At 61.9% G+C, this 41187-nt stretch carries 35 protein-coding genes; 26 read left to right on the top strand and 9 right to left on the bottom strand.

The features are described from left to right. Positions 1 to 1448 precede the first annotated feature (1448 nt). The 6 genes from AB1555_18590 to AB1555_18565 all read left to right on the top strand — a co-directional run bounded on the left by AB1555_18590 (position 1449) and on the right by AB1555_18565 (position 9307). Positions 1449 to 3098 carry an ATP-binding protein gene (locus AB1555_18590; GenBank protein ID MEW6248698.1) on the top strand — a complete coding sequence of 550 codons (1650 nt, stop codon included), beginning with the start codon at positions 1449 to 1451 and terminating at the stop codon, positions 3096 to 3098. 32 nt (positions 3099 to 3130) lie between these two features. After that, positions 3131 to 4549, top strand: coding sequence for a sigma-54 dependent transcriptional regulator (locus AB1555_18585; protein MEW6248697.1), 1419 nt, complete (start codon positions 3131 to 3133; stop codon positions 4547 to 4549). 245 nt (positions 4550 to 4794) lie between these two features. Continuing rightward, positions 4795 to 5334 carry an energy transducer TonB gene (locus AB1555_18580; GenBank protein ID MEW6248696.1) on the top strand — a complete coding sequence of 180 codons (540 nt, stop codon included), beginning with the start codon at positions 4795 to 4797 and terminating at the stop codon, positions 5332 to 5334. Between the two features lie 111 nt (positions 5335 to 5445). Continuing rightward, positions 5446 to 7716, top strand: coding sequence for a TonB-dependent receptor (locus tag AB1555_18575; GenBank protein ID MEW6248695.1), 2271 nt, complete (start codon positions 5446 to 5448; stop codon positions 7714 to 7716). A 17-nt stretch (positions 7717 to 7733) separates the two neighbouring features. Next, positions 7734 to 8747: a PepSY domain-containing protein gene (locus tag AB1555_18570; GenBank protein ID MEW6248694.1), complete on the top strand. Its 1014-nt coding sequence runs from the start codon at positions 7734 to 7736 to the stop codon at positions 8745 to 8747. A gap of 65 nt (positions 8748 to 8812) precedes the next feature. Then, a complete protein-coding gene (locus AB1555_18565; protein ID MEW6248693.1) occupies positions 8813 to 9307 on the top strand; it encodes a hypothetical protein in 495 nt (164 codons plus the stop codon). Positions 9308 to 9369: 62 nt separating this feature from the next. Here AB1555_18565 and AB1555_18560 read toward each other — a convergent pair whose 3' ends face one another. From AB1555_18560 to AB1555_18540, 5 genes are all read right to left on the bottom strand, one after another. Continuing rightward, positions 9370 to 9708, bottom strand: coding sequence for a hypothetical protein (locus tag AB1555_18560; protein MEW6248692.1), 339 nt, complete (start codon positions 9706 to 9708; stop codon positions 9370 to 9372). Continuing rightward, positions 9692 to 9832 carry a ferritin-like domain-containing protein gene (locus AB1555_18555; protein MEW6248691.1) on the bottom strand — a complete coding sequence of 47 codons (141 nt, stop codon included), beginning with the start codon at positions 9830 to 9832 and terminating at the stop codon, positions 9692 to 9694. Before AB1555_18555 ends, AB1555_18560 begins: the two co-directional genes overlap by 17 nt. Before the next feature lie 23 nt (positions 9833 to 9855). After that, complete coding sequence (locus AB1555_18550; protein ID MEW6248690.1) at positions 9856 to 10101, bottom strand: ferritin-like domain-containing protein; 246 nt, start codon at positions 10099 to 10101, stop codon at positions 9856 to 9858. Between the two features lie 490 nt (positions 10102 to 10591). Continuing rightward, positions 10592 to 11398, bottom strand: coding sequence for a hypothetical protein (locus AB1555_18545; GenBank protein MEW6248689.1), 807 nt, complete (start codon positions 11396 to 11398; stop codon positions 10592 to 10594). Positions 11399 to 11403: 5 nt separating this feature from the next. Beyond that, the gene (locus AB1555_18540; protein ID MEW6248688.1) at positions 11404 to 11811 is read right to left on the bottom strand and encodes a hypothetical protein; all 408 of its coding nucleotides are present in this window, start codon (positions 11809 to 11811) and stop codon (positions 11404 to 11406) included. 219 nt (positions 11812 to 12030) lie between these two features. Between AB1555_18540 and AB1555_18535 the strand changes: the two genes are divergently transcribed. Further along, positions 12031 to 12945, top strand: coding sequence for an AEC family transporter (locus tag AB1555_18535; GenBank protein MEW6248687.1), 915 nt, complete (start codon positions 12031 to 12033; stop codon positions 12943 to 12945). Positions 12946 to 13197: 252 nt separating this feature from the next. Here AB1555_18535 and AB1555_18530 read toward each other — a convergent pair whose 3' ends face one another. Then, entirely contained in the window at positions 13198 to 14790 is a 1593-nt protein-coding gene (locus AB1555_18530; GenBank protein MEW6248686.1) for an ATP-dependent DNA ligase, read from the bottom strand. A 156-nt stretch (positions 14791 to 14946) separates the two neighbouring features. Between AB1555_18530 and AB1555_18525 the strand changes: the two genes are divergently transcribed. The 7 genes from AB1555_18525 to AB1555_18495 all read left to right on the top strand — a co-directional run bounded on the left by AB1555_18525 (position 14947) and on the right by AB1555_18495 (position 18773). Continuing rightward, entirely contained in the window at positions 14947 to 15528 is a 582-nt protein-coding gene (locus AB1555_18525; GenBank protein MEW6248685.1) for a TetR/AcrR family transcriptional regulator, read from the top strand. A gap of 53 nt (positions 15529 to 15581) precedes the next feature. After that, positions 15582 to 16025 (top strand): hypothetical protein, encoded by a 444-nt coding sequence (locus AB1555_18520; protein ID MEW6248684.1) that lies wholly within the window; start codon positions 15582 to 15584, stop codon positions 16023 to 16025. Positions 16026 to 16135: 110 nt separating this feature from the next. Next, positions 16136 to 16561, top strand: a complete 426-nt coding sequence (locus AB1555_18515) for a DUF1761 domain-containing protein (GenBank protein MEW6248683.1) — start codon at positions 16136 to 16138, stop codon at positions 16559 to 16561. Then, positions 16548 to 16940: a TfoX/Sxy family protein gene (locus AB1555_18510; GenBank protein ID MEW6248682.1), complete on the top strand. Its 393-nt coding sequence runs from the start codon at positions 16548 to 16550 to the stop codon at positions 16938 to 16940. Before AB1555_18515 ends, AB1555_18510 begins: the two co-directional genes overlap by 14 nt. A gap of 131 nt (positions 16941 to 17071) precedes the next feature. Then, complete coding sequence (locus AB1555_18505; protein MEW6248681.1) at positions 17072 to 17506, top strand: hypothetical protein; 435 nt, start codon at positions 17072 to 17074, stop codon at positions 17504 to 17506. Between the two features lie 64 nt (positions 17507 to 17570). Then, positions 17571 to 18428 carry a methyltransferase domain-containing protein gene (locus tag AB1555_18500; GenBank protein MEW6248680.1) on the top strand — a complete coding sequence of 286 codons (858 nt, stop codon included), beginning with the start codon at positions 17571 to 17573 and terminating at the stop codon, positions 18426 to 18428. Positions 18429 to 18437: 9 nt separating this feature from the next. Continuing rightward, positions 18438 to 18773 carry a TfoX/Sxy family protein gene (locus AB1555_18495; GenBank protein MEW6248679.1) on the top strand — a complete coding sequence of 112 codons (336 nt, stop codon included), beginning with the start codon at positions 18438 to 18440 and terminating at the stop codon, positions 18771 to 18773. Positions 18774 to 18778: 5 nt separating this feature from the next. Here AB1555_18495 and AB1555_18490 read toward each other — a convergent pair whose 3' ends face one another. After that, complete coding sequence (locus AB1555_18490; protein ID MEW6248678.1) at positions 18779 to 19243, bottom strand: DUF6036 family nucleotidyltransferase; 465 nt, start codon at positions 19241 to 19243, stop codon at positions 18779 to 18781. A 299-nt stretch (positions 19244 to 19542) separates the two neighbouring features. Here AB1555_18490 and AB1555_18485 point away from each other — a divergent pair, with 299 nt between their 5' ends. Then, on the top strand, positions 19543 to 19665 hold the full coding sequence (locus AB1555_18485; protein MEW6248677.1) for a hypothetical protein: 123 nt from the start codon (positions 19543 to 19545) through the stop codon (positions 19663 to 19665). Positions 19666 to 19678: 13 nt separating this feature from the next. Here AB1555_18485 and AB1555_18480 read toward each other — a convergent pair whose 3' ends face one another. Both AB1555_18480 and AB1555_18475 read right to left on the bottom strand, forming a co-directional pair. Next, positions 19679 to 26689 (bottom strand): hypothetical protein, encoded by a 7011-nt coding sequence (locus AB1555_18480; protein ID MEW6248676.1) that lies wholly within the window; start codon positions 26687 to 26689, stop codon positions 19679 to 19681. Positions 26690 to 26727: 38 nt separating this feature from the next. Next, entirely contained in the window at positions 26728 to 28188 is a 1461-nt protein-coding gene (locus AB1555_18475) for a S8 family serine peptidase (protein ID MEW6248675.1), read from the bottom strand. 276 nt (positions 28189 to 28464) lie between these two features. Here AB1555_18475 and AB1555_18470 point away from each other — a divergent pair, with 276 nt between their 5' ends. The 11 genes from AB1555_18470 to AB1555_18420 all read left to right on the top strand — a co-directional run bounded on the left by AB1555_18470 (position 28465) and on the right by AB1555_18420 (position 40822). After that, positions 28465 to 29706, top strand: coding sequence for a hypothetical protein (locus AB1555_18470; GenBank protein ID MEW6248674.1), 1242 nt, complete (start codon positions 28465 to 28467; stop codon positions 29704 to 29706). A 357-nt stretch (positions 29707 to 30063) separates the two neighbouring features. Continuing rightward, the gene (locus AB1555_18465; protein MEW6248673.1) at positions 30064 to 31428 is read left to right on the top strand and encodes a hypothetical protein; all 1365 of its coding nucleotides are present in this window, start codon (positions 30064 to 30066) and stop codon (positions 31426 to 31428) included. A gap of 3 nt (positions 31429 to 31431) precedes the next feature. After that, entirely contained in the window at positions 31432 to 32913 is a 1482-nt protein-coding gene (locus AB1555_18460) for a S8 family peptidase (protein MEW6248672.1), read from the top strand. A 60-nt stretch (positions 32914 to 32973) separates the two neighbouring features. Continuing rightward, the gene (locus AB1555_18455; GenBank protein ID MEW6248671.1) at positions 32974 to 34020 is read left to right on the top strand and encodes a hypothetical protein; all 1047 of its coding nucleotides are present in this window, start codon (positions 32974 to 32976) and stop codon (positions 34018 to 34020) included. Positions 34021 to 34507: 487 nt separating this feature from the next. Further along, positions 34508 to 36445 (top strand): sigma 54-interacting transcriptional regulator, encoded by a 1938-nt coding sequence (locus AB1555_18450; protein MEW6248670.1) that lies wholly within the window; start codon positions 34508 to 34510, stop codon positions 36443 to 36445. A 239-nt stretch (positions 36446 to 36684) separates the two neighbouring features. Further along, on the top strand, positions 36685 to 37104 hold the full coding sequence (locus AB1555_18445; protein ID MEW6248669.1) for a hypothetical protein: 420 nt from the start codon (positions 36685 to 36687) through the stop codon (positions 37102 to 37104). Positions 37105 to 37192: 88 nt separating this feature from the next. Further along, positions 37193 to 37741 carry an OsmC family protein gene (locus AB1555_18440; protein MEW6248668.1) on the top strand — a complete coding sequence of 183 codons (549 nt, stop codon included), beginning with the start codon at positions 37193 to 37195 and terminating at the stop codon, positions 37739 to 37741. Positions 37742 to 37949: 208 nt separating this feature from the next. Continuing rightward, a complete protein-coding gene (locus AB1555_18435; protein MEW6248667.1) occupies positions 37950 to 38471 on the top strand; it encodes a DUF488 domain-containing protein in 522 nt (173 codons plus the stop codon). Between the two features lie 211 nt (positions 38472 to 38682). Next, positions 38683 to 39693 carry a patatin-like phospholipase family protein gene (locus tag AB1555_18430; protein ID MEW6248666.1) on the top strand — a complete coding sequence of 337 codons (1011 nt, stop codon included), beginning with the start codon at positions 38683 to 38685 and terminating at the stop codon, positions 39691 to 39693. Between the two features lie 53 nt (positions 39694 to 39746). Next, a complete protein-coding gene (locus AB1555_18425; protein ID MEW6248665.1) occupies positions 39747 to 40127 on the top strand; it encodes a DUF2784 domain-containing protein in 381 nt (126 codons plus the stop codon). Positions 40128 to 40327: 200 nt separating this feature from the next. Next, complete coding sequence (locus AB1555_18420) at positions 40328 to 40822, top strand: hypothetical protein (protein ID MEW6248664.1); 495 nt, start codon at positions 40328 to 40330, stop codon at positions 40820 to 40822. The last annotated feature ends 365 nt before the right edge of the window (positions 40823 to 41187 follow it).

The raw sequence follows: 41187 nt of genomic DNA, 5'->3' as shown, positions 1-41187 counted from the left end.
GGTTGGACTCGGCGGGGAACTTACTGGACTGAGGGCTCGTTCCTCCATCGTGATTCCCTCCCTGTGCCCAGAGAGGGAGGAATTTCAGATGAAAACTCAGGGGGGAGTTTCGCATGAAAGCTGACAACATTGACCTTCCTGCGCTCGGACCGGTTTGCCAGCCGCTGGATGGCCCTCTGTTTCCTTCCCTACGTAGGCATTGCGCAGCCGGAGACCTGGGACCGGCAGAGCGACTGTCTGGATCGACTTGATACCGCGCTGCTGATCGTGAGCTCGGGGTCCCGTCCGCTGCACCGCGTGTGGCTTGAGCGAAGGATCACGCCACGGACTCCTCTCCTGTACGATCCGCTGCTTCGCCTTCACCGAGCCTTCGGTGTGGCTCCGTCCCGCGTCCCGTTGAGGTGCCAGACGTTCCTGATCGACCGTGGAGGGATCCTTCGCTTCCACCTCGTTCACGATTTCACCGACCGGAACATGGCCGCCCTGCGAGAGGTGATTCAGCTGAGCCAGGCGCAAGATTCGAACGGCCCAGCGGAACCGGGCCCTGAGCGCGATGCCCAATCCAGAGCTACTGAGCCGCATTCTGTTTGTATGCACCGGTGAGATACGACGTGACACAAGGAGAGCACATGAATCAGCCCCATGGTCACCACAAGCCGACGTTGACAGTCTGTGCTTGCGGCCAGATCCGTTTCACCTATGGACCGATCACCGTTCGATTCGACCCCGACCAATTTCTCGCATTTGCTTCAAGCGTCGCGATGCGCGGCTCACAATTCCGGCAATCGGTGGGGAACTGCCACCCGGCCGACGCATCCAGCGCGCACGGTGATCTATGCCATTGAGAACCCGCATACGCGATATGAAGACGCGCGCATGTCCGCGCTGTGACGTCCCGCGTTTGGCGTTTCTCAGAGCCTTCTGGGCGTGCGAAAGCTGCGGGCATGCCATCACCGGGTCGGCCTTGGCCGCTGAACAGCATTCAACGAGGGCGCCGAGAGGCGATGGGTAACTGCATGCCGGCGTCAGCCGGTGCATACGCACCGGCCCCGAAGTGGGAGTCTGTGCCCTCCCACTTCGCTCGGCGGGGGCCCTCCGTTCCTCCTGAGGCCCCCCGCCTTCCTTTATGCCAACTCCCATGAGGTTACTGAGAATCCACTGCCTACGCCGCACTGTAGTTCCCGGTCCAGACCATCTCTACGATGGAGATGGTCCGGAGGGCATTTAATTACTCTTCTGATGCCAACTGCACCACGTTCGAGTGTCTGATTTTCGGACAGGGCAATGCTCTGATTCAGGACAACTCGTTGATGCCCGTTTTTGATACTGCTTCTCAAGATCATATCTATCAATCACATGGAGCAAGTGCTTGCATACTTTCAAGTGGCACACAACCTGCTGATGACCGGCCGAGTTTAGATGATGCAGCGCAAAAGGACCGTTTCGACATGATGCAGAAATCCATCGGCGGTGTGGCAGCCGCCGCCCTTGAAGAGCCTGGAGTGTCGGTCATCGGCGGAGGAGACGAGGCCGGCTCGTTCCCATCCAAATGGTCTTTGAAGCGCCGGATCCAGGCGCTCGGCGTGCTGGTCGGCGCCACGTTGGTCTGCGGCGCCCTGCTCGGCCTGCAACTGTTTCATATGACGGAGTCGGCTCGCATGTCTGACGCAACGACGCAATTGAATCTGGCCTTGGACCGCCTGGCTCGCCAGTACGACAAGGCAGACATTCCGGCCTCGGCGGCTACGCTGAGTGCGCTGCCGCTCATCGAGAACGGTCCGGCGCTCCGCCTGATGACGCTGGAGAGCCTGAGGGACGTTCCCGGAGTGGAAGGGGGGTTCTACTCACGGTCACAAGACAAGCTGCTCGGATATGCCTTCCCCACCTATTTGGGCTCCGGCCCGAAGATGGACATCCCCGAAGCGGAACGGCCCACCATTTCCCGGTTGGCGCGCGAGGCCATCGCCGCCCGGGCGTCTGTCCGCGAGCAGGTAGAGCGCGGGTTCGATGTGATCCTCTTCGTGGCGGCTCCGCTGTTGCGGGAAAACCAGGCCATCGGCGCGGTGTGGCTGATGCATCGGCTTCCCGGCATCCGCAACCCGCAATGGCGGTACTACAGCGCCGCCCTGCTCTCGATGCTGATCATGGCCGGAGCCGTCGCGTGGGGGGCGTGGTTGATGGCGCGCCGCCTGGATATAGCCATCGGACAAATGGTGGAGGGCATTAAAACTCTTCAAGACACTGCGTCGCGTCCGGTCCCTACCACCGGCTACGCCGAGGTCGACCGTGTGGTTTCGGCAATCAATCACTTAGTCGAGACTGTTCGTCTCCAACAAACGCGCCGCGAGCACCTCGAACGCCAACTCCAGCAGGCGGACCGCCTCGCCACTCTCGGACGCCTCGTCGCCGGCGTTGCGCATGAAGTGCGCAACCCCCTTTCGTCTATACGGCTGAAGATTCAACTCGCCCGGCGGGGGACGATCGATCTCGACAGACTGGTGGCGGCCTTCGGCGTCGTGGAACAGGAAATTTCGCGCCTCGACCGGCTCGTGGTCCGCCTTCTTTCGGTCGCAAAGCCCGCTGCAGCCGGATCGCAGCCGACGAACCTGAATGAATTCCTGAGCGGGCGCCTGCAACACTGGCAGGCGCGGGCTTCAGAAGCCGGCATCCGAGTGACGTATACGGGCGTCCTGCATTCGGACGCCGCCGCCGCTATTGACCGGGATCGTCTCGGTCAGATCCTTGACAACCTCATTTACAATGCGCTCGAGGCATTGGCCGGCACGGGCGGGACGATCATGGTGTCGTTAATCCGGCACAAACACGACTCGTTCAGCCTCACCGTGACCGATTCGGGACCGGGAATCTCTCCGGAAGCCCGGCATCATCTTTTCGAGCCGTTTTTTACGACGAAACCGCAGGGAACCGGCCTTGGCCTCTTCCTCTCGGCTGAAATGGCTCGGGCATTGGGCGGGAACCTGGCCTATGTGGAATCGCCGCACGGGGGCGCCTGCTTCACGCTGACCCTTCCTTTCTGCCCCGCTGGGGAGGTTCCCCGCGAGGACGACGGGCCGGCGGCGCCTCAGGGAGCAGGCTGATGCACTTTCTGCCCCGGCGTGGGAGAGATTGAATGTCAAGCCGACAAGCGACCGTCATGGTCGTGGACGATGAGCGACATTTGCGCGAAAGCCTGGTGGAGTTGTTTAGATCCGGCGGATACCGCGTCGTCGAAGCGGCCGACGGCATAGATGCGCTCGAAGGGCTCCGCAGAGGGACGGAATACCCCGATGTGATTTTGATGGATCTGAAGATGCCCCGGGCCGGTGGGATCGAAACACTGCAGGCGCTGGCAGCCCAGGAGGCGACCAAACGGATCCCGGTGGTGATTATTACGGCCTTCGGCGGAAGCGAGCAGACCATCCAGGCGATGAAAGCGGGCGCCTACGATTACATCACGAAACCCTTCGACGCCGATGAAATTCTCGACATGGTCAGCCGGGCGGTGGAAGTCCACCGCTTGAGCCTCGAAGTGGAGCAGCTGCGGTCGGGCAATGAGTCGGAGCGAAGCCAAACGGCCGGCCTCGTCGGCAACCACCCCAAAATGCGGGAGCTGTTCAAGCTGATCGGCAAAGTCGCGCCGTCCGACGCCACCGTGCTGCTGACGGGCGAATCGGGGACCGGGAAGGAACTGGTCGCGCAAGCGATTCATCGCCATAGCCTCCGAGCAGCCGGTCCATTGGTGTCGGTCAATTGCGCCGCAATCCCCGAAGGTCTACTGGAAAGCGAGCTGTTCGGTCACGAACGTGGCGCATTTACGGGCGCAGTCCAAGCCAAGCCCGGCCGCCTGGAATCGGCGGCAGGCGGCACCTTGTTTCTGGATGAGATCGGGGAGCTGCCGCTGAGCCTGCAAGGCAAATTACTGCGGGTACTGCAAGAGCGGGTGGTGGATCGTCTCGGCGGGCAGGGGTCTCGCCGCGTCGACTTCCGCCTGATCGCGGCGACCAATCAGCCGCTGCGCCAGCGCGTCGCCGAGGGCCGCTTCAGGGAAGATTTGTACTATCGCCTACACGTGGTCACGATCGAGGTTCCCCCGCTGCGTGAGCGGCGCAGCGATATCCCCGATCTGGCCGAACATTTCCTCGAGCAGCAGCGACAAGCCGGAGCGGTCAAGCCGATGGGATTCAGCCAGCAGGCCATGCATGCGTTGCTCCTGCACGACTATCCCGGGAACGTGCGGGAGCTGGCACATCTCGTTCAACGAGCTGCAGTCGTCGCGCAGGGTCCGCTGATCACACTGGACGACCTGCCGGCCTTGACCGGCCAAGATGAGCACGCGAGCGCGGGACCTCGTCTGCGGGAACTCCTCGAACTTCCGCTCGACGAAGCGGTGCAAGCGCTCGAACGGATGCTCATCAAGCGTGCACTGGCCCAGACCGAAGGCAATAAAGCGGAAGCCGCACGCCTGCTCGGCATTCACCGCACGGCACTCTATACCAAACTGAAACAGCTCGGCATTGAGGAAGCGCACCTCTCATCGAGCCCTCAGTGACATTCGCGCCGACACGAAAGGAGTGGATCATCCGTGCAACACCAGAATACCGAACATCGCTGTGGGTGCGGAAACATGATGGGACGGCGGACCATGCGGGGACTGGAGATCAAATGCCGGCGGTGCAAGCGCATTCACGTGATTCCCTGGTCCGTCGTCGAGCGGGCCTGCCCATCTGGAGAGACCGCCCTCTCCGTCGGCCCCACCGTTTCGTGCGCTCCAGCTGAGCCTGACGGAGCGGCCCGATGAAAGACAGCACATGGTGCAGGTGGGCGGCATTTAACGTCGGCATACTGCTCCTGGTGGCGCCGGCCACCGCTAGCGACGGACTCGATCCCCGGCCAGACACCCGGGACTGCGCTTCGGTGCCAGCCGAAAGCGTTCAGACGCCTCGGCCCTCCTGTGTCTTGCCCGATGAGGACATGGATGTCATCCGCATCCCGCCGGTGGTCATCCTTGCAGACCGTCCGTTTCGGCAATTTGAGAATCGGCACAACCCAGAGTTCCGAAAATACCTCAAGCAGGTGCGGAAGCGGATCGATCAGGAGAAAGCCTACCCGTTTACGGCGCAGCAGATGCGTTGGGAAGGGTCGGCCATGATCACGTTTACCGTCTCACCGCTGGGCGAACTGCTCCACACCCGCATCGACCGCACATCCGGTTTTCTGATCTTGGATGAGGCGGCGGAAACGGCGGTGAAAAAGGCCTTTCCGGTCGTCCCGCCCAAGGATCTGTTCGACCACCCCATGGAATTCAAAGTCCCGGTGACGTTCGAGCTGCATTGACGACTGAAGAACGTGAGCGCACACATATGGAGCGGATGATCCGGTCGATGCCGGCATTCTCAATGGCCAGAGGCGGCAAGTCCCGAGCCCAAGCAACAAGGGAGGGGGCGCGTGAGCACGCACGATGGATGTGGGCAGCCGATATGGGCCATGGTCATGGTTTTGTCGGGGGTACTGGCAGGCGGATCGCCGGCCTGGCCGCAAGAGCCCGCCGCCGATCCTGAACCGGCAGCACAGGAAGAGCCTAGCGAGGCACGAGCAACCGTACAAGAACGTGAGCCGTCAGGCGATTCGCTGCAGTTGGAGCCCGTGACCATTGCGCAAGAAGTCAAGTCACCGGAGGCCGTCCGCTTGACCGATCCGGTTCCGCAAACAGGCGTGCGGCGGGAAGAATTCATCATCCGGAACAACCGCCGTATGGGCGACGTCATTCAACGACTCCCGGGCGTGGTGGTCGGAGGACCGGTCGGCGAGAATCGCGACATCGAGCTGCGCGGCCTTGACAAATCGTTCACCCGGGTCCAGGTGGACGGCATCCAGCTGCCTGGTCCCGGGGACAAGCGGGAGTTCTCCGTCCATCAACTTTCTTCGTTCCTCATCGAGAGCGCCAGAGTGATCAGAAACCCGACGGCCGAATTCGAAAGCGACGGAGTCGCGGGGCGAGTGGACATCAGGACGCGCCAGATTCCGCAAACACTGACCTTCACCGGTCGCGCCGGCTACGGGGGCCAAACCGGCATCGACGGATCGCTCTTAAACGGGAGCATCGCGTTCGGCCATCGGCCGACGAGTTGGTTCGGCATCATGGCCTCTGCCGACTACCTGGAACAGCCCATCAAACGCGACCGCTCCAGACTGTTCGAGCCGCTCACGGCCGGGCGAGGCGAGGTCAATCAGGAAACGACGAGTCAGCGCCTGCTGAGCATGAATATCGACCTCGGATTTTTCTACCGATCTGGAGAATTCCATCTCAAGCCGATGGTCCTAAATGTCGAGGAAGACAAGCCGGGAGTCAGAACATTCACAAACTTCGCCCAGCCCTCCACACAGGACGAAGAGCGCGTTGAACAGAGCGGAACATCGAGGTCCCAGACCAAGGGCCTCGGCTTTTCCCACAAACACGCGTTCGAGAACGGAGTCGTGTGGGACTCGCTGGGCGGCTACTACGCCGGTGCACTGACAAATGAGACGGATGCATTGACCTTCCGAGAAGCCGCCGGAGCATTCGGGTTTTTCAGGCGCGAGTTTCAGAACGAGTTGCGCACGGACTCTACGTACAACGTGCTCAGCAACCTGACCATCCCGGTCGACCTGGGCATGCGGCACATGGTGAAAGTCGGAGCGGCCATGCGGCTGCGCGACCGCGACGTGAGCGTCTTCAAGAGCCAAATATCCAACACCGGAGCCTTTACGGTTACAAGCGTGCCGGGAGACCGCTATCAATTCAACGAGAACTATATCGCCGGGTACATTCAAGATGAAGTATGGCTCACCGATCGGTTGAGTATCGTGCCGGGGGTCCGATTTGAACAGGTCTTTCAGGATGCCGCCGGAGGAGACGGCACGAAGGTGCGCCGCTCGATTTCCGATTTCAATCCCAGCCTCCCCGTGCTATACCGGCTGCGCGATGATCTGACTTTTCGAGCCGCCGTCTCACGGACTCTGAACCGGCCCGACTTCAATCAGATGACCCCCATCGAATTGATCCGAGGACGGCGAATTATCAGAGGCAATCCTCAGATTAATCCGGCGCGCTCATGGAACATCGATCTCGGCGGCGAGTATGTGACCCCGATCGTGTTTTTCGGGGTCAATCTATTTTACAAGCGCATTACGCAAATCGTGGAAGAAGTCGATACCGGGGTCGACATCGGCGGCCGCGATGTGCTGGAAGCCAAGAACGTCGGAAACGGCTGGGTGCGCGGAGTTGAGTTGGAGCAGCGGATCAGTCTGGCTCCCACCGGCCTTCCGATTCTGCAGACGACGAGCGTCTGGGCCAACCAGACCTTTCTGGAGTCCAGCTTGCAGTCGGCCAGCGGCGAAAAACGCCGCTTCAATAAGCAACCGGAGTACATCCTCAACGCCGGGCTCGACTACCGCTACGCTCCACTAGGAACCATTTTTACCATCGCCTGGCGCTATTTTCCTTTCGTCAAGGAAGTCCAGAGCAACAGCGCCTTTAAGATCACCAATCCCGTGTCCATCGTCGACGTGGCGGTGCGCCAGGCGCTCTATAAAAATTTTTCCTTCTTTCTGGAGGCGGGCAATCTGACAAACGAAACAAAGGTGGAACGGGAGATCAACACGGCGGGCAATTTCTCCAATCGCAATCTTCAGCAATCGGGCCGCACCTTCCTGCTAGGCGCGGAGTGGTATTTCTGAAGCTACAAAGGAGCTGTATGGAGCCGTTCAAATCTGTGGATAAACGATCGGTCGTCCTCGCACGAAAAGCCCACCGCTACGCTGGAATGGCGGTGGCGCTGTGTGTCGTCATCTTGGCCGTGACCGGCCTCGCGCTCACTCACCAAAAAGGTTGGACCTGGCTCCAACGTGTGGATATGCCGGTGTCGCTGATCCCGACGTGGGGCACAGCAGTGATGACGCAAAAGGTCGGCCAGATCAAAGCTCTGGCGATCCATCACGGAGCCGATACCGGAGGAACGGATCTCGTGGCGGCTACCAAAGCGGGTCTCTTCGGTCGCAAATCCGGCCGGTGGAGCCAGTTCATGCCCGCCGGCGACCAGCCGGAAGTCACGGCGCTGCTGATCATGGACTCGCAATGGCTCATCGGCACTCAACAGGGGCTGTTCCTGAGCGACGATGCGGGTGAGACATGGACGGCATCCGAGGAGGCCGAAGGTCGGCCGATGGGAAAAATCACGACGATTCAACGGAGCCCCTCGCGACCCGATATGCTCTTCGTCGGGTCGAAGACGGGCGCGTATATCTCCAGGGACGCGGGACGGCATTGGACCGCGCTCGCCGGACCGTCAGGCTCAGCGGCGGATCTGACCACGGAAATCACCGTCATCACATTCGATGCATCTCAGCGGGAGTATGCGTTTGTCGGAACCAAGCGAGGCCTTTATCGATACCACCAGGAAACCGGCACGGTCGAATCGGTCGATCTTGAGCCGCTGGAGCGGCTGGTCGCGGCGGTGCCGATGAAGATGACGCTGGATGCGTATCTCAATGATCTTCATACCGGAAAGCTGTTCGGAGACCGGCTGTGGCCGCTGTACGATTTGACGGCGGCCGCGCTCGTTTTCTTCGTGGCAACCGGTATGTATATGTGGATGTATCCCAAGCTGCGTCGGAGGCGGCTTGGATTCGGAAGGGAGTCCCTTCCCCTACCCTCCTCGTCATCACGCACCCAACAGAGCCGAGAACCGGCAAGGGCCGTGAAGAGATAGGAGGCCTACTCCGGAACACATATCGTGTGTTCTATTTCAATTTCTCAATTTCAACGGAGGTTTACATGATTCGACGTACTGCACTCATGCTCAGTGTCGCGCTGGCGTTGGGAGCTGCACCGGCCTTCGCCAATGAAGAGGTCCGGAATGTAGAGAGGTTTTCAGACTTGCCCCTCGACGTCCAGGTGCCCATCGCCCGCTTCCTGGTCAACGCGAAGATCTTCGAAATCGAAGAGGCGAAGGCGCATAAGGTCACGGAGATCAAGGTCGTATACGAGCGCAAGCACAAACTGCACGAACTGATCTGGGATGCGACCAACAAGAAGTTCCTGGGCGGCACCGAGCCGGAAGTCCTGAAGGAAGTGCTCGCCAAGCTGCCCGCCTCGGCGCAGCAGGCGATTCAGGACCGGAAGGGCCACCAAAAGATCGACCATCTGAAGATCAAACACTCAGACACGGACGACCACGAATATGTGCACGTACACTTCATCAACGAGAACGGCAGAAAGACCGATATCAAATTGGAGATGGACGGTTCGCCGGTCGCCAACAAGGCTTGATCTCCTCCAGTAGGATGGGCGAGCGGCGGACAAGGCGTTCGACCGCTCGCCTCAGGCGGCGATCACTTCTTGGTCTGGTCGGCGAGATAGTTATCCAAAACAGCCCGCTTGATCGTCCAGACCTGCGTCTCGAACCAGTCCACGTGCTCCCCAGACTCTGCGACCATGCCTCGAGCTTGTGTCGAGTGGTGAAGTGGCGACTTTGGCGCAGTGCGCGATGGCTTTGCGAAGCAGGTCCACGCCATCGAGTTCGAACTTGAGATCTGCTTCGAAAAAGCTTGAACGCCGGTTCCATGGGTGACGCGGTCCACCTTGTCCATGTTCGGCTTGCCTTCAAGGTACAAAATATGATCGACGAGTTCCGCGCTGTGCTCTACCATTGGCCTACTGGTGGAACTCATGCTCCAACCGCTCATATCCCCAGTTGCCGCATATCCCCGAATGGAGCAAGTACTGATGGATCGCCGTCAGTCCGGCGGTCAGGATCTGGTTCAAGTAGTCGAGGACACCTTCTTTGGCCTTCATGGGAGTCTCCGCTCGCGGGCTTCTCAGCCGTCCTTTTTAATTTGCTCCGAGAAATAGTTCTCCAGACCGACTTGCTTGATCGTCTCGAGCTGCGCTTCGATCCAATCGATGTGCTGGTCCACATCCTTCGCCATGTCTTCGAGCATGTGCCGGGTGGTGTAGTCCTCAACCCTCGTGCAATGCGCCACCCGGTCGCTCAAGAGCGGATCACCTTTATAGCACGGGCACGCCAGGAATTTTCCGTTCCGGCCCCACTTGATCTCCATCATGCGGCCGCACTTCTCGCACGGGATGTCGGTCGGCGCGTCGGATGGCGTTCAGAATGAACCACCGATCTCTTCTTCGTCTCTCCGTCATGATGTTCTTCCAGACAGATGTTCCTCAGAAGGACGGTACAAATCAGCCCTTCTGTATACTCTAGCTCTCCACCCATGGCTTCGCCATGTCCAATGACGGTTCATCCGTCTGCTGCTCCCCATGGTCCCCAGGCCCGCGACTAGAACCCCCGATCCCCGCTGAAGCATTCCGGCGGTTGAACATTCCCACCCTATCAAGCCATTTAAAAATCTTACCCAGTTGGGGATCGTTGAGTTATTTCTGAATCTTACCGGGCGACTCACTTCCTGAGCTCCGGTCTTGAGATGCCGAGGTTCTTGGGGGCCTTTGCTGATCCACCGGCCTCCGTATTTGGCTTATACGCCCCGATCGCCACCCGGTCTGACCTGGAGTATCCCCCCGCAGCGCGCAGGGAGTGAGTGATCACTGGCTTCTGGGAGTGGACGCTGCGGCTGAAGATCCACCCGCGCCAGGGCGTGCTCGCCCGCGGCTGGGGCGGCCGCGGAGCCGCTTCGCGCGGGGTGCGCGTGGCTCGGGTGGCCAGCCCCCAGAGTCGCTCCAGGTGGCGGTCAATCCGCTGCGAAAGCACAAACGGATCGGTCGTCTTCCGCACCTGCGCCAGCGCGGCCACCTTCTGCGGATCCGTTTCCGGGCAGGCCCGCACCCGCTCGAACGGCGTCTGTGGCGCGTCATAGCGGCGGAGCAGCCGCGAGCCCACCCGCACCTTCGGATCAGTTTCATCGAGGGCTGGAAGAGATTCTGAAAGAGCCGCAGATCCGCATACAGGGAGATGAGCACGGTGAACGCCGCCTCGGTGTCGTACCGCTCCCAGCCCACCAGCTTGCGGACATGGGTCCAGTTTTTCTGCTCCACGTGCGCGTTGTCACCCTTCTTGTCCGGGCGCGAGCGCGTGAACTGTACCTGCTGCCCGCTCGGCCGGTCCTGGCAGAAGGCCCAGAGGTGATGGTTGATGAACTCGCTCCCGTTGTCGGAATCGACGCCTCGCAGCAGGAACGGGAGCTGCTGCTCGATCGTGGTCATGGCCTGCACCACCGCGTGACGACTCTTGCCCCGCACCGCCTGCCGCTCGACCCAGGTGGTCTGAATGTCCACGCAGTCCAGCGTCTGCAGGAACTCGCCGGCGGCCGAGGCGCCCGCGTGCGACACCAGATCGATCTCCTGGTACCCGGGCTTGGTCACGTCCCACTGGTCGGTTTTGATTGGAATCATGTGCTTCAACAGCGACCCCGGCCGCGTCGTGCCATACAGCCGCCGCTTGATCTGGCGCCTGCGCTCCTCAGCCGACGGTCGATCTGCAGGGGACTGATCCGCCGAAGCTGGTCTTCCACCGTCGGTGGGACCGCGGCGCGCCGCTTCAGCCAGGGCAACCAGTGCGGGAGGGCGGCCTTGAGCCGTGGCCCACCCAGATAGCCCGAGGCTTCCCAGATCCGGGCCAGGAGCCGAATGCCCTCCGCCGAGTAGGTGGGCCTCCGCCGGACCACCCGGCGCACCGGCGGCCGGGGCGGCGCCGCCCGGCTCAGCAGCCCCATGGCATATTTGCGATGATAGCGACAGCCCCGCGTCACCTCGTCCAGCAGCGCCGAGCGCTCTCTCCGTCCCGCCCGTTGATACCGCTGCCACATCACCCGCAGATACTCGTGCTTCGACCGTCACGCCATGCCGCTTGCCTCCATCCTCCCCCTCCTTCGGCGCCGCACACTGCGGACCTGGAGGGTAAGAAATACAAATGACGCGACGATCTGTCTCCCGGTAAGATTTTAGATGACTCAATACGCGGTCTGGCTCCTCCCGCTTCATCTCTGCTACTCTCCCGCGACAACTCTTGACCGAGAGACGCCGTCATGCCTCCCGCGCTTCAAGCCTTTGTCGCGATCGTTGTGGTCGCCGCCCTCCTCCGGTCCTCGGCGCTGCTCACCAAGTCCCACGCCGAGCGGCTCGCCACATTCGTCTTCTCGGTCAGCCTGCCGGCCACGATCCTGGTCTCACTCGACCGGATCGCCTTCAGCCCGGCGGTGTGGAAACTTCCCGCCTTGGCGTGCCTCGTCACGTTGCCGCTGCTCCTCTGTTCTTGGTTCCTGTGCCGCCTTCTTGAACTCCCTCGCCCCACTCAAGGCGGATTTCTGGTCGCGACCGGCCTGATCAACTCCGTGTATTTCTCCTACCCGGTCGTCCTCGCGACGTTCGGAGAAGAAGGATTGGGCCGCGCGGTTCTGTTCGATCTGGGCCAAACCACGCTCACGTTCACGGTGGTGTACGGCCTGGCGGTGCGGCACGGGACCGGCTCCTCCCAAACTCTGCCGGCTTTCGTCCGCTTTTTCTCCGCTCCGCCGCTGTGGGCGCTCGGCGTCATCCTCATCCTGAAGGCCGCCGGGTTGAACCTGCCGTCGTGGCTTCGCGACCTGCTGACGCCGGTCCATCTCACGACGACGCCGCTGGCGAGTGTGGTCCTCGGGCTCTCGATCAACGTCGCGGCGCTCCGCCGAACCGCGCCTTTGGCCGTGCTCGGCGTTGCAGTGCGCATGGGCGGAGGGCTCCTGCTCGGCCTTTCGGCGGTGTCCCTGCTCGATCTGACCGGGCTGGAGCAGGCGATCGTGATTCTGGTCGCCGCCATGCCCTCCGCGGTCAACGCCGTGATCTTCGCCGCCGAAACCCAACTCGACGAGGATCTGGTCGCCTCGATCGTCGCCCTGTCGATCTGCCTGGGCATCACTCTTCTTCCTTGGCTTCCACGCCTCTCTCTGTTTCTCATCGGGTAGCCTCGGCGGCCGCCGGCCCAGACTGTGAAGCCGCCGGCGGTCAAGAGGACAATTCCAAGGAGAACAGTGGCGTGCGTCGTGGCGTCCTTCGCGGTTGGACATCCCTGTTTGGAGACGTTTTCCTGTCGTACAGGAGAACCCATGAACGCTCTGCGCAGCAGAAGGCCTCATGATTTGATCTTCAGTCCGTATCAGGTTGACCGATTCCGCGCTCATCGCCGGCTTCATTCCCCGCCACCCGCCGCATACGCCTCAGCCGCTTGTGCGGGGATCCTGCTGGTCCACTGAGTCGGAAACCGCGCCCTTCTCTCGTTGTTTCCTGAACAGCGCTGTCACTGTCTGAATCGTATCCGCCTCCGCAGCCGACTTGTCCGGACGGAAGCGTTTGACGCGGGCGAAGCGCAGGGCGAGGCCAGCGGGATAGCGCGGCGACTCCTGAATCTCGCCGAAGGCGATCTCGACGACAAGTTCCGGTCGCATATAGACCGTCCACTCATCACGGCTCACTTCGAGCGATAACAGTTTCTCCGTCTGCCACTTGAGCATCGCGTCCGTCAGCCCTTTGAAGGTTTTTCCTAACATCACGAACTGCCCGCTCTGCGGATCACGCGCGCCGAGATGGAGATTGGACAACCAGCCGGAGCGCCGGCCGTGGCCCCATTCCGCCGCCAATACGACCAGGTCCAAGGTCACTGCCGCTTTGAGCTTGAGCCAGTGAAAGCCGCGCTGGCCGGCGACATAGGGCGCGGTGAGCGACTTGGCCATCAGGCCCTCATGGCCGGCATCCAACGCCTGCCGGAGGAAACGCCCGGCATCGGCCCGGTCGTTCGTCACGAGACGCGGAACGAGTGAAGGTGCTGAGACGATCTTCGTCAGTCGGCCCACGCGCTCCCGATACGGCGCCGCGATCAAGGGTCCGTCACCGTCGAGGTACAGACAATCGAAGAAGAACGACGACAGGGGAATCTCCCGCCGAACCCTGTTCACATCCTTGATGCGGCCGAGCCGCCGCATCGTGATCTGGAACGGCAGCGGCCGCCCGTCGGGCCGCAGCGCAATGGCTTCGCCTTCCAGCACCGCCTCCCGTACCGGCAAGGCCCGCGCCCATTCGATCACTTCCGGCACACGCTCCGTCACATCCTGCAGTTGCCGCGTGAAAATCCTGACGTCATCTCCGCCCTTGTGGACCTGGATACGCGCGCCGTCGAGCTTATACTCGAACGCGGCTTCCTCCAGCCGGTCCAACGCTTCACCGACATCTTCCGCGCTGTTGGCCAGCATCAGCGCCACGGGTGTAAAGAGCCGCAGCGAGAAGCGGGAGAGACCAGCCGCGCCTTCTTCCAACGCCGCGCGGGCGACCTCGCCGATGTTCCCGGAAAACATAAAGGCCTGCCGGACGTCGCCGGACGAGACGATAGCGGCTTTGGCGATCGCGTCCAGCAACAGACCCTCCAGCGCGCCTTGCCGGATCTCACCCATGAGCAATTGCACCAGGAACCGGCGTTCCTCCGGGCCCGCCCGCTCGAAGAGCTGGCGCAGCGCGCCGATCTTCCGCTCGGTCGAGCCGGCGCCTTGATCCGCCGCGACCGCCCCGAAGACTTGATCCACATCCGTGAGCGTCAAGGCCTCGCCGCACGGCGGCCCCTCGACCATCGCCTCCTGGATCAGGCGCCAGCCAACGCCGATCTTGCCTTGCGGCAGCGCGCCGGAGAGGTAGAGCGAAGCCAGTTCCGTTTCCTTGCCCCGTGTCTGGCGAAGGAACTCGGCGAGGAGGGCGACCTTTTCGGTCTTTTTCGTGGTCGCGCGGACCTTGGCGACCACTTCGACCAAACGAGCCAGGTGCATGGCCGGCATTATACGCGCGCGCTCGTCTCTTCCGTCCGGGTCCCTGCAGCATTGAGACGTGCAGGTGGACAGGCAGCGCCAGGCCCTCGCAAAAAAACATTATTGACCGATCGTTCCACTATGGAGTATCTTGTCTTCCGTTGTTGGAAGGAGCCCATGCCACGCCCGAAAGAATTCGATCCCGATGAAGCGCTCGACAAGGCGATGCATGTCTTCTGGCACAGGGGCTATGAAGGCACATCGATGGAGGACTTGTTGAACGCGATGAATCTCCATCGCGGCTCGCTCTATGACACATTCGGGGATAAGCGGCAACTGTTCCTGAAAGCGATCGATCGCTACTGCCGCAGCTTCGTTGGCACGAAATTCTCCATGCTCGATCAACCAGGGCCTGTCCTGCCGACTTTACGTCGGTTTATCCAGGGCATGATCGAAGGTGCCTTGTCCGATCCACAACGGCGGGGCTGCCTGATCGCCAATACGATTATGGAGCTCGCGCCTCACGAACGGGACATCGCGGCCAAGGCGTGTCAGGCGTTAAAGATGGGGGAGGACATGTTCTTCAAGGTGCTCGCGCGGGCAAAGGAGCGGGGCGAGTTGGCAAAGGACAAGGACCCCCGCGCGTTGGCACGATTTCTGGTGACGATGATGCAGGGGACGATCGTCATGATCAAAGCCGGTGCGTCAGCGGACGCCGTGAAGCAATCTACAGAGACGGCGCTCGCAATTCTCGACTGATTTTTTGTGGCCCGATATTGGAACGATCATTCCACACTCCGATGGAGGCAGCCATGGATTCCTTCAACGACCCAGCACGATGGTTACGGATGTCCCTTCGATCAAACGCCGCCTTCTCAGGCATGTCCGGTCTGGTCCTGCTGATTGCGGCCGGACCGATCGCCGCGTTTCTCGGAGTCGAGGCCCCCTGGATCATCCGCGGACTCGGCCCAGGTCTCTTGGTCTTCGCTGTGTGGCTCTCTGTGGTGGCGAGCCGTCCTAGCCCCGACCGTCGAGAAGTCTGGAGCGCGATCGGGCTCGATGGAGCCTGGGTGATCGGGAGCGCAGCATTGCTGCTGTGGGACTTGTGGCCTCTGACGGCACCAGGGAAATGGGCCGTCGGAATCACGGCCGATCTTGTCGCGACGTTCGCGGTGCTGCAGATGGTGGGGCTGTTCAAATATGAGGCGGCCCACGCGATGTTTCCCCCGGTCGAGACCTCGCGTCGTTACCGCTAACGCGCCATTCGAGAGAGCCCTTGCAAACAGGCCGGGACAGTCAGGTCCGGCTGTCTTGATGTGAACCCGCGTCGGTCCCGCCCGACCCGAGTTGAAAAGGAGGATCCACCATGCAGGGTAAATTCTATTGGGCGGCGGTAGGCGCCTACGTGATCTGCACCTTTCTCATCGCTGCGCCGTGGCATCTGGTGTTCTTCAAATCGGTCTATGACGAATTGGCGATTTTCACGAGAGCCGAACCGCTGATTCCTCTCGGGCTCGTGTCGATGCTGATGCAGGGACTGGTTTTGAGCTATCTCTACCCCTTTTTCTCCCGAGGCAATCACTCAGTGAATACGGGCGCGGCGTTCGGGCTGCTCATGGGCGTGCTGCTGGCCAGTTCCGCGGTCTTCGCCGAAGCCGGAAAACAGAACGTGACGTCCCTCCCCACATGGCTGGCTTTAGAAAGTGCGTACTACCTGCTTCAATTCACGATCGTCGGCGCCGTGATGGGGATGATTTACGCGAAAGGAGCATCAGCCCATGGCCTACGATGAACAACTCGCTGCCCGCGTTCGAGCCGTCCTCACGGGACAGCGGGCGCTCGGGGAGAAGAAGATGTTCGGCGGACTGGCCTACCTGTCGCACGGGAACATGTTCGCCGGAATCTTGAACAACGATCTAGTGGTACGCGTAGGCCCCGAGGCCAACGACGCAGCGCTGAAGGAGCCGCACACCAGACCGATGGATTTCACCGGACGGCCTATGAAGGGTTACATCTACGTCGGTCCAAACGGGACCAAGACCGCGGCCCAATTGCGGGCCTGGCTGACACGGGGCCTGAAGTTCGTGTCAAGCCTGTCGCCCGCCAAGCGGGCGGCATCACGTCGAGGATCGCGGGCGGTCACCCATCAACCTAGGAGGATCTCGTCATGACCACTGCGGAAATCGGGAAAGAACCGGGGCGCTGTTCGGCGCCCTCACCTAAGCGCATGCTCGAACGGCATTGACCTGGACGGACCGACGTGCTTGACTACCGGCCTGACCATTTCCGAAAGGAGGCTTGCATGCATCGCATCTTCGGTGTTCTGGCGTTGGCGTTTGTGCTCACCGGTCTGAACGGCTGCAGCTACATCTTCTATCCGCATGCAAAAGAGTTCGCGGAGAAGGCGAAAGGAGCCACGCATGTCGAAACGCTGATCAACCTCACGACGATGATGGAGGCCAGCGCCAAGGCCGCCAGAGGCGGCAGGGGTTACGATCAGGCGCTGAACGATCTCCACAATCAGTTTCATGCGTTCGACGACAATCTCTGCTGCGTGGACAAGGCCGTGCGCGAGCAGCCGACTTACGCCCTCGCGGTGACGCACAACAAGGAGTTGTGGGCCATTTTCAAGCGCGCCTGGAAATTCAAAGACGATCAACCGCAGCGCGAGCAGCATTTGGACCTGTTCGCCTCGGAAGTCAAAGAGCTGCGCGAGACGTTGCAGAGCTTGAAGTGAGCGACGCGTATCGCGACAGGCGTCAATCGTCAGCCCTCAATCGTCATTGGTAGAAGGAGATGCAATGCCCCAACAGACGGCGCAGGAAGTCATCGAAACCCAACGGCAGGATTGGAACCGCGTCGCGCCCGGGTGGGAAAAGTGGGACGAGTTCTTCGACCGCGGCATGGCCTTCTTGAATCACCGCCTGGTCGGCGACGCCCGACTGCGACCGGGTCATCACGTGCTCGACCTCGGTTCGGGCACCGGCTATCCCGCGCTGCTGGCCGCGCAGGTTGTGGGTCCCAGAGGCCGCGTGATCGGGATCGACGTGGCGGAGCGGATGCTGGCGGCCGCGGAGCGCAAAGCCTCCAGGCTCGGCCTGGCCAACATCTCATTTCGCACCGGAGATGTGACGACGCTCCCATTCGACGCGGCCTCGTTCGACGCGGTGACCAGCCGATTCTGCCTGATGTTTCTGCCGGACATTCCCAGAGCCGCCGCCGAAATCGCGAGGGTGCTCAAGCCCGGGGGTTGGGTGGCCGCCGCCGTCTGGTCCGACCCGGACAAGAACGTGTCGTTCGGCATCACAATGGACGTCTTGAGACAGCTCATCGAGCTTCCGCCGTCGGATCCCACCGCGCCGGGCATGTTCCGCCTGGCCCAGCCGGGAGAACTGTCCGGCATGTTTCGGCAAGCCGGGCTGATCGACGTGACGGACGAGGAATTTCTCGCCGAGTGGACCTATCGCTCCGGGGAAGAATACTACCAGAGCCTCATGGACCTGGCGGCCCCGCTCCAGGCTCTTTTCGCCAAATTGTCCCCCGCTCAGCAGCGCGAGGCCGAACGGCGCATCATCCAGGCCGTGAATGAGTATCGTCGCGGCGATGCCATCGTTCTCCCCATCGCCATCCGTCTCGTGGCCGGCCGCAAACCTCGCTGAGAGATTCCCGTGGCTTCCAAGAACGACACGTTCAGGGACTTCATTCTGGATCAACTGTCCGGCCTGCGCGGCCTGACCTGCCGAGCCATGTTCGGCGGGTACGGCCTGTATCGAGGTGAGGAGTTCTTCGGGATCATCCATAAAGGCCGGCTCTACTTCAAAACGAACGACCACACCCGTTCCGCCTACATCGCCAAGGGCATGAAACCCTTCCGGCCGAACAAGCAGCAGACGCTCAACACCTACTACGAAGTGCCGGTGGACGTGATCGAAGACGCAGACCAATTAGTGGAGTGGCTGAACAGGGCAGCAACACAGACGGCCGGCAGACAAGGCTTCGTCTGACCCTGTCATTCCTCCTCGTTCCCCGGCAGGTTCTCGAGGTCTTCCAAGTCCTTGTACCGGCCGGCGGCTTTCTTGTTGGCCTTCAGATGACGAAGGCTCAACACATGGACCATGACGCCGTCCATATCATCGACCACACGGGCTTTGTAGCATTCGGCGAACTCCACCCCTGAAACGCTTGTCGCAATTTCGATCCGAACGGGCGGGCGGCCGAGCCGAATAATCTGACCCGGCTGTTGAAAGAGCGCCGGGGTCAGCTCCGGCAGGTCAAACCCGAAGGTTCGAAGCGCCGACACGACGCGGCGGGCATTGTCGGGATGCGTCGCAATCCACACATCCATATCCGCGGTGGCGCGAGGGTATCCGTGATAAGCCACCGCATACCCCCCGACAAGCAAATACTCAACGTGATGTTCGTTGAGCAATCTCAAGAACTCTTTGAAGTCGGGCGGTAGATTGATCGTGGCCATAATTGAGTTGCCGCAGGACTTCGACCGCCTGCAACCGTTCGGAGGGAGACCGGGACAGCCAGTACGCTCTGTCGTCGGAAGGCTCCGAGAGCGCCGTCACGATCATGACGGTTCTGTCTATTCGGATGGAAGGGAGGGATGACATGCGGCGCATTCTAGCACAGCCGGCCATGACCTACCACAAAGCGCGAGGTAATGGGTGATGTCACCCGGCGCGTCGATCAGCTTACCGCCGGGACTTCTTCAGGCATGTTCAGACAGCGATGCCGTTCAGATCCCTTCCCTCTGTCTCCCAGAGCATGAAACCCTTCCGGCCGAACAAGCAACAGACGCTGAAGAATTATTACCAAGTGCCGGTCGACGTGCTCGAAGATGCTGAGCGGCTTGCGGAGTGGGGAGAGGTCAGCGCATCGCACGAATGAGTTCTTCGGTGGTTCAGTTCCCAACCGGCCGGGTGCGAGGCCGATAGGGCTTATTCGGCAACCACGGAGCCTGCCACCGAGGCATGGTAGGCATGGCCCGAACGCGAGTCGGGACGAATTCCAGCCAGTTCCCTTGAACTTTGCCGGCCACTCCGTCGAGAGTAAACTTTCCTGAGTCCCAGGCCCATACTTTTCTGTTCGGAGCAAAGACTCGAGTGTCTAACGCGTCCGCGAGCAGCTGGGCGGCTCCCTTCGCTTCTGCTCCTGAGTCACACGAGATCAGCCGGACGACCATTCCCGGCCGAAACCCTCTCGCTCGCGCCATACTGGCGAGCGTCTCCGGGGAAATTTTATAGAACTTCCGCCAGGTGTGCATTTCAAACCCTTTCGGCGAGCCATGCACCATGATATCGAAGACTCCCGGCACAGGCGCGAGGTTTTCGGCGAAACGCCTCAACCGTCCATCCTCCTTGTCAATGCCGCGAAACAAAGCCAGCCGGCCGCTCTCGAAGCTGGGCCATCCAACCGGGTCGTAATCCTGTTCCTGCGAGAACGAAGGGCGATCGGCGCTCCGCGACGGCGCCGCCGGCTTATCCCCGCGCGGGGCGCGGCCAGGTCGGGCCCGGGCGGCATGGCCGGAGACCGCAGAAGGACCAGCCGTGTCCGGCACGTCCATATCCGGCGCCTTCTGTGCCATGCCCGGCTCCACACTGCCCGACGCCTTGCCGCTCATTCGCACGCGGCGGGCATCGTCCAGCCCATCAAACAGTTTGGCATTCCGGAGCTTCGCGAATTCCGCTCCTAACATCCCGCTCCCCGCAAACAAACCTGAATACGCCAAGGTCTGACCTAGATCGTCAACTCCGTATTCTTCCTTGAACAGGACCTCGGTGACCGCCATATCCACCGCCACATCAAGCGCCAGTCCAAGCGCGGTGGCTGCTGGATACTCCATGAAAGCCACGGGAAAGAATACGAGCCCGGATAGAGCTCCCATGGCCATCAGCCCTTTCTTCTGCCCCTCGTTGATTTGCTCGTTGAGATAGTCCGACCGCGCCTGCTGCGCGGTCTTCAGACGGAGCTCCAGATTGCGCATGGGGTCCGGAATGAGCCGTCCGTTCTCCAGATCGAAGGCCGCTTCGAGAAACGGATCCCAGCGTGCGCGGAGTCCCATAAGCGGAATCTCCCGGCGCGGGTGCTCGGGCCTCAAGGCAACGAGATCTTCCGGGCGCGTGTCCTTTTCCAACCTCGGGAGAATAACGTGCCGCCGGCGCGCCGAGGTCCTCACGGCAGAGTCGAGGGTCTGGCCCACTTTGTAGTAATCGCGAGCCGCTGGATCAAACACCAGCGCCAGTGAGCCTTCCAGATCGAAGAAGGGATACACCACCGAAGGCGGCGGCTCCTTGGCACCGAGCACGTCATAGTGCGTCCTGACCCGAATCGGACCGACGTCGCTTCCCTCAGGATGCGTGACGTAGGCCACTTCGACCTGTTTGGGGACGGCCTTCCCTTGGGTCGCAATCTCGAGGAACGGCAGTCGGTCATCGTACAGAATTCGCCTGTCCGGAAAAATCGGATCGATATACCTGCTCGCATCCCGCGTCTTCGGTCCGTACTCGATGTACACGAGCCGGTCTGCGAAATCGTAATACTGCGTGGCCGTCATCTCAAAATTCAGCCCAAAGGTGTATTTATCGGTCACCTGGCTGGGAAGCGCTTGATGTCCATACTCATAACGGAACCGGTTGTCCTCGCTCAGCGAGCCGTTCGGATCATAACGAAACCACGTCGTGTACTTCTTCACGGCGCCGTTTATGAGGGTGGCTTTCAGCTTCACGTCCGTGAGGCCGGCGTCCAGATCTTCGTGCTGCCAGAATTCGGTTCGGGCCAGCCGATCCCCGTCGTAGACAAACTTGACCATTTCGCCGGCCGACACCCTGTTTTCCTTCCTGCCGTAGATCACTCCCGGTCGGTTGGTAAACGTATCTTGCGCCGAGAAGATCGTTTCGATTCGATCGTTGTCGTACCGATAGAGACGACGGCTTGTCCCCTTGGCATTCGTGTCCGTCGGCTTGTCCGACCATTGGAACACCGTGCTCACGTTCCCGCGGGCGCCCCACGGCATATAGTCGAGCGCAGTCGTCTCGCTTCCCTCGGATTCGAACAGCATCTTCACGTGCGATTCCTGGCTCAGGGCACGGGAGTCGGCGTCATAGCCGGAGCCGAACGTGGCAACGCGGCCCGCGCTCGAGTACACCATCGCCTGGATCGGGCGGCGCGCCGCGTCGTAACTGTACACCGTGTCTTCGATCCCGCCGATGCTCCGCCGCGCGACGCGAACCGGCCCGGTGTACTCATAGGCCACCCCTTTCGCCGGCTCACCCTCGCCGGACACGCGATGACGGAGCAGATAGACCCGACCGACGGTATCCCGTTGCGCCTGAATGGTCCATGCGGCGTCCGACCCCACGGAAGGGCCGCGCAACTCAGTGCGCGAGCCCACGGCATCATAGGCGTAATCCAGCCGCAGCGCTGATCCGTGAATGATTTGTTCCTCCGATCGGACGTTGTCTACGCTGTCGTAGGTCATCTTGCTGGTGACGATGCCGCCGTACCGGCCGGCCTCCACGATTCGACCGAGCCCGTCGTACGCAAACGTCTCGCGCGTGGATCGTCCCACCGAGTGATCGGGGTACTCCACCGTGATCACCGTGGCGCGATCCTCGCGGTCGTACGTGTAATCAAGTTTGACTCCGTCGGAACGCTCTTCCCGCCCGGCGTTCCCGCGATCGTCGTATTTCCTATAGGTCCGGCTTTGGCCGTCCACCGTCAGCCGTTCCAACAGGCCGGCGGCATCGTATTTCCGGATCATAGTGCTGATGGTCCGTCCCCCTCGATCCACGGTCGAGCTGACGAGCCGGTCTTGAAGATCATAGGCGCGGCTGACGACCAGCTTGTCGTGGCCCAGATTCGCGAACTGTTCGTCGCGGACGCCGCGCCCGAATCCGTCGAATTCGAACAGATCCAACCGCCCGCCGTTCTCCAGTTTCGCTCGTACGTTCCCCAGTGAATCGTAGGCGAATGCGGCGCCGGCCCCGCCCGGCACTGTCAGTGACGAGAGCCGCCCCAGCGCGTCGTAGCTCATCGTCTTGGCGTACGCCGTCGTCTTTTCGACGCGCTTCGGCTGGCCTTCTATTTCCTCAAAAACTACTTCCCGTTCGATTTCTTTGATGCTGGTCGGCAAGCCGCCCGGTTCGTAGGAGTAGTGCACCTCGTTGAGCAGCGGATCCGTATCCTGGCTCTTCCGATGGCCTTCGTACTGAAAGACACTCTCGTTCTTCCGCGCATCGATCGCACCTCGGACTTTGCCTTCCGCGTCCCGGATCAGCCGTTCGGTCCGCATGCCGGTCGTGAACCCGTCCGGTCCGAAGATATGCTCCTGCGTTTCGATTCGATCTCCGATCTCGTCGTACTTGAATTCGAGAAATCGGAGTCGCACGGATTTCCCCTCATGATTCTTGCCCTGGATATCGACTTTCTGCGTCGTGCCGTCGGGATTCAGGGGGGCGACCAGGGTCGTCCCCTCAGGCAGGATCGTTTTATACGGCCGATCGAAGGGATCCGGTTCATAGATGGTTGTGCTGCCCGCCCCGCGTGTCTTCTCGATCAGATTGCCGTTCAAATCGTAGCGGTAGCTCTCGGCGAGCTTGCCGCCGAATGTTTTCTGAGTCACATTGCCGACTGCGTCGTACTGGTAGGAGATCATGAACCCTTCCGGCTCCTGAACCGTCACCAGATTCCCGCCGCCGTCGTGGGCTTGGGTCCGTTCCCGGGAAAGCGCCGTACCGGCTCCCAGGTCCTGTGCCAGTTGCGTTTCTTTGGTCAGAAGATTGAGCAGGTTGTACTGATAGGTCTTCGTGACCTGGAAGGATTTTTTCGGAAGCTCCGGGAACGAGCCGTCAGACGGGACATTGTCGTTGACCGCGATCTGTTCCAGAATCAGATTCCCGTTCTGATCGTAGACGTAACTCGTGCGGTTCTTGAAGCCTTGCTCGTCTTCCACCTTCTCCCGCACCAAGTCTCGTTTATCCACCTTCAGCATGGTGATCGTGCCGCGCGCATCGGTGTACTTAATCATGTTCCCGCGGAGATCCCGTCCGAACGACACGTTGTCCTCCAGGTCTCCGTCGTCTGCCACCGAGACCAAATACCCGTTCCCATCGTAGCCATAGACCGTCTTGTGCCCGAGCGGATCCGTCTCTTGAAGGAGAAGTCCCTTGGGACTGTAGGTGTAGGCGGTTTCAATGGGGCCGAGTGTCTCACCCTTTGCCGTGGTCCGGCGTGGACGTCGCCGCACGATCGGATTGCCTTCGGCTCCTGCGGTGAAATAGTCGTAGTCGAACTCCGTGACGGCCTCACCCGGCCCTTCGATCCGCTTGAATTGGTTATAGAGCGGCTCATACGTGTAAGAGGTGGTGATAGAGGAGTAGGGCAACGGATTCGGTCGATCTCCCGCATGAAGGATCTTCAGGGTCAGATTGCCCCTAGCCAAGTTGTTCAGGTACGTGACACCGCTCTCGCCTCCCTTCCCGCTTGTGATCCCCAAGGCTGATGTCCCGAGCCCCGAGGCCGAGGGAGCGCTCACTGACGGAGCCGTCAGCCCCTGCGCTCCCCCGCCGCAATTCAAACAATCCCGGATCGGCCCTTCCGTGACGGGACCTCCCCCGGCCGCAAACTGGTATTCGATGCGATTGCCTTCCGGTCTGGTCAGAATCGTGACCTGATCGCTCTTGTTGTGCTGAATCGTGGTCGTGGCCACCCTCCCGTCGTCCAACTTGAGATCGATTCGCCGTACGACGTAGGCCAGGCCGGTCCACTCCAGGGTATAGACTTCCTCGCCGCCCCGCGGCCCTTGGACGGTCACGCGGCTGCCGGGCTTGCCTTCCCACTGGAATAGGGTCATACCTCCTTCGAACCCGCCGCCTCGGGTGCCCGTTCCCGGACGGCCGTGCGTCTGGCTCTGAATCCGCTTGACGCTCCCATCCTGCCGCCATTGGTTTTTCAGATAGGGGTCCCCGCCCAACGCGCTTTCGCGCGGAAGGGTGAGCGTCTCCAGGTAATAACGCGTGTCCTGTTCCGTGTAGGAGTACGTCGTGATGAAATTGCCGTCCTTTCGCTCTTCGGCCTTCTCGAGCACCGGCCGGCTGTCGCCGCCGCGGTAGTGATATTCGACCTCGCGGCTGTCCGCTCCAAAGTCTTCTCTGACTTTCTTCAGCCGCAGCTTGGGAAAGGTGCCCGAGATGACCTCGCCCTTGTAATTGGTATGCACCAGACCGTTCCCTTCGATGGTCGTCCACTCCAGCACGTATTTTCGGCCGGCTGTGTCGGTGATCTTCTCCAGCTTCGGGTTGAAGGTCAGGGGATGGAACACGGGGGCATACTCGAACGTCATCCGGTTGTCGTGGCGATCCAGGATGTAGAGCAGGATGCCGCGGCAGGAATAAACCTCGCGGTATCCGTTCCCGTACCGCATCACGTAAAAGATGTCACCCTCGTAGTTGGGATGGCCCGCGAACGGCGACTGCTGGTTCGGCAGCAGCACGTACCGCTCCAGTTCGGTGAAAAGGTTGTCAGGAGGCTGATAATAGGTGACCCAGGCATCGAATCGGCCGCCGAAATTTTTCACCATCTGGAAGCGGACGCCCGACGGCTTCATTTCTTCCACCCGACCATTGCCTCGCATGTACAGCACAGGGCCGGGGTTCATCAGTCCTTCGACCCTGAGGCCGAGCTTCGGGTTCAGCGCGCCGCCCTGGGGAATCAGACGCTTGTAATAAGCGAAATCCCAGTTGTAGCCGAACAGACCGCCTTCCTTCGTTTTGATGTTCGACCGATAGAACCGGCTGGCATTGAAATCGACCCCGATGGATTGCACGTACAGATCATGGGAGAAATAGAAGAAGGAGAGATCGTGTAGCCACACGTGGTCCCCCGCGATGGCGGGATCGTTCAACCCTTCCTGTCCCGGTTCGCGCGGCGGGGGCTCGATGAATTCCTTGACGTCGGGCAACCCGACTCTGGCGCCCAGCCCGGGCACCTCACCACCCCCGCCGAAGAGCTTGCACGCCAGCACGTCATCGATATTCTCTTCCGGCGGAGTCGGAATGAACGGCGGTGGCGGCGGAACAAGACCTGGCGGATTCTCCGGCGTCTCCGGCGGGACCGGCGGCTTGGGCGGTCTCGGCTGGGTGCCTCCACCCGGCGGCCGCGCAATCGTGCCCCCGGTCGGTGGACGGGCGGTGGTCTGATCCCACCCGGCGCCGACCTGGAGCTGCCCGTTGTCCGGAATCGTCATGGTCGTCACGGTTCCGCTCCGCAGGGTGTGGACATCCAGTCCCTTCGCGGCGTCGGGTCCCCAGGCCGACGTTTCACCTTTCACCAGTTGTTCCGGCGTCGGCGGCGCGGGCCAGATCGTCGCGGTGGCTTGCTCGGTCTCGTGCAAAGCCACCGAGGCGGTCGCCTGACCCGACGGCGAAGATCCCGCCGAAGCGACGGCCTCGCCCGCCGTTTCCGCCATCGCCGTCACAAACTCTTTCTCCGGTCGCCAACTCTCGCCGATCAGGGTGCCCAGCTCCGAGGCCGGGAGAAACTCGCGGCACCGATCCAGTTCGCAGAATCCGAGTTTCGGGTGGTCGCGGCACAGGGCTTTGGCCTGCCCTTCGGTTCCGCGAAAACTGAGCAGCGCCCATCCTCCATACTTCGGGTGATCGCCCGGAATCCGCACCACCTCGGGTTCCTGGAGCTGGTTCTGCTGGGCAAAAGCTTGGGGGTCGAGATCGGGAGGCACGAGCACGGCCTGCCGGGGCGTGGGATTCAGCTTGACGTCCAGCCGCGTCGAATAGCTGGGCAGGCGGCTCACGTCGGTGGCTTCCTGCGGATCGGCAGCCTGAACGGAGCCGAGCCCCAGCAGCAGGCTCAATCCGGCGAGAAGGCCGCCTTTCAGCCCGGATGACAACTTCGGCATAGTCCCGCTCCTCGGTCTCCTTCCCCGTACGGCGGCGCTCATTCCACCGTTAACGACCCTCGCGCTTCCCGCTGGGTTCCTCTCCGATCACGCGCCGCCACGCGAATCGTCCATTCGCCCTTCGCCGTGATGTTGTTCACCGGGACGAGGCCCAATCGTCCCTCCTTGACCGCGGTGGTCAGCGGCTCTCCGACCGCCTGCCACTGCGTCGGCGATTCTCCGCGACCGATCTCCAGGACGTAACGGTCCAACTCGCTCCCGATGGCCGTGCCGAGCACTTCGATGACCGTCCGGCCTTTCTCTTGAATCGGCCGGACCTCCGTAATTCTCGCCACCAGGTACCAGTCGGGGTCCGCGCGTAGAGCCTTGGCGGCATTGATCCGTCCCGCGCCCGTGAACTGATCCCAGCCCGGCACTTCGACGTCGTCGGCCGACATCAGAAGCATCCGTTCGACCTGCGCGTTGGTGAGCGCAGGATTCTTTGCCCACAAGAGCGACGCGACCCCGGCGACGAAGGGCGCGGCAAAGGAGGTTCCGCTTGCGCGGTAGTAGCGGGCTTCCGCCCCGACGAAGGACTCCCCCGGCTGGTAGTTCTCCGCTTCGGAGACCAGAACGAAATCCGTGCGTCGCGCGCGGAGCGACAGGATGTCCACGCCGGGGGCTGCGATCTTGACCGATCGCCCCCAGTTGGAGAAGGGCGCCCGCTTGTCGTTCTGGTCCGTAGCCGCCACGCTGAGGACGTGCTTCGAGCCGGCCATCCCGTAGTCCGTTGTTTCTTCCGCCACGTTGCCCGAGGCCACGACGATGACCAGGCCCTTTTCATAGGCGTAGTCGATCGCGAGCTGTTCGACCTGCGAGATCTTGTGCCCGCCGAGACTGAGATTGATCACCCGCGCGCCGTTCCGCACCGCGTAGAAGATCGCCTCAGCAATGCCGGTGCTGCGGCCGCGCCCGAGGAAGTTCAGGACCTTGAGCGCCATGATCTTCGCGGCCCGGTTGATCCCAGCGATCCCTTCCCCGTTGTTTGTCGCCGCCGCGATGATGCCGGCCACATGCGTGCCGTGCCCCGCGTGGTCCCACGGATTGTTGTTGCGATCGACGAAGTTCCAGCCGATCAAATCGTCCACATAGCCGTTCTGATCGTCGTCGATCCCATTCGGCTGCTCCTTCGGATTACGCCAGATGTTTTCGGGTTTGAGGTCGGGATGAAAATAATCCAGGCCGGTATCGATCACCGCGACAATGACGGGAACAGTGGCGCCGGTCGCCGCCTCCCAGGCCGAGGGACCCTGGCCGGGCGGGGCAAAGCCGATGCGATGGAGCGCCCACTGGTCGGGATAGGGCTGCCCCCAGGACCCCTTGGCGCGGTACAAGGGATCGTTCGGCGTCGGGGAGGAAGCCGAACCGTCGAGAGGAACGGCGGGCCGCATCGGGCTGACCTGGTCGGCCGAGCAGCCGACCAGACCGATACCCAGCACAAGGACGAAGAGCCGGCGCATGGCGACGCCCGAAAGAGAATCCGCGCGAAAGACCGGCGGGAAGCATGTCAAGACGCCGCGGCGACGGCAACACCCGTTTGGGTTATGTACATGTGCCGAGCCTGGAAGCCGTTCACCGAGGCAACCGACGGCTGGAAATCCCTGGATTTCCTAGCCCGGAGCCGCGGTCTGAGGAAGAATGACCCGGCGAAAAAAGAGCCGTGGATTTCTCTAGTACGGAACGCTATACTGAGCGCCCCTCGTCAGAGCGTTCCACAGCCGGCAGGGAGGCCCGTCATGGTCGGTCAGAGACAGCTCCACGAGTTGATCGACCGGATTTATGACGCGGCGCTGGATCCCTCGCACTGGCCCACGGTCCTGGACGAACTCGTCCGGCTCACCCGAAGCCGAACCGGCAACATCGCGGAAATCAACCTGACAAACGGCACGACTCGAGCGCTGGCTTCCGTGGGCATTCCGCCCAAGGGATTCTCCGATTACGAAGCCTACTACTGGCAAAAAGACATCTGGACCCCCAAGCCCGGCGCCTTTCGGATCGGTGTGGCTTATCCCAGCCATGGACACATTCCCGACCATGTGCTGGTCAGGAGCGAGTTCTACCAGGACTGGATGAAACCGCTCGGACTCTTCCATGCCGCAGGCGGCATTCCCCTCGTGGAGGAGAACCGGATGTTCCTGATCGGCGTCCATCGGCCGTGGTCGGAACATCGTCCTTACGAGGACCGCGAGGTCCGCGTTCTTCAAGGCCTGTTCCCTCACCTCAAGCGCGCGCTCCAAATCCAGAACCGCTTGGAGCGAGCCGTCGCGGAGCGCGACGCGCTGCGAGACGTGGCGGATCGCCTGCGGACCGGGATGATCGTGTGCGACGCGCACGGGCGCATCCACTGGGCCAACCAGGCGGGCGAAGGGCTGTGCCGTCGAGCCGACGGGCTGACGATCTCCAAGGGAGTCCTGACCGCCGCTGCGCCCGACGAAACCACCCGGCTGGCGCGCCTCATTCATGACACCGTGCGCATCGCGATCGGCGACGGTCAAGCCGCTTCGACAGGCTCGGAGCACGCTGCCGGCGGTGCCATGCTGGTGTCGCGGCCATCAGGACGCCGGAGCTACGTCCTGCTCGTCGGCCCGCTGCGCGCCGCCGGGCGGCGCCTGGATGAGCAGAGACCCGCCGCCGCGGTCTTCATCTCCGACCCGGAGGACACGCCGGAACTTCCGGAGGCTCTGGTTGTCCGTGAATACGGGCTCACGCCGGCGGAATGGCGGCTCGCCGAGTCCCTTCTTCGAGGACAGTCCGTGAAAACCGCCGCCGACCAACTCCGCCGAAGCCACAACACCGCCCGCGCCCAGCTCAAACAGATCTTTCAAAAGACCGGCACCAGGCGACAGGCGGAACTCATTCGCCTGCTGCTCGGGCACCCGGCGCTGGCCGACCGCCCTGAACCGTTTCCCAGTCGCTCCCAACCGGACCGCGAACGCCGAGCATCAAATTCCCAAGCACCGTTCCGCCCCGCAGTTTAACGCGCAGAATCCACAGTCGCTGTCAGCCCTCGACTCTCAGCAGTCGGCACGCCCCACCCTCCCCCAACTTCGGGGGAGGGTTAGGGAGGGATGACCCGGCACACCAGTGCCCTGACACGAAAATCCGTGCAACAAATCGTGGCGCGCGGAATTCTCTTCGCATCCCTCTCCCCTTTGTCATACCTATCGACGGCGCAAGGAACGTGGCGCGGAGTTGTACGTAATCCGTTTGGGTGTTGCGACCTGGAAAGCCGCCTGCCATCCTGAACCCCACAAGCTCCACGATCTCTCATGTATTCAAAGGAATCGCCCATGCGTTCTCATGCTCGTTTTCCTTCCCCGGCAGGCGTGGGCGGCATGAAAAGGTTGGGCTCCGGCTCGATCCTTACCCGCAACCTCGGTGGGGTCTTGCTGCTCCTGGTCGGCGCAGTCGCCTTTCTTTCGATTCCCCGGACCATCCAGGCCGACACGCTCTCTCCCCAGCGCATCCAGGAACTGACCGACCTCGGCGCGCAAATCGCCGACCGGGAACGAGCCATGAAAGAGGCTGAACGGCAGCTCCAACAGCCGAACTTGAGCGAGACGGATAGAGCGCGCCTGACGAATGAAGTGGGATCGCACCGCGATTTCATCAAGAACACGACGGCGGGGATCGAGGCCCAAGGCGCGGATCAGAAGAAGGTGCTCGATCGCGCAATTGAAGCGAGAAAAAAACAATACGAGCTTCAAGAAGCTAGAGCGAAAGCTGCGGCCGATCCATCGGATAAGAAAGCACAGCGGCTTGCGAACCGCTTGGACGTCGAGCTCAAAAATGATTACAAGGACATCGGGACCCTGCCGCCGTTGCCGCAGCAGGCGATGGCTCCCTCTTCCACAACCGGAGCGATGGCTCCGACAGGGACAGCAGGCGGCGCTCAACAGGTCAATTGGGCGCTCACCGGGACTCTTCAATTCGCCTCCAAACCTAAAGTGAAGGGCGGTGCTCAGGAAACGGCGACGGCGACGATCGCCGAGCAAACCCGGGCGCGTGTCACCATGACCTTTGAGGGGAAGGATGAAAATCCGGACAGTTGGCTGAAAGGCATCGGGTATTCATGGAAATCGTGGGACGCATTCTCGCCAAAGGTCGAATACAGCCGGCAGGACAATACCTACTCGGTTGGAGGCGAGTTCACTCGGCAGGAGTTGCGAGAGCAGCAGTTGGTGTTCACCAACGTGACGGTCCACGGAGCCTCGACGGACGAGAGCGGGATACAGTCCTACGGGAAGACGGAGGTGACCATCCCTCAAATCCCTCGCGTACCCGATGTTCCATCATCCTCCGGTCAGGGCCCGATCTCTACCGCCCTTGCTTCGGGGGTCTACCCGGTACCGATAGGAGAGATTCTGATCGACAATCGGCCGTCCTACATCAAACGGTTTAGACCGGATGCGAACGTCTGGCAGATCAGCCAGGACCTGGAGCATGCAGGGCTCCCGGGCATGGATGCCTGGACTCCATGGCGGAATCCGCTGGGTTCCGACATGTTCGTCTATTATCTGGAGGATCCATCCCAGGTGACCCGCTTCACCGAGGTTGCCGGCCCACGTCTGGACCTGCTCGAGCCGAACGAAGACCTCGGGGGCGCCCCCGCGCCAAGTCTGGATCCTCTGCGTTGGCCCATGACCGCGGCAGAGGCGCTCCCGCGTTGGACCATCCGTGTTCCGTCGTTCGAGGAGTGAGCGATGCGCCGGGCCATCTTGTCCATCGTCACGGCGTTTATGGTGTGCGGATGCGCCACAGAGCAGGCGCCGGTGCCCGGCGTCGTCGGAGCGCCGCCCCGCGACCTTCCACGGGCCGCCGGAGCCGAGGCCGCGCACACCGGCATCCCCAACGACACGTTCTACGCCTCCACTGGCGCCTGGGGGCAGCCGTTTCTTGACCAGTGGTACCTGCACCGCGTGGGATTTCTCCCGAAGGGCAGCGGACGCTCGGCGTGGGACATCGAAACCGGTGAAGGTCGCCCTGTGATCGTCGCCGTGCTCGATACGGGGCTCGATTACTACCATCCGGACCTCAAACGATCATCCGTGTGGCAAAACCCGAAACCCAACAAGAAAGGCGAGGATCCCAACGGCTACGAAAACGACTTCATCGGTTGGAACTTCGTCGATCAGAACAACAACCCGTGGGACAACGACGGGCACGGCACTTTCGTTGCCGGCATCATCGCGGCAACCGCCAATAATGGCCAGGGCATCACCGGGATCAATTGGGGCGCGCAGATCATGCCCCTCAAGATTCTCAACGTGTTTGCCCACGGCAAAGTGTTCGACCTGGCGCGCGCGCTCGTCTACGCCGTGGACCACGGGGCGAAAATCGTCAACTTGAGCCTGGAGGGAGAGCGGCTGAATAAAACCGAACAACTCGCGATCGATTACGCCTACCAGAAAGGGGCATTGATCGTGGTCGCAGGCGGCAATCAGGGCAGCGAGACGAACGGTCGAGGACCGGTGGGCCTGAACCATGTACTGGGCGTCGCCGCGCTCGATCTCAATGATAAGCGCGCGGCGTTCTCGAACTGGGGCAGACACATCAAGATCGCCGCCCCGGGTGTCGATATCCTCTCGCTGCGGGCACGCCGCACGGATTTCATGTTGCTCACCGGGGCGCAGGACTACAAGCCGGGCGAGAGCTTCGTCGGGCCGCAGAACCAATTCATGCGGGCGTCGGGGACATCGTTTGCCGCCCCGATGGTCTCCGCCGTGGCGTCGCTCATCTGGGCGAAATACCCGAACCTGACCAACGTGCAGGTCGAGCGGATGCTGCTGGAATCGGCGGATGACGTGGAAGTGCCGGGCTGGGATCAGTTCACCGGCGCCGGGCGGCTCAACGCCGTCGCGGCCCTGAAAGCCGACCCGAATTATTTTCTGACCGCCAAAGTCCACGAGGTCTCGGTCGAGCAGGTGGGCGGGAAGCCGGTCATTCAGGTGAGCGGCACCGCAGTCGGGAGCAAGCTCAAACGCTACGAGATTCAGCTTGGCCAAGGCGAGCAGCCGACCACATGGAAAACCGTGGCGACGGAACAGGGCAAATCCGTCGAAGACGGCGCGCTGGGCGTCTTTTCCGTCAAGGAACTGACCGCCAAGGGAACCTGGACGGTTCGGCTCGTGGTCGCGGACGATCGCAAGACCAAGGAAGCGCGCGGGCAACTCGATGTGGAGTAACACCTTTCGAGACCGGATCTTTCTCCAACGGGCCTCATCCTCAAAAGGAGGGAGGATGCCATGAGACGAAGACGGCTGTATTCTCCCATCATCGCAGTATGTCTGGTCGGCCTGTGGGCCACCTTCGCCTATGCCGTGGCGACCAACGTGAAGGTCGTAGGGGCCGGCGGCAACCCCATGGCTAAGGCCAAGGTCAAAGTCACCTTGAACGACGGAAGCACGACCCGGGGGGTTACTGATGCGAGCGGACAGGTGACCCTCGATGTGGATCCGAAAAATGTCAAGGAGACGGAGGTCGAGGACGAAAATGGCAACCGCCGCCGCCTCGCAGGCGCATGGTTCCTGACGGACGATACGGTCGTGCTGAACTTCATGAACATGGCCTCGATCGCCGCGGTAGGCGGAGCGGCGATGGGAGCGCGAGCCGGATGGATCGGCAACACCGAAGTGGTCTTCGGTGTCGGTGGCGTCACCAGCTTCGGAGGAGGCAACGACGGTCGTTCCACCTCGATCTTCAATGACACCACCGGCTCAGGCGGGGCGTTGAGCGGTACGTCATTCAATCTTCAGTTTCGCACGTTCCCCTTCGCTTTTAATGGTATTCGAGTCGGTGGCTTCGTCGAGTACGACCAGTTTTTCGGAGCCGACGCCAGCGGGGGGATCGGGGTTCACCATATAGTGGGTGGCCCGAGTAACGACACCAAGTTTACGCGCAGGGCCAACCGAGCGTTCGGGTTTGGCTTGACGCAGGTCGTCCCGCTGATAGATGGAGTGTCTGTTGATTTCATTCAAGGCATTGCGTTTCTGCAGCAAACGATCGAGGGAGAATCCGACGAAGCGAAGGGCGGCGGCACGCTCGTGAAGACCCGCTCCTCAACCACCAATGTCGTGCCGAAACTCGGCCTCTCCCTCGAATACCAACTGCCGGGGTTTCCTGTTTCGATTCGCCTGGCCTCAGAGTTCATCTATATGCCGAGCGTGGGAGCTAACACGACGAGCGGGTTTACGGGAAGTCGCTACGCCTTCAGCGCTGAAGGCACTTGGCTGGCCAATACGACGCTGGGTCTCGTCGTTCCACTCAGCCAACTTTTGGGAACGCTTCATTGATCGGAATCGCCCGAGCGCATGTGCCGAAAGGATCCTCTGCGGATGGAGTAAAGGGGTCGTGGGGTAAAGGGGTCGCGGGGTAAAGGGGTCGGGAGTCTTTTCTTGCCGTACTTTCCTCTCGCCACTGAGCCTGACAATCCGATAACGACCCACGACTCCGTTTCTTCTCTTCTGGACAGCCTTCAATCTGAAGCGATACATTACTGACCTCGGTTGTCCCGATCTTGTCCAGCCCCGTCGAAAGACCAACACATGCTACGCGAAGACCAGAGATATAAGGAGATATAAAAGGGGTCGGAGATATAAAAGGGGTCGGGAGTCTTTTCAAGACGGCGCCTGAATCCTATAAAGACTCCCGACCCCTTTTCTTCTCCGACCCCTTTTCTTCTCCCACAAAAGAGGCACAAAAGGGGCTTGCCTTCTTTAGGCCGCCGCGCCGATACTTGGCGCGAATTCTGCCCGACTGATTACCCTGGAGAAGTCCGGCATGGCCGCAGACCAGCCCCCGCCCCTGCACGATCTTGACGAGGGGGCCGCGCTTCGTTCCATCGTCGAGGGCACGGCGACGGAGACCGGCGAGCGGTTCTTCGCCTCGCTCGTCCAGAACCTCGCCAAGGCGCTGAACACCCATGCGGCCTGGGTCACGGAGTATCTGGAAGAGTCCCGCCGCCTGCGGGCCCTCGCCTTTTGGATGGGCGGCCAGTGGGTGCGCGACTACGAGATCGACATCACCGGCACCCCCTGCGAGCAGGTCATCACGCAGGCTCGCCTGGTGCACATCCCCGATAACGTCTTCTCGCTTTACCCCGGCGACCCGGACTTCCGCGGGACCGGCATCGTCAGTTACATGGGCGTGCCGCTGACGGACGTAGACGGAAAGATTCTCGGCCATATGGCGGTTATCGATCGGCGGCCCATCCCGGACGACCCCCGCGTGCTCGCGCTCTTCCGCATCTTCGCCGCGCGGGCGGCGGCGGAAATGCGGCGCCTGCGGGCGGAACGCGAGGCGCAGGAACGGGAAGAAAAGCTCACCCGTCTCGTGAACAGCGCGATGGACGCGATCATCGAGCTGGACCACTCGCTGCGCGTGACGCGCATCAATCCGGCCGCCGAGAAGGCGTTCCAGTGCGAGGCCGGGCAGGTCGTGGGGCAGGACTTCAGCCGGTTTCTCAGCCAGGAAGGCCGGACGAAGCTCCAGGCCCTGATCGACCAGCTCGAGACTCTCCCGGAAGGCCGACGCTATCTGTGGATTCCCGGCGGCCTCAAGGCCCTGTGTCCGAACGGCAACGAGTTCCCGGCGGAAGCCACCCTGTCCCGGTTCGAAATGGCCCGGCAGACCTTCTACACGCTGATCCTGCGGAACGTCCGCGACCGGCTCGAGGCGGAGCGGACGATCCATGCGCTGACCAACGAGGCGGCGTACCTGCGCGAAGAACTGCGGGCACTCCGGCATTTCGACGACATCCTCGGCCGGAGCGAACCGATCCTGCGCGTGCTGCACGACATCCAGCAGGTGGCGGAGACCGATGCGACCGTGCTGATCCTGGGCGAGACCGGGACGGGCAAGGAGTTGATCGCGCGGGCGATCCATCACGCCGGCCGGCGGTGCGACCGGCCGTTCATCAAGGTGAACTGCGCGGCGATTCCAGCCGCCCTCATCGAGAGCGAGTTCTTCGGCCATGAACGCGGGGCCTTTACCGGCGCCACCGCAAAACGCGACGGCCGGTTCGCGCTCGCCGACGGCGGCACCATTTTCCTCGACGAGATCGGCGAGCTGCCGTTGGATCTCCAGGCGAAACTCCTGCGGGTGCTGCAGGAGGGGGAATTCGAACCGGTCGGCTCCTCGCAGACGCGCAAGGTGAACGTGCGGGTCGTTGCCGCCACGAATCGCGATCTCCAACGGGCCGTGCAAGCAGGCGCGTTTCGCGAGGATCTCTATTACCGGCTCAACGTGTTTCCCATCCACGTCCCGCCGCTGCGCGACCGCCGTGAAGACATCCCGCTGCTCGCCTCGGCCTTCGCTCAACAGTTCGCGCAGAACATGGGACGCAAGATCGAGCCGCTGACTTCGGAGTGCATCCGGCGTTTGCAGGCGTATTCATGGCCCGGCAACGTGCGCGAATTGCAGAATGTGATCGAGCGGGCGGTGATTACCGCGCGGGACGGCCGCCTCAATCTCGACCGCGCACTGCCGGAGACAGATCGCGGCGATTCGTCCGAGCCCGTTTCTCCCGCCGAGGAAGCGACACCCCGGGTGCGGACCGCCCAGGAGATGGAAACTTTGGAACGCGAGAACCTGATCCGCGCGTTGGAATCCGCCGGCTGGCGCGTGGCGGGAGAAAACGGTGCGGCCCGCCTCCTGGGCATGAATCCCTCCACCTTGAGCTCGCGCATGAAGGCGCTGGGCATCAAGCGACCGCGCTAGTGAAAGAGACCACCTGCCCCTCACCTTCGCCTCTCCCCTACTTCACTCCGCCTGTCTCTTACGAAACTTCGCAAATTCTTCTCGTGAAATCTCATCACTGGCGAAAGTTCGCGAGAGTTTCCCGACTCGCGACTCACTCACAACTCTCGGTCACTCCTTCATAAATCGCTCTTTAAGCGGGCCGGCACGGACCATGCTGTCTTACCGCAACGAACGAGCGAGACAGCAAGGGAGATCTTATGGCGGACTGGAATTCCATCGGCTGGCGATACTGGGCGGCGACTGTTCCACTCTTGGCCCTCGCGCCGGCGGGCTGGCGCGCGGGCGTCTACCTGGCGATCGCGCTGTGCGTCGTGCAGATCGCCCACTTCGCATGGCGGACGGCAAGTCCGACGTCGCTGCCGGTGCAGGTGCGCGTCGCCTATCTCATCTTGTTGATCGCCGGCCTGTGGGAGCCGTTGCAGGCGATCCACCGGGTTCAACTCGTCGGCACCAGTGCCAGGGTGCTGGTCGACTACTGCTTGGTGGCCCGGACGCTCTCGTTGATGCCGTGGAACCGCCTCGAGCCGCTCTCGCTGGACGTGCTTCGTCGAACCTTGTTCTCGATGTCGGTCGCGATCCGATGCGGCGGAGGGTCCGTTTATGGAACGGGCGGATAACGAACGGCGGCGCTGGCTGGAGATGTGTCGCCGGATGGATCGCGCCGCGCTTTTCTCAACCCTTCAACCCAACCAAGGAGGTTGTGCCATGAACAATCTTGCGGTCAATGGAGTGGATGTGTCTCGACTGTTCGCCACGCTCGATGCGGTGAAGACTCGACCCGATCTGGCCACGTTCGCGTTTCGCGCGCGCAATCGCTGGATCGCGGGCGGACATAATCGCACCACGATCAAAGACTTCTACGGAGCCGGCCAGGAGGATACGACGCGCACGACTCCGTTCGTGCTCGACGCCGATGAGCCGCCGGTGCTCTTGGGACAGGACCTTGGCGCCAATCCCGTGGAGTTTGTGCTGCATGCGCTGGCGGCTTGCCTGACCACGTCGATGGTCTACCATGCGGCCGCCCAGGGCATCCATCTGGAATCCGTGGAGTCCAGCCTCGAGGGCGATCTCGATCTGCGCGGGTTCCTGGGACTCTCCGACCAGGTGCGGAAGGGCTACCGGCAGATCCGGGTCAAGTTTACCGTCAGGACGGATGCGCCTGCGGATCAACTGCGAGCTCTCTGCCGTTTCTCGCCGGTGTTCGATATCGTGTCGAATCCGGTTCCGGTCACCGTGACCGTGGACAAAGCATAACCCGACCGCGATGCGGGGCCGCCGGTTTCCGGCGGCCCCGCGCAGGAAACACGGAGGACCTCATCATGAAACGCGTCGGGGGATAAAAGGGGTCGCGGGGGATAAAAGGGGTCGGGAGTCATTTCAAGACACAATCCAATTAAGACTCCCGACCCCTTTTCTTCGACCGGCAATTCTCCAAAGAGAGAGGTATGTCATAATCCTACCCATGGCTTCACAGCTCTGGACCATCGGCCATTCGACCAGTCCCATCGAGGCATTCATCGGTCTCCTCCGAGCGCATGGGATCCGAACCCTGGTCGATGTCCGGAGGTTTCCTGTTTCGCGACGCCATCCCCAGTTCAATGCCGAGCCGCTCGCCAATAGCCTACGGGAAGCCGGTGTGCACTACCGGCACATGCCGGAGCTGGGCGGGCGGCGGAAAAGCCGGCCCGATTCCGTGAACCTGGGATGGCGGAGCGACGGCTTCAGAGGCTATGCGGACTACATGCAGACGGATGACTTCCGGGGGGCGCTGGGGGAGCTGATGGCCTGCGGCGAGAGCGGGCCCACCGCCGTCATGTGCGCCGAAGCGGTGCCCTGGCGCTGCCACCGGTCGTTGATCGCGGATGCGCTGGCGAGCCGAGACTGGAGGGTGCGGCATATTATCTCTGCGGCAGAGGCGACTCCGCACCGACTCACGCCGTTTGCCCGGATCCACGAAGGGAAGATTATTTACCCCGGGAATTAGCCGGCTCCAAAGCCCGGCCGCGGTCGGAGCAGGAGGGGTCCGGTGGCACGGACCCGCCGACCGCGACGTGCCTTCACCTTGGCAAGAGACACATCGGAGCGTTTCGCAGATCCCTTGTCCGTCATGCCGGCCGGAGTTGTCCCCGCCACCTCGCTCGATTAAGATTTACTCCGTTCACGTCCCTCAATGAGGAAGACCTCAGAACCGCGTTATGGAGAGTGAAGTCCTCTCGAGCGCCGCCCTGTCGGAGAAGACCGCGTACCATGCGATGGCGCAGGAGATGTGGGACGCGCTGCGCCGGCGTGCGTCGGGAGCCGCCGAAGGCCCTGCTATGGGGCTGGTGGTCCAAGGCGGGGGCATGCGAGGCATCTATTGCATGGGCGTCCTGGCCGCCTTGGAAGAAATGGGATTCACCGCCTGTTTCGACCATGTCGCCGGATCCTCGGCGGGCGCGCTCACGGCGGCCCATTTCATCACCGGCCAAGCGCGGTACGGCGTCGAGACCTATGTCCGCCATCTGAGCAATCGAAGATTCGTCCATCTGCTGCGCGTGAGCAAGCAACTGGACATCGACTACCTGATTAATTACGTCGTCAGAGAGGTCCGCCCGTTCAATGTGTCGGTCCTGGCTCACGCCTCGACCACGCTGCATATTGCCCTCACCGACGCGCTCGACGCTTCCGCCCACTATGTAACAAACAAGACGCCAGGGATCGACCTCTGGGAAGCCTTTCGCGCCACCGCCGCCGCGCCCATCCTGTACAACCGGTTTGTCCGGGTCGGCGACCGGTGGTGCTTGGACGGCAGCCTCAGCGACCCGCTGCCGCTCCAGCGGATCGTCGATTGCGGCTGCCGCTACGTCCTGGTCATCCTCACCAAGCCGCTCTGGTACCGAAGCAAGCCTGTCGGGGCACCGCTGCGAACCATCGCGGCGCTGAAGATCCGCCACTATAGCTCCGCGCTCAAGCAGGCGCTGTTCGACGAAAATCTCGCGCTGAACCGCGCGCTGGCCTTGCTTTCGGAAAACAAGGGGGCTCTCACGCTCGGCTCCGTCAAGATGCTCGTGATCGCGCCGAGTCATCAGCGTCATCTCGTGAAGTGCACGACCACCAACGCCAACCGCCTGTGGCAGTGTGCGTTGAGGGCCAGAGCGGACGCGTGGCGAGCCTTCGGGCGGATCCCGCCCGCCACGGACAATCCATTTAGGGCCGGCGACACGTAGCGGCTCTCCCCCGGCAGGCGGCGAAAGCAGGCATCGTCCGGATGTCGTAAAGCATGCTCTATAAATTGCTCGCCGATTCGGTCGCACTGCTCCATCTCGCGTTTGTCCTCTTTGTGGTGGGCGGCGGCTTCTTGGCGTTGAAATGGCGGTGGGTTGTGTGGCTGCACCTGCCGGCCGCGGCCTGGGGCGCCGCGGTGGAATTCGGCGGCTGGATGTGCCCGCTGACCCCGCTCGAACTCTGGCTGCGCGAGTCGGGCGGCGAGGCCGGTTCTCAGTCCGATTTCATCGCCCGCCATATCCTGCCGATGTTGTATCCGGCCGGACTGACGCGCGAAGCCCAGTTCGCCCTGGGCGCGCTGGTGGTGATCGTCAATCTGGCGATCTACGGATGGCTCTGGAGGCGAATGCGGCGTACCCCGGCCGCCGGGCAGTGATGAGTGCTTCTTGCCACCCGTCGCCCTGCGCCATTTCCCCGAGAAACCCGACCCGATCGACTGTTTCGGTCATTCAGGGTCCGCCGGTCCGCGTCATTTGTAAGCTAATTCACAGAACTCCCCGCACGTTCTCAGTAGACTATGATCGCCCTCGATTGATCGCGCGCGTTCATCCCGTTTCCCGAAGAGGTGAGACTCCTATGAGGACGTTCATCGGACACCTGGGCCGCCCATTGACGTGCTCGCTTGTCATGCTTGCGCTTCCGATGGCGACCGGCTGCGTGAGTGCGGACGAGTATCGGGCGGCCAAACGCTGGGCGGAACAGTTGGCGGCCCAGCTTCAGGCGGAACAACGCCGCGCTCAGGATCTGGAAACCCGCGTGCGTGAGTTGAGCGACAAGGTTCGGGATTTGGAGACCGTCGCGCAGGCCGCGCGCGAGGAAGCCGCCAGGCGGGAGCGCGAATACAAGGACATCCGCGATGAGTTGTTGCGCTTCAAGATCCCTCTGGAACAGCAGCGGGTGCACTCGAACCGGAGCCGCGTGCGCGAGCGCGCGCCGGAACGGCCCCCCGACGCCGCAACGGTTCCGCCGCCGCTCGCCCCGCGCACGACGCCCGCCCTGGCCGACGAAGACAGCAAGAGGCGCCTGCAGGACGCGTTGCAGGAGCTCCAGAGATTCCTGGAGTCGAACTAGCCCTGATCCGAAATTCTTTCCGATCTTGAGTCCTCTACTCTCTTCGCCCCCATTGGGGGAGAGGCTGCGGTGAGGGGGTTCTTCTCTGACACCACCCTCACCTGTCTCCTCTCCCTCCCGCGGGAGGGAGAGAATCCTTTCGGGAACCGAAAAAAGCATTTTTGCCGAGAGAAATATTTTCGGATCAGGGCTCGCACGATGCGCCGGCGTCATCGGACGGCCTGACTTTCCGCCGTGGCGCCGAGGGGCGGGATGTTGATCCCGATCCGCTCGAGCCCCATGATGACCGTCAAGTTCGCGGGCGGATGCGAGACGATTTCCTTCTGCACCTCGATCCGCCGCAAGTCCACAAATTCCGGCGCCGT

It is taken from the genome of Nitrospirota bacterium, from assembly GCA_040755395.1.
Taxonomy (GTDB): Bacteria; Nitrospirota; Nitrospiria; order Nitrospirales; family Nitrospiraceae; genus DATLZU01.
This window is presented reverse-complemented; position numbering and strand designations above follow the sequence as displayed.

Excerpts from the sequence above, each read along its gene's own strand:
- AB1555_18590 (MEW6248698.1), top strand. The coding sequence starts at position 1,449 with ATGATGCAGAAATCCATCGGCGGTGTGGCAGCCGCCGCCCTTGAAGAG.
- AB1555_18585 (MEW6248697.1), top strand. The coding sequence starts at position 3,131 with ATGTCAAGCCGACAAGCGACCGTCATGGTCGTGGACGATGAGCGACAT.
- AB1555_18580 (MEW6248696.1), top strand. The coding sequence starts at position 4,795 with ATGAAAGACAGCACATGGTGCAGGTGGGCGGCATTTAACGTCGGCATA.
- AB1555_18570 (MEW6248694.1), top strand. The coding sequence starts at position 7,734 with ATGGAGCCGTTCAAATCTGTGGATAAACGATCGGTCGTCCTCGCACGA.
- AB1555_18565 (MEW6248693.1), top strand. The coding sequence starts at position 8,813 with ATGATTCGACGTACTGCACTCATGCTCAGTGTCGCGCTGGCGTTGGGA.
- AB1555_18560 (MEW6248692.1), bottom strand. The coding sequence starts at position 9,708 with ATGAGTTCCACCAGTAGGCCAATGGTAGAGCACAGCGCGGAACTCGTC.
- AB1555_18555 (MEW6248691.1), bottom strand. The coding sequence starts at position 9,832 with ATGAAGGCCAAAGAAGGTGTCCTCGACTACTTGAACCAGATCCTGACC.
- AB1555_18550 (MEW6248690.1), bottom strand. The coding sequence starts at position 10,101 with ATGATGGAGATCAAGTGGGGCCGGAACGGAAAATTCCTGGCGTGCCCG.
- AB1555_18545 (MEW6248689.1), bottom strand. The coding sequence starts at position 11,398 with ATGATTCCAATCAAAACCGACCAGTGGGACGTGACCAAGCCCGGGTAC.
- AB1555_18540 (MEW6248688.1), bottom strand. The coding sequence starts at position 11,811 with ATGTGGCAGCGGTATCAACGGGCGGGACGGAGAGAGCGCTCGGCGCTG.
- AB1555_18535 (MEW6248687.1), top strand. The coding sequence starts at position 12,031 with ATGCCTCCCGCGCTTCAAGCCTTTGTCGCGATCGTTGTGGTCGCCGCC.
- AB1555_18530 (MEW6248686.1), bottom strand. The coding sequence starts at position 14,790 with ATGCACCTGGCTCGTTTGGTCGAAGTGGTCGCCAAGGTCCGCGCGACC.
- AB1555_18525 (MEW6248685.1), top strand. The coding sequence starts at position 14,947 with ATGCCACGCCCGAAAGAATTCGATCCCGATGAAGCGCTCGACAAGGCG.
- AB1555_18520 (MEW6248684.1), top strand. The coding sequence starts at position 15,582 with ATGGATTCCTTCAACGACCCAGCACGATGGTTACGGATGTCCCTTCGA.
- AB1555_18515 (MEW6248683.1), top strand. The coding sequence starts at position 16,136 with ATGCAGGGTAAATTCTATTGGGCGGCGGTAGGCGCCTACGTGATCTGC.
- AB1555_18510 (MEW6248682.1), top strand. The coding sequence starts at position 16,548 with ATGGCCTACGATGAACAACTCGCTGCCCGCGTTCGAGCCGTCCTCACG.
- AB1555_18505 (MEW6248681.1), top strand. The coding sequence starts at position 17,072 with ATGCATCGCATCTTCGGTGTTCTGGCGTTGGCGTTTGTGCTCACCGGT.
- AB1555_18500 (MEW6248680.1), top strand. The coding sequence starts at position 17,571 with ATGCCCCAACAGACGGCGCAGGAAGTCATCGAAACCCAACGGCAGGAT.
- AB1555_18490 (MEW6248678.1), bottom strand. The coding sequence starts at position 19,243 with ATGGCCACGATCAATCTACCGCCCGACTTCAAAGAGTTCTTGAGATTG.
- AB1555_18485 (MEW6248677.1), top strand. The coding sequence starts at position 19,543 with ATGAAACCCTTCCGGCCGAACAAGCAACAGACGCTGAAGAATTATTAC.
- AB1555_18480 (MEW6248676.1), bottom strand. The coding sequence starts at position 26,689 with ATGCCGAAGTTGTCATCCGGGCTGAAAGGCGGCCTTCTCGCCGGATTG.
- AB1555_18475 (MEW6248675.1), bottom strand. The coding sequence starts at position 28,188 with ATGCGCCGGCTCTTCGTCCTTGTGCTGGGTATCGGTCTGGTCGGCTGC.
- AB1555_18470 (MEW6248674.1), top strand. The coding sequence starts at position 28,465 with ATGGTCGGTCAGAGACAGCTCCACGAGTTGATCGACCGGATTTATGAC.
- AB1555_18465 (MEW6248673.1), top strand. The coding sequence starts at position 30,064 with ATGAAAAGGTTGGGCTCCGGCTCGATCCTTACCCGCAACCTCGGTGGG.
- AB1555_18460 (MEW6248672.1), top strand. The coding sequence starts at position 31,432 with ATGCGCCGGGCCATCTTGTCCATCGTCACGGCGTTTATGGTGTGCGGA.
- AB1555_18455 (MEW6248671.1), top strand. The coding sequence starts at position 32,974 with ATGAGACGAAGACGGCTGTATTCTCCCATCATCGCAGTATGTCTGGTC.
- AB1555_18450 (MEW6248670.1), top strand. The coding sequence starts at position 34,508 with ATGGCCGCAGACCAGCCCCCGCCCCTGCACGATCTTGACGAGGGGGCC.
- AB1555_18445 (MEW6248669.1), top strand. The coding sequence starts at position 36,685 with ATGGCGGACTGGAATTCCATCGGCTGGCGATACTGGGCGGCGACTGTT.
- AB1555_18440 (MEW6248668.1), top strand. The coding sequence starts at position 37,193 with ATGAACAATCTTGCGGTCAATGGAGTGGATGTGTCTCGACTGTTCGCC.
- AB1555_18435 (MEW6248667.1), top strand. The coding sequence starts at position 37,950 with ATGGCTTCACAGCTCTGGACCATCGGCCATTCGACCAGTCCCATCGAG.
- AB1555_18430 (MEW6248666.1), top strand. The coding sequence starts at position 38,683 with ATGGAGAGTGAAGTCCTCTCGAGCGCCGCCCTGTCGGAGAAGACCGCG.
- AB1555_18425 (MEW6248665.1), top strand. The coding sequence starts at position 39,747 with ATGCTCTATAAATTGCTCGCCGATTCGGTCGCACTGCTCCATCTCGCG.
- AB1555_18420 (MEW6248664.1), top strand. The coding sequence starts at position 40,328 with ATGAGGACGTTCATCGGACACCTGGGCCGCCCATTGACGTGCTCGCTT.